The 51509-nt window shown below is 71.1% G+C and carries 49 protein-coding genes and 2 pseudogenes; 29 read left to right on the forward strand and 22 right to left on the reverse strand.

What is annotated here, in order from left to right:
- Window positions 1–45: 45 nt before the first annotated feature.
- Together P3X83_RS20840 and chrA are read left to right on the forward strand one after the other, a co-directional pair.
- Entirely contained in the window at window positions 46–498 is a 453-nt protein-coding gene (locus tag P3X83_RS20840; protein ID WP_277306822.1) for a hypothetical protein, read from the forward strand.
- Window positions 499–514: 16 nt separating this feature from the next.
- Window positions 515–1708, forward strand: a complete 1194-nt coding sequence (gene chrA / locus P3X83_RS20845) for a chromate efflux transporter (RefSeq protein WP_277306823.1) — start codon at window positions 515–517, stop codon at window positions 1706–1708.
- A 128-nt stretch (window positions 1709–1836) separates the two neighbouring features.
- Here the strand turns inward: chrA and P3X83_RS20850 are convergent, their stop codons facing one another.
- Window positions 1837–2439 (reverse strand): TetR/AcrR family transcriptional regulator, encoded by a 603-nt coding sequence (locus P3X83_RS20850; protein ID WP_277306824.1) that lies wholly within the window; start codon window positions 2437–2439, stop codon window positions 1837–1839.
- A gap of 72 nt (window positions 2440–2511) precedes the next feature.
- Between P3X83_RS20850 and P3X83_RS20855 the strand changes: the two genes are divergently transcribed.
- On the forward strand, window positions 2512–3510 hold the full coding sequence (locus P3X83_RS20855) for an SDR family NAD(P)-dependent oxidoreductase (protein WP_277306825.1): 999 nt from the start codon (window positions 2512–2514) through the stop codon (window positions 3508–3510).
- On the opposite strand, the gene P3X83_RS20860 is transcribed toward P3X83_RS20855, so the two are convergent.
- The gene (locus P3X83_RS20860) at window positions 3502–3696 is read right to left on the reverse strand and encodes a hypothetical protein (protein ID WP_277306826.1); all 195 of its coding nucleotides are present in this window, start codon (window positions 3694–3696) and stop codon (window positions 3502–3504) included. The two genes, P3X83_RS20855 and P3X83_RS20860, sit on opposite strands and share 9 nt — an antisense overlap.
- A gap of 163 nt (window positions 3697–3859) precedes the next feature.
- On the opposite strand from P3X83_RS20860, the gene P3X83_RS20865 reads away from it, so the two are divergent.
- On the forward strand, window positions 3860–4834 hold the full coding sequence (locus P3X83_RS20865) for a hypothetical protein (RefSeq protein ID WP_277306827.1): 975 nt from the start codon (window positions 3860–3862) through the stop codon (window positions 4832–4834).
- 13 nt (window positions 4835–4847) lie between these two features.
- Here P3X83_RS20865 and P3X83_RS20870 read toward each other — a convergent pair whose 3' ends face one another.
- Together P3X83_RS20870 and P3X83_RS20875 are read right to left on the reverse strand one after the other, a co-directional pair.
- The gene (locus tag P3X83_RS20870; RefSeq protein ID WP_277306828.1) at window positions 4848–5477 is read right to left on the reverse strand and encodes a response regulator transcription factor; all 630 of its coding nucleotides are present in this window, start codon (window positions 5475–5477) and stop codon (window positions 4848–4850) included.
- The gene (locus tag P3X83_RS20875; RefSeq protein ID WP_277306870.1) at window positions 5417–6526 is read right to left on the reverse strand and encodes a histidine kinase; all 1110 of its coding nucleotides are present in this window, start codon (window positions 6524–6526) and stop codon (window positions 5417–5419) included. Before P3X83_RS20875 ends, P3X83_RS20870 begins: the two co-directional genes overlap by 61 nt.
- 131 nt (window positions 6527–6657) lie before the next feature.
- Here P3X83_RS20875 and P3X83_RS20880 point away from each other — a divergent pair, with 131 nt between their 5' ends.
- The gene (locus P3X83_RS20880; RefSeq protein ID WP_277306829.1) at window positions 6658–7137 is read left to right on the forward strand and encodes a CBS domain-containing protein; all 480 of its coding nucleotides are present in this window, start codon (window positions 6658–6660) and stop codon (window positions 7135–7137) included.
- Between the two features lie 40 nt (window positions 7138–7177).
- Complete coding sequence (locus P3X83_RS20885; protein WP_277306830.1) at window positions 7178–7945, forward strand: DUF6544 family protein; 768 nt, start codon at window positions 7178–7180, stop codon at window positions 7943–7945.
- A 24-nt stretch (window positions 7946–7969) separates the two neighbouring features.
- Here P3X83_RS20885 and P3X83_RS20890 read toward each other — a convergent pair whose 3' ends face one another.
- From P3X83_RS20890 to vanY-N, 9 genes are all read right to left on the reverse strand, one after another.
- Window positions 7970–9178, reverse strand: a complete 1209-nt coding sequence (locus P3X83_RS20890) for a cytochrome P450 (RefSeq protein WP_277306831.1) — start codon at window positions 9176–9178, stop codon at window positions 7970–7972.
- A gap of 26 nt (window positions 9179–9204) precedes the next feature.
- Window positions 9205–9966 carry an ABC transporter permease gene (locus P3X83_RS20895; RefSeq protein ID WP_277306832.1) on the reverse strand — a complete coding sequence of 254 codons (762 nt, stop codon included), beginning with the start codon at window positions 9964–9966 and terminating at the stop codon, window positions 9205–9207.
- A gap of 9 nt (window positions 9967–9975) precedes the next feature.
- On the reverse strand, window positions 9976–10740 hold the full coding sequence (locus P3X83_RS20900) for an ATP-binding cassette domain-containing protein (protein WP_277306833.1): 765 nt from the start codon (window positions 10738–10740) through the stop codon (window positions 9976–9978).
- Between the two features lie 272 nt (window positions 10741–11012).
- Window positions 11013–11762 carry a hypothetical protein gene (locus P3X83_RS20905; protein WP_277306834.1) on the reverse strand — a complete coding sequence of 250 codons (750 nt, stop codon included), beginning with the start codon at window positions 11760–11762 and terminating at the stop codon, window positions 11013–11015.
- 110 nt (window positions 11763–11872) lie between these two features.
- On the reverse strand, window positions 11873–13663 hold the full coding sequence (locus P3X83_RS20910) for an ABC transporter permease (RefSeq protein WP_277306835.1): 1791 nt from the start codon (window positions 13661–13663) through the stop codon (window positions 11873–11875).
- 5 nt (window positions 13664–13668) lie between these two features.
- Window positions 13669–14418 (reverse strand): ABC transporter ATP-binding protein, encoded by a 750-nt coding sequence (locus P3X83_RS20915; RefSeq protein ID WP_277306836.1) that lies wholly within the window; start codon window positions 14416–14418, stop codon window positions 13669–13671.
- Complete coding sequence (locus P3X83_RS20920; protein WP_277306837.1) at window positions 14415–14948, reverse strand: PadR family transcriptional regulator; 534 nt, start codon at window positions 14946–14948, stop codon at window positions 14415–14417. The genes P3X83_RS20915 and P3X83_RS20920 overlap by 4 nt, the downstream gene beginning before the upstream one ends.
- A gap of 66 nt (window positions 14949–15014) precedes the next feature.
- Window positions 15015–17072 (reverse strand): ATP-binding protein, encoded by a 2058-nt coding sequence (locus P3X83_RS20925; protein WP_277306838.1) that lies wholly within the window; start codon window positions 17070–17072, stop codon window positions 15015–15017.
- Window positions 17056–17655, reverse strand: coding sequence for a D,D-peptidase/D,D-carboxypeptidase VanY-N (vanY-N, locus tag P3X83_RS20930; protein ID WP_277306839.1), 600 nt, complete (start codon window positions 17653–17655; stop codon window positions 17056–17058). Before vanY-N ends, P3X83_RS20925 begins: the two co-directional genes overlap by 17 nt.
- Window positions 17656–17845: 190 nt before the next feature.
- Here vanY-N and P3X83_RS20935 point away from each other — a divergent pair, with 190 nt between their 5' ends.
- From P3X83_RS20935 to P3X83_RS20970, 8 genes are all read left to right on the forward strand, one after another.
- Complete coding sequence (locus tag P3X83_RS20935; protein ID WP_277306840.1) at window positions 17846–18520, forward strand: response regulator transcription factor; 675 nt, start codon at window positions 17846–17848, stop codon at window positions 18518–18520.
- 46 nt (window positions 18521–18566) lie between these two features.
- Window positions 18567–20018 (forward strand): HAMP domain-containing sensor histidine kinase, encoded by a 1452-nt coding sequence (locus tag P3X83_RS20940; protein WP_277306841.1) that lies wholly within the window; start codon window positions 18567–18569, stop codon window positions 20016–20018.
- Window positions 20015–20503, forward strand: coding sequence for a GerMN domain-containing protein (locus P3X83_RS20945; protein ID WP_277306842.1), 489 nt, complete (start codon window positions 20015–20017; stop codon window positions 20501–20503). Before P3X83_RS20940 ends, P3X83_RS20945 begins: the two co-directional genes overlap by 4 nt.
- Window positions 20504–20597: 94 nt before the next feature.
- Window positions 20598–21998 (forward strand): alpha/beta fold hydrolase, encoded by a 1401-nt coding sequence (locus P3X83_RS20950; RefSeq protein ID WP_277306843.1) that lies wholly within the window; start codon window positions 20598–20600, stop codon window positions 21996–21998.
- Window positions 21999–22091: 93 nt separating this feature from the next.
- Complete coding sequence (locus P3X83_RS20955) at window positions 22092–23042, forward strand: SPFH domain-containing protein (RefSeq protein WP_277306844.1); 951 nt, start codon at window positions 22092–22094, stop codon at window positions 23040–23042.
- 5 nt (window positions 23043–23047) lie between these two features.
- The gene (locus tag P3X83_RS20960) at window positions 23048–23314 is read left to right on the forward strand and encodes a hypothetical protein (RefSeq protein ID WP_277306845.1); all 267 of its coding nucleotides are present in this window, start codon (window positions 23048–23050) and stop codon (window positions 23312–23314) included.
- Complete coding sequence (locus P3X83_RS20965; RefSeq protein ID WP_277306846.1) at window positions 23289–23939, forward strand: GPP34 family phosphoprotein; 651 nt, start codon at window positions 23289–23291, stop codon at window positions 23937–23939. The genes P3X83_RS20960 and P3X83_RS20965 overlap by 26 nt, the downstream gene beginning before the upstream one ends.
- A 113-nt stretch (window positions 23940–24052) precedes the next feature.
- Entirely contained in the window at window positions 24053–25177 is a 1125-nt protein-coding gene (locus tag P3X83_RS20970) for a site-2 protease family protein (RefSeq protein WP_277306847.1), read from the forward strand.
- Window positions 25178–25198: 21 nt separating this feature from the next.
- On the opposite strand, the gene P3X83_RS20975 is transcribed toward P3X83_RS20970, so the two are convergent.
- Complete coding sequence (locus tag P3X83_RS20975) at window positions 25199–25942, reverse strand: helix-turn-helix transcriptional regulator (protein WP_277306848.1); 744 nt, start codon at window positions 25940–25942, stop codon at window positions 25199–25201.
- A gap of 62 nt (window positions 25943–26004) precedes the next feature.
- Here P3X83_RS20975 and P3X83_RS20980 point away from each other — a divergent pair, with 62 nt between their 5' ends.
- On the forward strand, window positions 26005–27366 hold the full coding sequence (locus tag P3X83_RS20980; RefSeq protein ID WP_277306849.1) for a DHA2 family efflux MFS transporter permease subunit: 1362 nt from the start codon (window positions 26005–26007) through the stop codon (window positions 27364–27366).
- Here P3X83_RS20980 and P3X83_RS20985 read toward each other — a convergent pair.
- Window positions 27320–27559 (reverse strand): hypothetical protein, encoded by a 240-nt coding sequence (locus tag P3X83_RS20985; RefSeq protein WP_277306850.1) that lies wholly within the window; start codon window positions 27557–27559, stop codon window positions 27320–27322. The genes P3X83_RS20980 and P3X83_RS20985 overlap by 47 nt on opposite strands.
- Before the next feature lie 121 nt (window positions 27560–27680).
- On the opposite strand from P3X83_RS20985, the gene P3X83_RS20990 reads away from it, so the two are divergent.
- Entirely contained in the window at window positions 27681–29024 is a 1344-nt protein-coding gene (locus tag P3X83_RS20990) for an NAD-dependent succinate-semialdehyde dehydrogenase (RefSeq protein ID WP_277306851.1), read from the forward strand.
- A 16-nt stretch (window positions 29025–29040) separates the two neighbouring features.
- Here the strand turns inward: P3X83_RS20990 and P3X83_RS20995 are convergent, their stop codons facing one another.
- The gene (locus P3X83_RS20995) at window positions 29041–29379 is read right to left on the reverse strand and encodes a ferredoxin family protein (protein ID WP_277306852.1); all 339 of its coding nucleotides are present in this window, start codon (window positions 29377–29379) and stop codon (window positions 29041–29043) included.
- Window positions 29380–29415: 36 nt separating this feature from the next.
- Window positions 29416–30408 carry an NAD(P)/FAD-dependent oxidoreductase gene (locus P3X83_RS21000; RefSeq protein ID WP_277306853.1) on the reverse strand — a complete coding sequence of 331 codons (993 nt, stop codon included), beginning with the start codon at window positions 30406–30408 and terminating at the stop codon, window positions 29416–29418.
- A gap of 252 nt (window positions 30409–30660) precedes the next feature.
- On the opposite strand from P3X83_RS21000, the gene P3X83_RS21005 reads away from it, so the two are divergent.
- The 10 genes and pseudogenes from P3X83_RS21005 (at window position 30661) to P3X83_RS21050 (ending at window position 39676) form a co-directional block, all read left to right on the forward strand.
- Window positions 30661–31908, forward strand: a complete 1248-nt coding sequence (locus tag P3X83_RS21005; RefSeq protein WP_277306854.1) for a Rieske 2Fe-2S domain-containing protein — start codon at window positions 30661–30663, stop codon at window positions 31906–31908.
- A 20-nt stretch (window positions 31909–31928) separates the two neighbouring features.
- Window positions 31929–32864 (forward strand): hypothetical protein, encoded by a 936-nt coding sequence (locus tag P3X83_RS21010; protein ID WP_277306855.1) that lies wholly within the window; start codon window positions 31929–31931, stop codon window positions 32862–32864.
- 42 nt (window positions 32865–32906) lie between these two features.
- Window positions 32907–33797, forward strand: coding sequence for an alpha/beta hydrolase (locus P3X83_RS21015; protein ID WP_277306856.1), 891 nt, complete (start codon window positions 32907–32909; stop codon window positions 33795–33797).
- A gap of 30 nt (window positions 33798–33827) precedes the next feature.
- The gene (locus P3X83_RS21020) at window positions 33828–33974 is read left to right on the forward strand and encodes a hypothetical protein (protein WP_277306857.1); all 147 of its coding nucleotides are present in this window, start codon (window positions 33828–33830) and stop codon (window positions 33972–33974) included.
- 37 nt (window positions 33975–34011) lie between these two features.
- Entirely contained in the window at window positions 34012–34887 is an 876-nt protein-coding gene (locus P3X83_RS21025; protein ID WP_277306858.1) for an alpha/beta hydrolase, read from the forward strand.
- An 8-nt stretch (window positions 34888–34895) separates the two neighbouring features.
- A complete protein-coding gene (locus P3X83_RS21030; RefSeq protein WP_277306859.1) occupies window positions 34896–36221 on the forward strand; it encodes a M20/M25/M40 family metallo-hydrolase in 1326 nt (441 codons plus the stop codon).
- A gap of 271 nt (window positions 36222–36492) precedes the next feature.
- Window positions 36493–36702 (forward strand): annotated as a pseudogene (locus tag P3X83_RS21035) (CoA transferase); the annotation flags it as partial.
- Window positions 36703–36865: 163 nt separating this feature from the next.
- A complete protein-coding gene (locus P3X83_RS21040; protein WP_277306860.1) occupies window positions 36866–37924 on the forward strand; it encodes an ATP-binding protein in 1059 nt (352 codons plus the stop codon).
- Complete coding sequence (locus P3X83_RS21045; protein ID WP_277306861.1) at window positions 37917–39038, forward strand: hypothetical protein; 1122 nt, start codon at window positions 37917–37919, stop codon at window positions 39036–39038. Before P3X83_RS21040 ends, P3X83_RS21045 begins: the two co-directional genes overlap by 8 nt.
- The gene (locus tag P3X83_RS21050) at window positions 39020–39676 is read left to right on the forward strand and encodes a response regulator transcription factor (RefSeq protein ID WP_277306862.1); all 657 of its coding nucleotides are present in this window, start codon (window positions 39020–39022) and stop codon (window positions 39674–39676) included. Before P3X83_RS21045 ends, P3X83_RS21050 begins: the two co-directional genes overlap by 19 nt.
- 680 nt (window positions 39677–40356) lie before the next feature.
- Here the strand turns inward: P3X83_RS21050 and P3X83_RS21055 are convergent.
- Window positions 40357–40590, reverse strand: a pseudogene (locus P3X83_RS21055) (alpha-ketoacid dehydrogenase subunit beta); the annotation flags it as partial.
- 233 nt (window positions 40591–40823) lie between these two features.
- Here P3X83_RS21055 and P3X83_RS21060 point away from each other — a divergent pair.
- The 3 genes from P3X83_RS21060 to P3X83_RS21070 all read left to right on the forward strand — a co-directional run bounded on the left by P3X83_RS21060 (window position 40824) and on the right by P3X83_RS21070 (window position 43154).
- Window positions 40824–42011 (forward strand): RNA ligase RtcB family protein, encoded by a 1188-nt coding sequence (locus P3X83_RS21060; protein WP_277306863.1) that lies wholly within the window; start codon window positions 40824–40826, stop codon window positions 42009–42011.
- The gene (gene prfH, locus P3X83_RS21065) at window positions 42008–42619 is read left to right on the forward strand and encodes a peptide chain release factor H (protein ID WP_277306864.1); all 612 of its coding nucleotides are present in this window, start codon (window positions 42008–42010) and stop codon (window positions 42617–42619) included. Before P3X83_RS21060 ends, prfH begins: the two co-directional genes overlap by 4 nt.
- A gap of 145 nt (window positions 42620–42764) precedes the next feature.
- A complete protein-coding gene (locus P3X83_RS21070) occupies window positions 42765–43154 on the forward strand; it encodes a hypothetical protein (RefSeq protein ID WP_277306865.1) in 390 nt (129 codons plus the stop codon).
- Window positions 43155–43245: 91 nt separating this feature from the next.
- On the opposite strand, the gene P3X83_RS21075 is transcribed toward P3X83_RS21070, so the two are convergent.
- From P3X83_RS21075 to P3X83_RS21090, 4 genes are all read right to left on the reverse strand, one after another.
- Window positions 43246–43452, reverse strand: coding sequence for a cold-shock protein (locus P3X83_RS21075; protein WP_277306866.1), 207 nt, complete (start codon window positions 43450–43452; stop codon window positions 43246–43248).
- Window positions 43453–43854: 402 nt separating this feature from the next.
- Entirely contained in the window at window positions 43855–44223 is a 369-nt protein-coding gene (locus tag P3X83_RS21080; RefSeq protein WP_277306867.1) for a hypothetical protein, read from the reverse strand.
- Window positions 44224–44235: 12 nt separating this feature from the next.
- Window positions 44236–51069, reverse strand: a complete 6834-nt coding sequence (locus tag P3X83_RS21085) for an RHS repeat-associated core domain-containing protein (RefSeq protein WP_277306868.1) — start codon at window positions 51067–51069, stop codon at window positions 44236–44238.
- A 43-nt stretch (window positions 51070–51112) separates the two neighbouring features.
- Window positions 51113–51509, reverse strand: a 397-nt coding sequence (locus P3X83_RS21090) for a hypothetical protein (RefSeq protein ID WP_277306869.1), incomplete at its 5' end; no start/stop codon positions are given.

The raw sequence follows: 51509 nt of genomic DNA on the forward strand, positions 1-51509 counted from the left end.
CCGCCTGGCCGCCTCGACCGTCACCCGTTTCCAGGAGGAGCGGCCTTGACCGATGAGCACGCGTGCCCCTACTGCCAGCTGGAGGAGGCAGGCCGGGACCCGATCGGCGGATGGGTCCACCGCGACGAGCACTGGCTGGTCGGGCAGGGGCCCGCCGAGACCACCATGCCCGGCGCCATGAAGATCACCTCACGCCGGCACTTCGTCGACTTCGCCGAGATGACCCCGGACGAATCCGCCTCCTTCGGCACCCTGCTGACCCGGCTGGACGCCGCGCTGCGCGCCACGACCGACGCCGAACGCGTCCACCTGGTCTCCACCCGCGATCGCGTCCAGCACTTCCACGCCTGGCTCTATCCGCGCGCGGCCTCCCATGCGCTGCGCGGCACCGCCTTCCTCGACGCCCCCCAGCACGGCGATCCCGCCGACGCCGCCAGGGCCGCCGTGGCCGTCCGCGACCACCTCGCCACGTCCGGGCGCACCGCGCCGAACTCCTGAAGGGCACCGTTTCCACGTGAGCACGCAAAGCGGCGCAGTGAGCGAGCCGGGCGACCAGGACGGGAAGGCCACGCGGCGGCACCTGCGAGAGGTGACGCTGGTGTTCCTCAAACTGGGCACGATCGCGTTCGGGGGGCCGGCCGCGCACACCGCGATGATGCGGGACGAGCTGGTGCGTCGCCGGGGCTGGGTCACCGACCAGCGGTTCGTGGACCTGATGGGGGCCACCAACCTCATCCCCGGCCCCAATTCCACCGAGCTGGCGATCCATCTGGGCTACGACCGCGCCCGCCGGCGCGGCCTGGTCGCCGCCGGTGTCTGCTTCATCCTGCCGGCCGCGCTCATGGTCACCGCTCTGGCCTGGGCTTACGTCACATACGGCACGACGCCCGCCGTCGAGGGGATCCTGTACGGGATCGTCCCGGCGGTGATCGCGATCATCGCGCACGCCCTGTTCGGCCTGCTCCGCACGGTGATCAAGAACGTCCGCCTCGGCGTGCTGGCGATCGCCGCCCTGGCCGCCTACCTGCTCGGCGTCAACGAGCTGCTGATCCTGGCGGCGGGCGCGCTGCTGGCCGCCGCCGCCCTGGCGGCCCGCCGAGCGCGGCGCGACTCGCTCCACGGGGTGCTGGCCGTCCCCTTGCTCAGCCTCGGCGGCTCCCCCGTCTTCCCCGATCCCACCGGCGGGCAGCTGGCCCAGTTGTTCCTCACCATGCTGAAGATCGGCTCGGTGCTGTACGGCAGCGGCTACGTGCTGCTCGCCTTCCTGCGCGGCGACTTCGTCGAACGGCTCGGCTGGATCACCGGCGAGCAGCTCATCGACGCCGTCTCCATCGGCCAGGTCACCCCCGGCCCCGTGTTCACCACCGCCACCTTCGTCGGCTACCTGGTCGCCGGACCCATCGGCGCCTTCCTGGCCACCGTCGCGATCTTCCTGCCCTCGTTCCTCTTCGTCGGCCTGCTCACCCGCCTCACCGACCGGCTCCGCTCCAGCGACTGGACCTCGGCCATGCTGGACGGCCTCAACGCCGCCGCGCTCGCCCTGATGGCCGGAGTGTCCTACCAGCTCGCCCGGACCGCGATCGTCGACGGCCTCACCGCGGCCATCGCCCTGGTCACGCTGGTGCTGCTCTGGAAGACCCGGCTCAACAACGCGTGGTACATCGCCGCGGGCGCCCTGATCGGCCTCGCCCACACCCTGCTCGGCTGAGCGGCCTTCACACCCGAGGGGTGAACCGCGACAAGTCGTATATGCCGAGCGTTACCCCATCGGCCTTCCGCGCCCAGGATCGAGCGCATCACCACCTGAGGAGAAGCCGTGCCGGATTACGCCATCAGCTAGGGGACGGCTCGCGCCACCAAGGCCATGGCCGTCCGCATGGCGTTCCGCACCTCGTCGGGCCCCTCGCCGCGCCGCAGCGCGCCGACCGCGGCGGCGCCGACCGCCCCCACCATCGCGCCGACCAGGGCGGGGGCGGTCGTCACGTCGAGCCTGTCGGGGAACTCGCGTCGCAGCGCCTCGGACAGTTCCGCCTGAGCGGTGAGATACCGCTGCAGCAGCCGGGCCTGCAGCGCGGGCTCCGATGCCGCCAGCCGTGCCCGGAGGGCCGCGAGTCCGCTGGACAGGTCGCGATCCCAGGCGTTGAAGATCATCTGCTCCATCGCCCGCACCAGCACCTCCGGCAGCCGTTCCCCGGCCCGGCGCTCGCCGATCACCTCAAGCGCCAGGTCAACGCGCACGTCGGCGTTGGCCAGGAGCACGTCTTCCTTGGTCTGGAAGTGCAGGAAGAAGGTTCGCGGGGACACCTCCGCGGCGGCGGCGATCTCGGCCACCGTCACCCGGTCGTAGCCCCTGTCCTCGAACAGGAGCACCGCCGCCTCGATCAACGCCTGCCGGGTGCGCTGCTTCTTGCGCTCCCGCAGCCCCGCCTTCTCCACCATGAGGGCCACTTTACTTTATTCATGCATACACTGAATCACTACAGTGACTGCATCAATTGGAAGGTGGTCATCATGGGAAGCCTGGACGGACGTGTCGTCCTCATCACCGGCGCGGGGCGCGGCATCGGGCGGGAGGAGGCGCTGTTCTTCGCCGCCGAGGGCGCCAAGGTCGTCGTCAACGACCCCGGCGTCGCCATCGACGGCACGGGCGGCGACTCCGGCGTGGCGGCGAGCGTCGTCGAGGAGATCACCGCGCGCGGCGGGCAGGCCGTGGCCAGCACCGACAGCGTCGCCGACTGGGACGGCGCCCGCCGCATGGTCGAGACGGCCCTGCGGTCCTTCGGCGACCTGCACGCGGTGGTCAACAACGCCACCATCGAACGGAACCGGGGCCTGACCGACCTGTCGGAGGAGGAATTCGACGACGTCCTCGCCGTCAAGCTCAAGGGCACCTTCGCGGTGACCCGCTGGGCGGCCCGCCACTGGCGCGAGCGGTTCCGGTCAGGAGATCGCACCGACCGCGCCGTCGTCAACACCTCCTCCGGCTCCGGACTGCTCAACCCGCTGCCCGCGCAGGCCTCCTACGCGGCGGGCAACGCAGGTGTGGCGGCGCTGACCACGGTGGCCGCCCTGGAGCTGGGCCGGTACGGCGTGCGGGTCAACTGCGTCTCGCCGTCGATGGCCCGCACCAGGCTGACCGTCGGCGTCCCCGGCATGGGCCAGGAACCGGCGGCGAGCGGATTCGACCCCCTGGACCCGGCCGCCTGCGCGCCGGTCGCGGCCTACCTCGCCGCCGCGGACTGCCCGCTCACCGGCCAGGTGCTGTCGGTCCGGGGCGGCACGGTCGCGGTCAACCGGGGCTGGTCGATCGGCGGCCACGTCCACAAGGACGGGCTGTGGACCGTGGCCGAACTGGACGAGAAGGTGAAGGAACTGCCGACGGACGACCCCTTCGACAAGCTGGCCCAAGCCCTGTCCGGCGCGCTCGGCATCACCGGACGAGACCGGCTCCAGGAAATGATCAACACCCTGCTGGACCAGGGCGAACAGTCCGGAAGCCCCTCAACCTGACGCGCCGGCCGGCCCCGCCGGTCGAACGGCCTGGGCCCGGGGAGAGGGGTCGGGCCTTCTCGCCGGTGAGCCAGGCCGCCAGGCCGAGGTAGATCGGCTGACGATGAACACCACGGCGGGCCCCGGCACCAGCAGGATGGCGAGCGTGGCCGCGCAGAAGAGGGCAAGTGTCGCGAGGTCGGGCATCGACACATCCTAAGGAGGCCGTCAACGGCTTTTCCGCAGGCCAACACAAGACCCGAGACGACGGGGCGGCGCGCCTGCGAGTGCCGAACGGCACCTCCGGCGTCCGTGGGAGGTGCCGTTCGGCATCTGGGCCGCCGCCATGCCGGGCCTGGAGGCTTGACACATGAAATCCTTCACCTCTGGCCGGTACGGCTACGCGGCCGCGCTGTGGGCGCTGCTCTACGGCGCGCTCGGCGCCGGGTGGGCGCTGGGGATGCCCGGTTTCCCCTGGGGCGCCGCCGATCCCGATCTCGACGGGCAACTGTCGATCCTGGCCTCGACGACCCCGGACTTCGGCTGGTGGATCGTCGCCTTCTCGGTGGTCACCGCAGTGACTGCACTGGCACTGAACAGCGGGAGCACCCACCGCGCGCCGTTGTTCCCGGCCTGGACGATCGCCGCGCTGCTGGTCCTGGTGATCCCCGATTCCCGGGTGATGATGGGTGTCGCCTACACGCCGCTGCTGCTGGTCGCATCCGTCTTCGGCTGGGACCTGGGCGGCGTCACGCTCGCCGACGCCTGGACGTGGCCGGTGCTCAACCAGCTCCTCTGCGCGCTCGGCGGTCTGCTGCTGGCCGCCGCGGCCGTCGCCTACACCCGCGACAGGAGGCGCGTGACCTGGTTCACCCCGGAACGCGGGCGGGTCGCGGTATACGTGGCGGTCGCGGTGCCGTTGGTCTACTGCGCCACCCGGTGGGCGTGGGCGCTGGGCATCCCCCTCGGCGTGAGCGAGGGCTTCCTGGCCGAAGGCCCGCAGAGCCTGTGGCTGGCGGGCGCGTATCTGGCCACCTTCGGCGCGTTCGGCGGCGTGCTCACCCTGGGGCTGACCCAGCGGTGGGGAGTGATCTTCCCGCGCTGGATGATCGGAGTGCGCGGCAGGCGGGTGCCGCCGCTGCTGGCGGTCGTCCCCGCCGGGTTCGTCTCGATCATCGTCACCGTGGCCGGGATCACCTACATCAGGTCGACGATCGCGGGCCGGTTCTCGTGGGCCGAGTGGGGCGCCTGGCTGCCGGAGTGCTTCTGGCCGGTCTGGGGCGCCGCCCTGGCCGTCGCCACCATCTGCTACCACAACCGCCGCAGGTCGGACGAGCAGCGGTGACGCTCGCCCGTGGTCAGGGCTCGGCTCGGCCGGTCGCCCACGCCCAGGCCGCGACGGCGACGCGGTTTCCGGTGCCGGTCTTGCGCTGGACGGCCGCGACGTGGTTCTTCACGGTGCCCGGGGACAGGAAGAGTGCCGCGGCGATCTCGGCGTTGGTCATGCCCTGCGCGAGCAGGGCAACGACCTCGTCCTCCCGCTCGGTGAGGACCACGTCCGGTGTCCGGCGCGGCGGGCTGTGGCCGCGCAGCAGCCGGACGGTGAGCTGCGGGCTGATCAGCATGTCGCCGTTCATCGCGGCCCTGACGGCCTCGATGAGCAGGTTGGGGCCGGAGCGCTTGAGGATGAAACCGGCGGCGCCGTGCCACAGTGCCGCGTGGACGTACTCGTCCAGACCGAACGTCGTGACGATCACCACGTGGATGCCGGTGCCGGAGAGCTCGCGGGCCACCTCGATGCCGTCGGCTCCGGGCATGCGGATGTCGGCGAGCACGACATCGGGTCCGATCGCCCTGGCGGTGTCGATCGCGGTGCGGCCGTCGGCGGCCTCGGCCACGACGGTCATGTCCGGCTGGGCGTCGAGGATCATGCGGAAGGCGCTTCGGATGCCTTCCTGGTCGTCGGCGACGAGGATGCGGATGGGCACTCCGGTGATTCTGCCAGGGGCAGCCGCACGGTCAGCGACCACGTGCCGCGTGCCGCGCTCGTGACCAGTTCGCCGCCCTGCTCCCGGACGAGCTCGGTCAGGCCGGGCAGTCCGGACCCGCCACGGCGGCCACCGCGCGCTCGCGTCACGCCGTCGTTGGTCATCGTGATCTCCAGACGGCCGGGTCGCGCGCCGACGTCCAGGTCGACGCACCCGGCTCGGGGAGCGTGCCGCCGGACGTTGGTCAGGCCCTCGACCACGACCCGGTAGGCCAGCGCCGCCGTCTCCGGCGGGACCGCCGCCTGCCCCTCCAGCCACGGGTCCATGCGCAGGCGCACCGGGGCGGGTCCGGCGGCGGAGAACCGTTCGGCCGCCTCACGGACGGCGCCGAGGCCGCCGGTGGACGTGAGAGGCCGGTCGTGGTGGAGCATGTCCAAGGTGCGGTCCAGCATCGACATGGCGCGCTGACCGGCCGCCTCGACGCGTTCGAGCGCCTGCCGAGGGTCACCCGCGACCATGCCCGCCTGGGCGTGCGCCAGCATTTCGCTGATGTCGTGGGCGACGAAGTCGTGCAGGTCCCTGGCGAGCCGGAGTCGCAACGCGGTGCGCGTGTCGGCCACGGCGCGGGCCTGCCGTCCGTCGAGGAAGCGCAGGTAACCCCCGACCCCGACGGCGAGGGCCACCCCCGACCCCCAGAACGCGGACGCGCCCAGCCCTTCCAGCGGCGAGGCGGGCGCGAAGAAGCGCAGCAGCCAGATGGCCGCGGCCAGGCCCGCTACGGGCACGACCGCCGCCGCCCGCCGAACCGGTGCGTACCGGGTGACCAGGCCGGTCAGCGTCATGAGCGCCAGGCTCTCGATCATCCCCAGTGCGGCGGCGCCCGGCTCGGGCCGCACGGCGCCAATGGCGTGCGCCAGCGTGACGGCCAGCGAGACGGCCGCGCCCACGCACGTCAGCAGGGGCAGACGTGACCGTAGCGACGGGCGTGACAGCGCCGTCACCGTCACTGTCACGCAGACCAGCAGCGACAGTGACACGGCGATCCACATCAGGCTCACCGGTCCGACGATACGTGCCCCCGGGCAGGGACGGACGCCCGGCCGGGCCGGGACTTATGCCCCTATCTGACCTGGTTGATCCGGGGAAGGGTAGAGACATGGGGCCGCGAAGGAGGAACGCCATGGAGGCCGAAGACGTGCTGGAACCGACCGCCGGGCAGATCATGAGCCGCTCGCTGGTGGTCATCGGCCCCGAGGAGTCGCCGATGATGGCGTGGGAGCTGATGCGCCGAGCGGGGATCCACCATCTGCCGGTGGTGACCGACCAGGGCCTGCTCATCGGCATCCTCACCAGGGAGGACGTCGCCGGTTCCTGGCCGGGCGGGCCGGACGCGAACGCCCGCATCCCGGTCCAGCGGCTGCTGGGCACGCGGCGCACGCCCCGAGTTCAGGAGGACGCCGACCTGCCGCGCGTGGCGGCGATCATGCGGGACGCGAACTGCAACGCCGTCCCGGTCATGGCTCAGGACGGCGCCTTCGTCGGCCTGATCACGACAGCGGACGTCCTGGACGCCGTGGCGGGCCGCGCCCGCCCGGCCGCCGCGGAACCACCGAGGATGGTCACCGGCATGTTCCGGCTGGAGCCGGTCCTGCCGGGATAGCCCGGCCGAGGCGTTCATGAAGGTTCACGAAGGAGAGGCCATGACCGCTCCACGTTTCCTCACCGACGACGCCCGACGCGTCTGGAACGGGCTCCTGGCCGAGGCCGGGCCGGGGGCGCCGTTCGATCCGGCGTCAGCCGATCGGCTGCCGGAGCCGATCGGCCGCTGGTTACGCCATGCGATCGAGCCGGGCACACCGGCGCGCCGCGTCGTGTCGCTCGCCATGCACGGCACCATCCGCCTGGGCGGCCGGCACCCGTTCCGGGCCAGGCAGATGCTCGCCCCTCGGCGGGGCTTCGTCTGGGCGGCCACCGCCCGCCTCGCCCGGGTGCTGCCCGTCACCGGGTTCGACCTGTACGCCGGCGGCCGGGGCGAGATGCGCTGGCGGATCGCCGGAGCCGTACCGATCATGTCGGCGTCGGGCCGGGACATCGCCAGGAGCGCGGCGGGCAGGCTCGCCTGCGAGTTCGTCCTGGCCCCGGCGACCGCGCTCGACCCCGCCGTCGAATGGCACGGCCTGGACGGCACGCGCGCGGTGGCGAGCGTCCCCGTCGGAGACGAGCGATTCGAGGTGACCCTGACCGTCGCCCCCTCCGGCGCCCTGCGATCGGTGACCGTGCCGCGCTGGGGCGATCCGGACCGTACCGGCTACGGCCTGCATGACTTCGGCGTGGAATGCGAGGGTGAGGCCACGTTCTCCGGCTTCACCGTGCCCGCGACGCTGCGCGGCGGCTGGTGGCCGGGCTCGGCCAGGTGGAGCCAGGGGGAGTTCATCCGCTTCGCGGTGGCGGACGCGGTGTACCCCTGACCCGTGCCCCGCCCGACCGTCCGGTCACGCGTCCCAGGTGACCGGCAGGCTCTTCAAGCCGTGGATGTCGGCGGTCTCCGGGCGCACGGCGACCTCTTCGGCCGGTACGGCCAGGCGCAGCGTGGGAAAGCGGTCGAACAGCGCGGGGAAGGCGACCCGCATCTCGACGCGGGCGAGCTGCTGGCCCAGGCACTGGTGGACGCCGTGGCCGAAGGCCAGGTGCCCGCCGTCCTGGCGGCGCAGGTCGAGGGCCTGGGGGTCGGGGAAGCGCCCGGGGTCGCGGTTGGCGGTGTTGATGGACAGGACGACCGTCGTGCCGGCCGTGATGGTGTGACCGCCCAGCTCGACATCCTCCAGCGCGACCCGGAAGAACTGCTTGGCCACGCTTAGGTACCGCAGCAGCTCCTCCACGGCGTGGTCGGCGAGCGCGGGGTCGGAGCGCAGCGCCGCCGCCTGCGCCGGGTCGCGCAGCAGCGCGAAGGTGCCCAGCGCCAGCATGTTCGCGGTGGTGTCGAACCCGGCCGACAGCAGGATCAGGGCCATTCCCTGCAGTTCCTCGTCGGTCAGGTCGCCCTCGGTGAGGTCGCTGAGCACGTCGTCGGTGGGGGCGGCGCGTTTGGTGGCCACCAGCTCCGCGAGGTACTGCTGGACCGCGGCGTAGGACGCGAACAGTTCCTCGTCGCTCACCTCCCCGCCGAGGAACTTCTCGATGTGCCCGGAGAAGAAGTCCCGGTCCCCGTCCGGCACGCCCAGCAGCTCGCAGATCACGATGGCGGGGATGGGCCTGGCGAAGGCGGTCACCAGGTCGATGGGCGGACCGGCCTTGACCATGGCGTCCAGGTGTTCGGTGGTGATCTGCTCGACGCGTTCGGTGAGCAGCCGCATCCGGCGGACGGTGAACTTCCCGACGAGCGGCTTGCGGTAGCGGCCGTGCCGCGGCTCGTCCATGAGCAGGAACTCGCCGGGCGGGGCCGGGGGGACCTCGATGTCGCCGTAGTCGATCAGCGGGTGGTGGCGCATCAGCTCCTTGCGCGAGCTGAACCGCGGGTCGGCCAGGACCGACCGGAGCAGGTCGAAGCCGGTGACCACCCACCCCTCGTGCCCGTCGGGGAAGACGAAGCGGCTGATCGGGCTGTGCTCGCGGGCCTCGACGAGCTCCTTGGGCGGGTCGAAGGGACAGCCGGCCTGGCGTGAGGTCGGCATCGCGGGGAGGGTGTGCAGAGGTTCGGTCATGACCTTTCCTTCCCATTCATACGGGTTCAGGAGATCTTGCGGCGGTAGGTGTTCATGGCGAAGAAGTACGCGACGACGAGGATGCCGACGCACCAGGCGAGGGCGACCCAGATATCGGTGCCGACCGGGCGCTGGGCGAACAGGTCGCGGATGGCGTTGACGATGGAGGTCACCGGCTGGTGCTCGGCGAAGGCGCGCACCGGGCCGGGCATGGTGGTGGTGGGCACGAACGCCGAGCTGAGGAACGGCAGGAATACGAGCGGGTAGGAGAACGCGCTCGCGCCGTCCACGGACTTGGCGGTCAGGCCCGGGATGACGGCGATCCACGTGAGCGCCAGGGTGAACAGGATCAGCATGCCCGCGACCGCGAGCCACGCGGACACCCCGGCCGCCGAGCGGAAGCCCATGAGCAGGGCGACGAGCACGACCACCACGAGCGAGATCAGGTTGGCCACCAGCGAGGTCAGCACGTGCGCCCACAGCACGGCCGACCGGGCGATCGGCATCGACTGGAACCGTTCGAAGATGCCGCTCTTCATGTCCTGGAACAGCCGGAATGCGGTGTAGGAGATGCCGGAGGCGATGGTGATGAGCAGGATGCCGGGCAGCAGGTAGTCCACGTACGCGTCCGTGCCCGAGTTGATCGCGCCGCCGAACACGTAGACGAACAGCAGCATCATGGCGATGGGCATGATCGTGGTGGTGATGATGGTGTCCATGCTGCGCGTGATGTGACGCAGGGAGCGGCCCAGCAGGGCGGCGGTGTCGCTGAAGAAGTGCTTGGTCATCGTCGTTTCCTAGGCGCCGGTGCCGACGAGCGCGAGGAAGACGTCCTCAAGGGTCGGCTGCTTTTCCACGTATTCGACCTTGGCGGGCGGCATCATCTGCTTCAGCTCGGCCAGGGTGCCGTTCACGATGATCCGGCCCTCATGGAGGATCGCGATCCGGTCGGCGAGTTGTTCGGCCTCGTCCAGGTACTGCGTGGTGAGCAGCACCGTCGTGCCGTTCGCGGCGAGTTCCCGGACGGCCTGCCAGACCTCGATGCGCGCCTGGGGGTCGAGCCCGGTCGTAGGCTCGTCGAGGAAGACGATCGGCGGGTTCCCGATCAGGCTCATCGCGATGTCGAGACGGCGGCGCATGCCGCCGGAGTAGGTCGCGACCTTCCGCGCGCCGGCGTCGGTCAGCGAGAAGCGTTCGAGCAGGCCGTCCGCGATCCCGCCCGGGTCCTTGAGGTGCCGCAGCCGGGCGACCAGCACCAGGTTCTCCCGCCCGCTGAGGATCTCGTCCACGGCGGCGAACTGCCCGGTGAGGCTGATGGACTCCCGCACCTTCGCGGGTCGCGTGGCGACGTCGAGGCCGTTGACGGTGGCGGTTCCCCCGTCGGCCTTGAGCAGCGTGGAGAGGATCTTCACCACGGTGGTCTTGCCCGCCCCGTTCGAGCCGAGCAGGGCGAAGATGCCGCCCTTGGCGACGGTGAAGTCGACGCCGCGCAGCACCTTTAGCTGTTTGTAGGACTTCTCCAGGCCTTGTACCTGGATCGCCTGGGTGTTCTTTGCCGTCATCAGACCGTCCTGTCCCTTCTTCTCGGCGAACAGGTACTAAGTGATGCTGACTACCGGTACAAAGTAACACCGACTACCAGTACTTAGCAATGCCGAGTACTCGGCCTCCGACGTGCCCCCGCGCCGACCTCCTCCAGGGCCAACGCCGAAAGCCTGGCGACCGTCGATCGTCACCAGGCTGGATTCGTCACTCACTCAGCACGGCCGGGCATGGGGCGGGGTGGCCCGGGCCGCGCCGCGCGGGCCACCCCGTATCTACGACCGCCGGCCGGTCAGCCGGTGGCCCGCCAGTTGTTCAGGAACGGCCACTTGGCGTCGAGATTCACCAATTCGACGATCCTTCTGTCGGAGAAGATGACGCGCTCGTTGTCCTTGTAGTAGCTGATCTTCGGACGGTTGTTCTCCCATTCCAGGGAGACGTCGTCGAGGTCGCTGTGGAAACGTTCTGGCAGGAAGGTGTTGTTGGCGAGCGGCACGCTCGGAGCCTCGAAGGCCCCGTCGAACAGGAACGTGGCGAGCCCGCCCCTTACCGCGTAGCGCCGGATGCGGCCGTCGAGCGGGTCGTTGAAATCACTGATCCCGTCGTACGGGGTGGGAATGAAGAAGGGCCCGGTGATGATGCCGCTGTCCTCGAAAGTGATCGCCTGGTTGCCCTTGGTCCAGGTGTGCCGCCAGCGGAATCCGGGGCCGCTGATGGCGATTCCGGCCGAGTCCACATCGTGGGTGAACTGCTCGGGCAGGAACGGCCACTTCTCGCGAATCGTGCGCGGCCCCTCGATGAGGCCGCGGTCGTTATAAATGGCGTACTTGTCGCCGATCAAGGCCAGGTGCTTCCATACGTTGCGCTCGTTCACGGTGGTGACCGCGTCGAAGTCGCGCAAGGCCGACGCGGACGAACGCGCGGCGGACGCGGATGCGGACGCCGGTGCGGGCGCGGCCATCGTGCCCGCCGCGAGCGCGGCGACCAGGAGGGATGCCAGCCGCCACCGTCGAGGCAGGGACCTTACGTGCTTGTCACGCACTTGCCACTCCCATCAATGAGTCGATTGCTCCATCGAACGTCGGGAGATATTCGTGTGAAGAAGCGCGGCGGATGAGACGTGACTGAATTCGGTTTTCCCGCCGAAGCCGGTCAGGCCGTTTCGGCGCTCAGGGCCCCAGCCACGGAACGGCGGGACGCCAGGCGCGCGGGCAGGGCGGTGAGCACCGCCGTCACCAGGAGGGTCGCGAGCGCGACGCCGAGCAGCCAGGCGAGCGGGGGTTCCACCGCGTTGCGGGCGGCGAAGAACGAGTGCAGGCCCATGCCCAGCGGGACGCCGATGACCGCGCCCGCCGACGCGGGCAGGAGCTGGGCGATGGCGAGTCCCGAGGTGATCTGCCCAGGGGTGGCGCCCAGCGTACGGGCGATTGCCATGCTCGCCCGGGCCTCCATGGCGGTGGTCCAGGTGAGCGTGATGGTGTTCACGACGGCGAGGACGATCAGCAGGGCGGTGACCGCCAGCATCAGCCGGCGGTCGTGCTCGCCGCGCAGGTTGGGCAGGACGGCCGAGCCGTCCAGGCCGTAGCCCCGCTCGGCCTGGACGCGCAGGGTCAGCAGCGCGACGAGCGCGATCACCGTGGTGGCGGTGGACCACACCTGCGGCACGGCACGGCCCGGCCTGCGGGCGGTCAGCCGCAACCCGAGCAGCAACGGCGTGGGCAGCAGCGCGGACAGCGCGGTCAGCCACGGCCGGTGCCGGGGCTGGTGCGCGGTGGTGATCAGCGCCGTGACGGTGGCCGCGCGGGTGGCGCGCAGCGTGGGGCTCAGCGTGGACAGCAGCGCCACGGCCACGGCGAGGACGGTCGTGGCGGCGATGGTGGCTCCGCCCGGCCCGGCGACCTCGCCGATCCGGCTGGCGGTGGGGCTGGCGACGGCGGGGGCGGCCAGGCGGGCGATCACCAGCCCCAGCGCGTCACCGGCCAGCGCCAGTGCCAGGTACTCGGTGAGCAGGACGGTGGCGATCAGGCCGGGCCCGGCGCCGACGGCCTTGAGCAGCCCGGCCCGGCGCGTCTGCTCGGCGGCGCGTCCCGCCGCCAGCGCGACCACCCCGGCGACGGCCAGCAGGCCGAGCAGCCAGCCGCCGACGACCAGGATCGGCTGGCTGTTCCGGAGAATGACCATGTCCTGAAGGGCCTTGAACTGCCAGGAGTGGAAGTTGATCCTGACCTCGGCGCTGCGGTGGGCCTCGCGAAATGCCTCGGTGGCGGCGGGATCGCGCAGTTTGAGGTCCACGGCCGTGGTCACCGGGAGATCGTGGGACGACGCCAACGCCCGCGCGTCCGGCCGGGTCATCCAGGCCAGGCCGGAGTAGTCGCTGGCGCCGCCGTACGGGCCGACCTGGGCCGCCCACGGGTAGATCGAGGTGGCCGCCGTGACGGCGATCCCGACGACGGGATACGACCGGCCGGCGATGGTGACGCGGTCGCCGACGCCGGCGCCCAGCGCGGTGGCGAAGCCGCGTTCGAGGACCGCGCCGCCGGGGCGCACCCACCGCCCGGAGGTCACCAGCGGCCGATCGACCGCGCCGGGCGTCTCGGCGACGCCGTGCACCACCACCGGAGACGACCTGGCGCCCCGTGCGGTGAGGGTGGAGTAGACGATGCGGTAGGGGCCGTGGTGGGCGACCACCTCGGGAGCGTCCGCCAGCGCGGCCAGGGCCGAGGTCACGGCCGGGCCGGTGTCGCCGGAGAGCGCCACCACGTCCGGCCCGGCGGTGGCCGCGCGGGTCTGCTCGTACAACGCGTCGCTCGCGCCGCGCAGGGACAGGCCGAGGCCCAGCGTGGCGGTGGCCACGGTCACCGCGAACAGCAGCATCGCGGCCTGGGCCCGGTGCCGGCGCAGGTCGGCCAGCACCAGGCGCGCGACGAGCACGGCCGGGCCCATCGCGGTCAGCCCTCCAGCCCGATCAGCCCGGCGAGCCCGCCGAGCCCGCGCTGGTGGGATCCGGCCAGCCAGGCGTCGTCGACGAACATGCCGTCACGCATCGAGATCAGCCGGTCCGCCGTGGCCGCCACCCGCTCGTCATGCGTGACGATCACCAGGGTCTGCCCGGCGGCGCGCAGCTCTTCGAAGATCCGCAGCACGTCGAGCGTCGCGGCGGTGTCGAGGTTGCCGGTCGGCTCGTCGGCCAGCACGACCAGCGGTTCGTTGGCCAGCGCGCGGGCGATCGCGACCCGCTGACGCTGCCCACCCGACAAACGTGACGGCAGGTGCCGGGCACGGTCGGCGAGCCCGACCCGTTCCAGCAGCAGGCTCGCGCGCCGCCTGGCCTGACGGCGCGAGCACCCGGCCAGCAGCGCGGACAGCTCCACGTTCTCGGCCGCCGAGAGCTCCTCCACCAGGTGGAACGCCTGGAAGACGAACCCCACCGACCGGCGCCGCATGCGCGCCAGCGCCCGCTCGCTCAGCGTGTCGACGCGCCGCCCGGCCACCCACACCTCTCCGTCGCTGGGCCGCTCCAGGCCGCCCAGCATGTGCAACAGGGTGGATTTCCCGCAGCCGCTGGGGCCCATGACCGCCAGCGTCTGCCCCTGAGGCACCTCCAGGTAGATCTCGTCCACCGCGCGGACCCGGCTCTGCCCCTGGCCGTGCGTCTTCGTCAGACCATGGGCCACGAGCGCGACGTTCGACACGTTCATCCGTCCTCGGTTCCGTGGCCGGCCCCGGACCAGGCCCGCTCGCAGACGTCCAGCCAGCGCAGGTCGGCCCGCAACCGCAGCGTGACCCCTTCCAGCAGCGGCGCGGCGGGCGAGCCGGACGGCTCGGCCAGTGCCGCCCGCTGCACCTCGCGCAGGTGGCGCAGCAGTTCGCGGCGCTGCGCCGCCACCAGTTCCACCGGGTCGGCCAGCCGGGCCGCCGCCGCGGCGGCGAGCTTCAGATGGAACTCCGCCAGGTCCGGCTTCGGCCAGCCCACCTCGGCCAGCCAGGCGGCCACCCGCCGCTGCCCGGCGGGCGTCAGCGCGTAGATCTTGCGCTCCGGCCGCTCGGGCAGGCCGTCGGCCCGCTCACAGACGACGAGCCCCGCGCGCTCCAGCCGGGCCAGCGTGACGTAGATCTGGCCGCGGTTCATCGACTCGCCCAGCGGGCCTAGCCCGCGCCGCAGCCGGGCGTGCAGGTGGTAGCCGTGCGACGGCTCCTTGGCGAGCATCGCCAGCACCGCGTCCTGCACGCCATCTCCCCCTAACGGTTGGCTAATAGATAGCGGTTAGCCATAGGCGGTGTCAAAGCGCGCGGCTCAGGAGGATCGGGACGGCGGTGCGCCGGTGCCGTACAGCTCGCGGTGCCAGAGGTCGGCGCAGACGCGGGCGATGCCGGACCTCACGTGGCGGCGGTAGGTGGTGAAGGGAAGGCCGAGTCGTTCCGCCGCGAGTTCCCGGGTGGGCGTGCCACGGAGGAAGGTCACGGACAGCGCACGGTGGAACTTGACCGAGCGCGGATCCTCACGCAGATCGTCCACGGCCTGGCGGAGCAGGTCGCTCAGCGCCGTGGCCGGGTTCTGCCCGGTCCGCTCGGCGATCAGCCTGGTGCGCGTCAGCGGGGAGGCGGCCAGCGCGTCCAGCCGCGACAACTGGCGCAGCGCCTTGCGCACCGCCTCGGCGAACTCGGTCTGGGACAGCACCGCCAGCTTCGCCGTCGTGGCTGCCGGGCCGCTCGCGGGTCCCGTGGCGAGCCGCCGGTTCATCCGCTCCAGCCACGCCCGCGCCGGCATCGCGCGCCAGTCGTGCGCGAACAGGGCGGACGCGTCATCGCCCGGTGATGGCCGCTCGGAGATGTCACGCATGCCGTAGTGCCGCCGCAGACGATCCACCCACGCCCGGTCCGGATGCCGGATCTCGATGTACGACCAGGCCATCCGCTCGGAGCGCAGGCAGTTGCCGATCACTCGCCACTGGATCGAGTCCATCACCTGCTGGTTCCCGCGATACGACGGCGGCGCCCAGGTCCGGCCGACCGCCAGGTGCTCACCGGCGCGCAACGGTGTGGTGGCACGCGCGTGCGCCCACGTCGCGGCCACGACGGGATCGGCCGTCACCTCCTCCTCGTCGAGTTCCGTCAGCCGCAGCCACGCGGAGAAGGCCACCGGCTCCCCGGTCTCGGTCCGCCGGTACAGGCGGAACGCCTCCGGCTGACGTTCCGCCCAGAAGGCGGCACAGGCCGCCGACTCCGCCCCCTCCGCCGCCCTGGCCACGCGGAGCAAGGTGGGAATGTCCTCCTCCCGCAGCACCTCTTCATGGAATTCCCGGACTTCCTGGAATTCGCCCCCCTTGTCGCGGTGCAGGTAGAGCAGTGCCGCCACCGCGCCGAGCACGTCCGCGTCGCCGGCCGTGCGCACCCGCTCCACCAGGTGCGCGTGCACGCGGTCGTGCGTCAGCGAGTACGCCTCGGGGTCCCGCCATCGCAGATCCGCCTCCAGCACCTCCCGCGCCACGTCGTGCGGAGACAGCCCGAGCGCGCTCGACTCCACGAACGGCAACCGCCGCAGCCACCGGAACAACGCCCCCGCGTCCTCCGGCGCGGCCGGTCGCAGCGCCGCCCGCAGCAGGTCCTCGGTCGTCCGGTACGCGTGCGCGCAGATCTCCAGGGCGCGCCGGTGCGCCGCCGAAGGCGACTCCCCCACCACCTCGTCCAGCAACGTGGCCACCACCTGCTGATCCGGCGTCCACGGCCTGCCGGGCCCGCCGTCCTTCACGGCCACGGCCGCGCCGAGCAGCAGCGCCAGCGGATGACCACCGGCGAACGCCAGCAGCGGCTCGCGCGACTCGGCCGGTACCCCGCAGGAGTCCAGCAGGGCCTGCGCGTCTCCGGCCCGCAGGTCGCGCAGCGGCAGCACCCGCAGGGCCCCCGCCCATCCCGGATCCGCCTGCCACCGCATGTCCGGCGGGTTCCGCCCGGCGATCACCACCAGCGCCCCCATCTGCACCCGGGGCAGGAACCGCTCACGCAGCCATTCCGCCAGGCCCCGGACTCGATCGAGGTCGTCGATCAGCAGCACGGCGTCCCGGTCGCGAAGCACCCAGTCGGCCTCGGCCCCGGAGACCGCCGGCCCCAGCACGCGCCCGTCCACCATGGACACCGGCCGCCCCGCCACCTCGGCCTCGTGCGCGAACCGCCGCAGCAGGGCCGACTTCCCTATGCCGCCCGGGCCGTGCACGTACAGGACGCTGTAGCCGCCGCCGTACAGCGCCGCTTTGAAGATCGCGAGCTCTTCCTCCCGCCCGGCGAACGCCGTCTCGCGCGCCGTGCGCAGACTCCGGCCCAGCGATCCGAGCTCGTTGTCACTTGCCGATGACATGTCCTTGCCCCCTTTCCGGACCTCCCGCCGTCGCCTCGACCGCGTGCCCCGGATGGGGCCGCCGCCGTGGCGGAACGCCACCGCTGTCCGGGCGGTGCTCGAAGTGCCACCACTCGTTGTCGTACATGCGATACAGGTCGTGACGGGCTCCGTGTTCCTCCAGCCAGCGCGCGCCCTCGTACGGGCGCACGTCCAGCGCGATGCCCTTGACATGGGGGGATTCCGCAGGCGGTAACACGAGCATCCGCGCCGAGGCCGGGGAGCCGGAGCGGCGCACCTCCTCCTCGAACATCCGCTGCTGGACATGGGGATCGCGGTATCCCGAGGTGAGGCCGATGAGCTGGCCGTGACGCCACAGCGCCTCGGTGCGCGCGGCGGTGAACGCCGCCATCGCGCCGTCGGTGAGCCCGGTGAGGTCCTCGGCGGGGAAGCGCATCCGCAGTGCCCAGCCGCAGGCCAGTTCGCGGGCATGGCCGGGACGGCGGGCGAACGCCACAGGCAGCAGCAGCACCGCGAGCACCAGCGTGACCACGGCGAACAGCCGGTCTCGGGGTCGCGGCGGGATGATGCGTGCTTCATTCATGACGCATACGATTGGCGCCGAATGTGCGCGCATCGTGCGCCGAATGTCATGAGTTGTCGACGACCGCCCACACCGGGGCCACCGTGACACGACCATGACATGGCGCGGACGAAGCGGGGACACGACCGGTCGACAGTGGATGGAGTTGCCCGGCGGGCGAGTGACGGGGTGTGTGGTGAGACTCGGCGGCGTGTCGCGAGTGTTGTTGATCGAGGATGACCCGGGCGTGCGGGAGGCGCTTGAGATGGCCCTGACCCGGCACGGGCACGGGGTGCGCGCGGTCGAGTCCGGCGAGCAGGGGCTGGAGCGGCTGCGCACGGACCTTCCCGACGTCGTCGTGCTCGATCTGATGTTGCCCGGCATGGACGGCTTCGAGGTCTGCCGCCGCATCCGGGCCGCCGGGGACACACCGATCATCATGGTGACCGCGCGCGGCGACGACATGGACGTGGTGGCCGGGCTGGAGGCGGGCGCCGACGACTATGTGGTCAAGCCGGTGCAGCCCAGGGTGCTCGAAGCGCGCATCCGCGCGGTGCTCCGGCGGATCGGCCGCGACCAGGCCGAGCTGGAGCGGCACGGTGACCTGACCATCGACCGGGCCGGGCTGGTGGTCTCCAACCGGGGCGAGCCGGTCAGCCTCGCCCCGACCGAGCTGCGCCTGCTGCTCGAACTCTCCGGCACGCCTGGCCGGGTGCACAGCCGCCAGCAGTTGCTGGAGTCGGTGTGGGAGCACGGGTACTTCGGCGACTCGCGCCTGGTGGACGCGTGCGTGCAGCGGCTGCGCGCGAAGATCGAGGACGACTCGGCGGCGCCCGTCTATGTGCAGACGGTGCGCGGATTCGGCTACCGGTTCGGCCCGGTGTGAACGCGAGTGAGCACGGGTGCTCGCGGGTGATCACGGGTGAGCCGGTGTGAACCGGGCTGAGCAGCGGATGGCGTCCCGGCCGAGCGTGGGACTGCGCGCCCGGCTGCTGTTCGCGTTCGCGCTGCTGTGCGTGGTCACCGCGATGGCGGTGGCCGGCGGGATGTACCACATGGCCCGCATCGAGATACTGGTGCGGGCCCAGGACTCCGCCGTGCGAATGATGAAGGACCGCCTGCAGACGCTCTACCCGTTGCGGGATCCGACGCCGGACGAGTCCAAGCTCGCCGAGATCGCCGACATCGTGACCGACCGGAACAGCTCCGGGCTCGCCCTCTATGGTGATGCGCGGGTGTCCACCGGCCTGATCCCCGAGGCGATTCCCGGGGAACTGCGGTTCACGGTGGCCCATGGCGACATCGCGTGGCAACGCGTGATCTGGCAGGGCCGGCCCATTCTGATCATCGGCACGCCGTTGCTGATCACCGAGCGCCGCGACTCGACGCGGCCGTCCGGCATCGAGGTCTACACCGCGGTCAGCCTGGGCGCCGAAGAGGCCAGCATCGCCGCGCTCGCCGCACGCGCCTGGCGCATCAGCGGGACGGCCCTGGCGTTCGCGGTCGTCCTCGCGCTGCTGGCCACCCGCAGCGTGCTGCGCCCGGTGCGCGAGCTCGGCCGGGCGGCACGCCTGCTCGGCGAGGGCGACCTGCGGACCAGGATCGCGGTCCGCGGCTCCGACGAGCTGGCCGACGTGGCGCGCACGTTCAACGACACCGCCGCGGAGCTGGAACGGCACGTCGCGCAGCTTCGCGCGATGGAGGCCGACGCCCGCCGCTTCGTGGCCGACGTGTCCCACGAACTGCGCACCCCGCTGGCCGCGCTCGCCGCCGTCGCCGACGTCCTCGACGAGGAGGCGGCCCAGTTGCCCGAGACCGCTGGGCGGGCCGCCAGGCTGGTCAGCCGGGAGACGCTCAACCTCACCGGACTGGTGAACGACCTCATCGAGATCAGCAGGTTCGACTCCGGCGTGGTGGCCCTCGCGCTGAACGAGATCGACGTGGCCGAGCTGGTGCGCGCGACCCTGCGCACGCGGGGCTGGCCGGAGCAGGTGGACACCGACCTTCCGAGCGGGGTGACGGCACGGCTGGACCCGCGCCGGGTGGACGTCGTCCTCGCGAACCTGGTCGGCAACGCGCTGCGGCACGGTGAGCCGCCGGTGTCGGTGCGGCTTTCCGCCGACCCGCAGTGGATCACCGTTGAGGTCCGCGACCACGGGCCAGGGCTGGACGAAGCGGTGCTGCCGCGCGTGTTCGACCGGTTCTACAAGGCCGGCGCGGCCAGGACCAGGTCCGAGGGCAGCGGCCTCGGCCTCGCCATCGCGCGGGAGAACGCGCGCCTGCACGGAGGCGACCTCACCGTCGCCAACGCCCCGGACGGCGGCGCCGTCTTCACGCTGCGCCTGCCCCGCCGGGCACACGATCCGGACGGAGGCCCCGATTGAGGACCGGGCTCACCCGCCGCGCGCTCGCCACCGGCCTCGTCGCGCTCGTCTCGCTCGTGGCGGGCTGCGGTGTGCGCCCCAGCGGCGTCATCAGCGGCGACGAACCGCCGAAGGGGCCCGTCGCGGCGATCACGGAGGCCACCCTCTACCTCGTCGACAACGGGCGGCTCAGCGCGGTGACGCGATCCCGTGACGCGCCGCTGTTCCGGGCCGACGTGCTCGCCCTGCTGGCGGCCGGACCCACCACGATGGAGAAGTCGACGGGACTCACCACCGACGTCCCACCCGACGCCGGCCCGTTCTCGGTGCGGGACAGGAAGCCCGGCCACCTGGTGGTGACCTTGTCCACTCCGGCCGACGAGCTGTCCCGGCTGGCCGTCGACCAGATCGTGTGCACGGCCGCCGCCGTTCCGCCGGAGGAGCCCGTCCGGGTCACCGTCGTCGGCGCCGGGCAGAGCGTCGGCCCCCGGAGCTGCCCGGAGTAGCGGCGGCGGCCGTCGGACCCAGGTACGATCGGCGGCCCGGCGATGAGGACCGTGGTCCGATGTGCCGCGACCGTGCGTGCGCGACCGTGATGCCATGGTCAAAACGATGATCGCCGCGCTGGCGATGCCGCTGACGGCGGCCGTGCCCGGCGACGCGCGGGACGAGGGATTGACGTGGGGGCCGTGTACCCCTGACAAGGCCGGGATGGAGTGCGCCGACCTGAAGGTGCCGGTGGACCGGGCGAAGCCGGACGGCAGGAAGATCACTCTGAGGCTCGGCAGGCTGCCGGCCACGGGCCGGGCCGAGGGTTCGGTCCTGATCGCCTACGGCGGGCCCGGCGCGCCCGGGATCGCCATCACCCGGGAGCGGCCGGAGCTGTGGGCGAGCCTGCGCCGCCGCATGGACGTGGTCACCTGGGACACCCGGGGCTACGGCGCGCAGTTCCAGGGGCTGAGCACGGCCCTGCCGTGCGCGTGGACCGCGATCCCGTACCCGGCCTACCCCCGTGACGCGGCCGACTTCGGCCGGTTGTCGGACGCCAACCGCGGCCTCGCCGAGACCTGCCGGTACGGGGACAAGGAGCTGTTCGCCAACATGAGCTCCGCCGACCACGCCATGGACATGGACGCGATCAGAAAGGCGCTCGGCGAGAAGAAGCTGAACTTCTACGGCGCGTCCTACGCGGGCTTCTACGCCCAGGCGTACGCCAGGAAGTTCCCCGGCAACGTGCGCGCCCTGGTCCTGGACGGCACGTGGTCGCACAGCGCCGCGAACTGGGCCGAGGAGAACGAGGCCGGCGCCCGCCGGGCCGAGGCGACCATCGGCCGGTTCTTCACCTGGTGCCGTGAGACCGCGGACTGCGCGTGGCAGGGCCGCGACGTTCCGCGCCGCTGGCGGGCGCTGGTGGCCGCGGCCGACCGGACGCCGGTTCCCGCGAAGAAGGCGGCGGGCGTGGCCTACGACGGGGAAGACCTGCGGTGGCTGGTCCTCAGTGTCGCCCAGGAGGGCCCGGCCGCGTGGCCCGGCCTGGCGAGAACGCTGCGCGCGGCGGAGCGGGGCGACGCCTCCGGGCTGGTTCCGCAGGCCGGTTCCCGCTACGCGAACCACACGACCGGGGTGACCGAGTGCCTGGACTGGCCGAGGTTCGGCGGCCAGGCGGAGGCGGCCGAGGCGGCCCGCAGGATCCGTGCGATCGCGCCCAACACCGGGACGGCGCGCACGCTGGCGGCCATCGCCGTCATCTGCGCGGGCTGGCCGGTCCCGGTGACCAATCCGCCCGCGCCGCTGCCCAAGGGCCTGCCGCCGCTGCTCGGCGCGGGGGCGTGGAACGAGTCCGACGCGGTCGCCGGGGTGCTGGCGCAGGTGCCCGGCAGCGCGCTGGTCCGGCATGACGGCCCCGGCCACACGCTCTACCCCTTCAGCGCCTGCGCCCGGGGGCACATCGACGCCTATCTCACCGACGGGAAGGTCCCGCCGAAGACCGTCACCTGCTGACCCGGGACGGCCCCGCGAAATCCATCTTCCACAGCCGCCGAAAAAGTGATATCAATTTGCTAGCAGGTTGAAGTCACTTAGAAGGGACGGACGATGGCGAACACATCGGGCGGGGCCGTACTGGAGGCCTCCGTCGTGGACATGCCGGAGCCGCACACCAGCGAGCACCCGGTGCGTGCGGCCAACGGCTTCGTGATGCTGGTGGTGGCGACGGCGCTGACGCTGGCCGGAATCGCGCTGCTCGTCTGGGGAATCGTCCTGCTCGCCTCGGGGGCCGGGCAGGGCGGCGTGTGGGTGGTCATCTTGAGCGTCCTGATGGCCCTGCTCGGGTTTCTCATGTTCTTCGGCCTCACCGCGGTGGCGCCGGGCGAGGCCCGGGTGGTGCAGCTCCTCGGCCGGTACGTCGGCACCCTGCGCACCCCCGGCTTCCAGTGGGTCAACCCGGTCACGCTGCGCCGCCGCGTCTCCACCAGGATCCGCAACCACGAGACCGACGTCACCAAGGTCAACGACGCCGACGGCAACCCGATCCAGATCGCGACCGTGGTGGTCTGGCAGGTGCGGGACACCGCCCAGGCGGTCTTCGAGGTGGACGACTTCGTGGAGTTCGTGGCCATCCAGGCGGAGACGGCGGTGCGGCACATCGCGGGCACCTACCCGTACGACTCCCACGGCGAGCCGAGGCTGTCGCTGCGCGACAACGCCGACGAGATCAACGACCAGCTCTCTACCGAGATCGCGGCCCGGGTCGCCTCCGCCGGGGTGAAGGTCATCGAGTCCCGCATCATCCACCTGGCCTACGCGCCCGAGATCGCGCACGCGATGCTGCGCCGTCAGCAGGCCGGCGCGGTGGTGGCGGCCCGGCAGCGGATCGTCGAGGGCGCGGTCGGCATGGTGGAGATGGCCCTGGCCAAGCTCGCCGAGCACGACGTGGTCGAGCTGGACGAGGAGCGCAAGGCGGCCATGGTCAGCAACCTGCTCGTGGTGCTGGTCGGCGACCGCGACACCCAGCCCGTCGTCAACACGGGCACGCTCTACCAGTAACCACCGTGGAACGGAAGAAGATCCTGCTGCGGCTCGACCCCGTCGTCCACGACGCGCTGTCCAGATGGGCCTCCGACGAACTGCGCAGCACGAACTCCCAGATCGAGTTCCTGCTGCGCAGGGCCCTTTCCGAGGCCGGGCGCCTGCCCGACGGGGTGGGACGGATGCGCCCACGCGGACGTCCGAAGAAGACGCCGGACGACGACACGGATCAAGAAGAGGAACTGGAAGAAGAGGAGCGGGCGGATGGAGACGCGAGTGAAGCAGGGTGAGTCACTGACCAGATCGGCCTTCCTGCTGGCCTTCGACCTGCGGAAGGAGAAGCTGACCCAGCGCGGCGAGCTGGGCTACCTGCTGCGCGCGGCCACGCTCACCGAGTTGCTGCTGGCGGGCAACCTGGCGGACGACGCGGGCCGGGCGCGAGCCGTCAGCCCCCCGGCCGCCGAGCCGGGCTCGCTGCGGGCCGCGATCTGGGAGCAGATCTCGAACTCGCCGCCCCGCTCGTGGCGGCGGTGGGTGCAGAAGGACAACGGCAAGGCGGTCCGCGTGGTGCGCGACGAGCTGGCGGCCGACCGGCTGATCGGCGTGGAACGGCGCCGGATCCTGCTGTTCCCGGTCGAGCGGATCACGCCGCGCAAGCCGTACCTGTCGCGCAGGCTGGCCGAGCGCGTCGGCCGGGCCCTCCGCGGCGGCCAGCCGGTGGGGCACCTGGACGAGGACGTCCGCGTCCTGGCGGCCCTGGCCGTGGCGGCCCGGCTCAAGACGGTGGTCCCCTCCTCGCGGGAGGCGCGTCCGCACCGGGACCGGATCGAGCAACTGTCCGCGCCCGTCGAGCCGATCACCACCGCGCTGCGCAAGAGCATCGACGCGGCCAAGTCGGCGGCGAGCGGCGGCTGAAACCGGCGAACACCTGCCTGCGATACGAACCTGCAATACGAATACGCCAAATATTCACAATGAGGTGCCAAGTCCCCTAGGGACGTGGGCGCGCGCCGCTGGACGATGGCCGGGTGAGAGGGACTTTCCCGCTGGGAACGGTGGCCGGCGTCCGGGTGCTCGCGCACTGGTCGGCGCTGGGCCTGGCGGCGCTCATCGTGGCGCTGCTCGGCGGTGCCGTACTGCCCCGGGCCCTGCCCGGAGCCGGTCCCGGCGCGTACTGGACGGTGGCCCTGGCCGCCGGAATCCTGTTCATGGCCGCGCTGCTGGTGCACGAGCTGGCCCACGCGGTGGTCGCCCGGCGGTGCGGCCTCAAGGTCGGCTCGATCACCCTCTGGGGCCTGGGCGGCTTCACGGAACTGGAAGAACAGGCCGAGACCCCCCGGGTCGAGCTGGCGGTGGCCGCGGCCGGTCCGCTGACGAGCCTGGGCGTCGCGGCGGTGGGATTCCTCGTCTACCTCGTGCTGCCCAGGCCGGCCCTGCCGGCGTCCGCCGTCGCGTGGCTCGCCGGCATGAACCTGCTGCTCGGCGTGTTCAACCTGCTCCCGGGCGCGCCCCTGGACGGCGGGCGCGTGCTGCACGCGCTGCTGTGGTGGCGGTTCCGAGACGTTCGCCGGGCGGATCGCGGGGCGGAGCAGGCGGGCCGCGCGCTCGGCATGGCGCTCATCGCGATCGGGGTCTTCGGCACGCTGGCCTTGGGGTGGTTCGGCGGCCTGTGGCTGCTGGTCCTGGGCTGGTTCATCATCGGGGCCGCGCGCCAGGAGCTCACCGTCAAGGTGGCCAGATCCGGGCTGCGCGACCTGTCGGTCCGCGACGTCATGACCCCGGACCCGGAGCGGGCCGCGGCGTGGGTGACCGTCGAGGAGTTCGCCGACCAGGTCGCGCTGAACTCCCGCCAGACGGACTTCCCCGTCGTGTCCTTCGCCGGTACGCCGATCGGCGTCGTCTCGCTGGCCGCCCTGGCGTCGGTGCCCCCCGAACGCCGGGGCGCGACGCGGGTCGACTCGCTCGACATCACCCGCCGTCCGATGCGGGTCGTCGCACCGGACGACGACGCCACCTCGCTGATCGAGCGCCCCGCGCTCCGGCAGTTGATCGTCGTCGTCGAGGAGGGACGGCTGGTCGGCATGGTGACCGGCGCGGACCTGGAGCGCATCCTGCGCCAGGCGTTCCTTCGCGCCGACCGGCCCGGCCCGTGATCACCGTGCCGGAAGCCGCGATCAGCGGTTGAAGAGGTAGCGCCGGGGCGTGGTGCCGACCGTGCGGCGGAACGCCGCCAGGAACGCGCTCGACGTGGCGTATCCCACGTCGTGCGCCACCCGCGACACCGGCCGCCCCTCGGCCAGCAGCGGCAGGGCGGCGCGCAGCCGGACCTGGGTGCGCCAGTGGTCGAAGCTCATGCCCGTGTCGCGCGCGAACAACCGGGTCATCGTCCGCCTGCTCACGCCCGCCGCGCGAGCGTGAGCCTCAAGGCCGCGCGGATCGGCCGGATCGGCCAGCAGGGCGGAGGCCACCGTCCGGACGCGCTCGTCGGTGGGCTCCGGCACGTCGATGGGCCGGGTGGGCAGCGGGTGCAGCAGGTCGGGGACCATCGCCTCGGCACGCCGTCGCGCGTCATCGGCGAGGTCGGTGCGGGCCAGGTATCCGATCAGCTCGGCCAGCAGGCCGTCGACGCCCACCGCCGTGGGCTCCCGCCAGTCCAGCGGGCAGTGCTCCGGCGCCAGGTACAGGCCGCACAGCACCGCGTCGCGGGTCGCGCCGGTCTCATGGGCGACGCCTGCGGGCAGCCACAACGCCCTGGTGGGCGGCAGGACCCAGTACATTCCGTCCACACCGACGCTGAGGACGCCCCGCCGGGTCCAGGCGAGCTGGTGGTGCGTGTGGCTGTGCAGCGGGAACCACTCGCCCGAGGCCAGCGGGAACCGGCCGACGACGATCGCGCCCGCGTCTTTCGTGTCCTCCATACGACACAGTCTGGCCCCATCACGGATTGTGGCCGCACCGCGACGGCTCATAGCGTCGTCGGATGCGAATGTTCGTCCTGTGTCTCGCCCAGTTCATACTCGTCCTCGATGACACGGTGGTGAACGTGGCCCTGCCCAGCATCCGCGATGAGCTGGGCTTCAGCTCGTCCGGGCTGCCCTGGGTGGTCAACGCCTACTTCCTGGCCTTCGGCGGGCTCCTGCTGCTGTGCGGCCGGATGGCGGACCTGCTGGGCCGCCGCCGCGTCTTCCTCATCGGGATGGCGCTGTTCGGGGTGGCCAGCCTGGCCTGCGGGCTCGCGCAGGAGGCGTGGCAGCTCGTGATCGGGCGGTTCGTGCAGGGCGCGGGCGCCGCGATGGCCGGCCCGGCGGCGATGTCGATGATCACGTTGCTGTATCCGGGGCCGGAGGAGCGCGCCAGGGCGCTGGGCGTCTGGGGCGGAGTAGCCGCCCTGGGAGGAACCTCGGGGCTGGTGCTGTCCGGGGTGCTGACCGACCTGGTGTCCTGGCGTGGGATCTTCCTGATCAACCTGCCCGTCGTCGCCATGGTGCTCGTGCTGCTTCCCCGCCTGATCCCCGAGTCCCGTGCCCCCGGACGGCGTCGCCTCGACGTTCCCGGCGCGGTGCTGGTCACCGGGACCGCCGTGGCGCTGGTGTACGCGCTACTGCGGAGCGCGGAGACCGGCTGGGGCGATCCGATCGTGATCGGCGTCGTCGTGCTCTCCGCCGCCCTGGCGGTGGCGTTCCTGGTCGCCGAGTCGCGGACGGCGGCGCCGCTGGTGCCCCGGTCGTTCCTGGCCTCGCGGACGCGGGCGGTGGCCAACGGCGCGACCCTGCTCTTCTCCTTGGCGATGTACGCGATGTCGTTCCTGCTGATGATCCAGGTGCAGACCGCGCTCGGCTACAGCCCGCTGCTGGCCGGGGTCGCCTACCTGCCCTACGGCGCCGGCATCCTCGCGGGGATGTGGCTGTCCTCCCGCATCTCCCTCCGGATCGGGACCCGCCGGGCGCTGCTCCTGGCCTTCCTGGTCAACATCGCGGGCCTGCTGACGCTGTCCGGCGTGGCGGCGGGCGACTCCTACGCCGCCCACGTCCTGCCCGGCCTGCTCATCCTGAGCCTGGGCAACGGCCTGAGCCTGCCGGTCATGGCCGCGGCCGCGGTCGACGGCACCACCGCGGAGGACGCCGGTCTCGGCTCGGCCCTGTTCACCTCCGTCCAGCAGATCGGCGGCGCCGTCGGGGTGGCCGCGCTGGCCACCATGGGGTTCTCGGGCGGGCTGACGGCGGGCGCGGCCTGCGTGGCGCTCGGGGCCGTGCTCATCGCCGTCCTGCTCCCCTCGCGAACCCGCGAGGGTGAGGTCAGCGGTACACGAGACCGGCTCCGACCTCGATCACCTGCCCGGTGAGACCGGCCGCGCCGTCGCCGGCCAGCGCGCCCGCGTGCAGGGCGCTGACGCCGACCCCGCCGCAGCCGACCACCGCCATGCTCTCACCGGTCCGCACCCGCGCGGTGTCGCGCACCGCGCCCACCCCGGTCGCGGCGGCGCAGCCGATCAGCGCGACCAGGTCCAGCGGGATCCGCGGATCGACGGTGACCACGGCGGGCCCGTACCCTCTTCTGACCTGGGCGGCCCCACCGGCGGACGGTCCGGGCCAGGAGCATACGCTCCCTTGGTAGGGAACCGTGAACCCGATCAGAACCGAGCAAGGAGTGATCCCGATGACCGAGTACGCCGTTCGAGACCCGGCCACCGGCGAGCTGGTAGAGACGTTCCCTACCGCGAGCGACGCCGAGATCGCCGCCGCCGTGGACCTCGCCGCCGCCGCCTCGGCGGGGTGGGCGCGCTCCACCACGGTCGCCGACCGTGTCGCCCTGCTCCGCCGCGTCGGCGAACTGCACAGGGAGCGCCGTGCGGAGCTCGCCGACGCGATCGTCGCGGAGATGGGCAAGCCGGTCGAGGACGCTCGTGGCGAGATCGACTTCTGCGTCGCGATCTACGACTACTACGCGGACAACGCCGAGACCTTCCTGGCGGACGAGCCCGTGAAGCTGCTCGGCGGTGACGGCTCGGCCGTCGTGCGCCGCAGCCCGGTGGGCGTGCTCCTGGGGATCATGCCCTGGAACTACCCGGCCTATCAGGTCGCCCGCTTCGCCGCGCCGAACCTGGCGCTCGGCAACACGATCCTGCTCAAGCACGCCCCGCAGTGCCCGCGCTCGGCGGCGCTGCTGGAGCGCGTCTTCAGGGACGCGGGCTTCCCCGAAGGCGCCTACGTCAACGTCTACGCGACGAACGAGCAGATCGCCGAGATCATCGCCGACCCCCGCGTGCGCGGCGTGTCGCTGACCGGCTCCGGACGGGCCGGGGCGGCGGTCGCGGAGATCGCCGGCCGGCACCTGAAGAAGGTGGTGCTCGAACTGGGCGGGTCCGACCCGTTCGTACTGCTCTCGACCGACGACCTGGCCGCCGCCGTCGACTCCGCGGTCTCCGCGCGGCTGGAGAACACCGGCCAGGCGTGCAACGCGGCGAAGCGCTTCATCGTGGCCGACGAACTCCACGACGACTTCGTCTCGCTGTTCACCCGGCGTCTCCAGGCCGCCGCGAGCGGCGCGCCGCTGTCGTCGGTCGCGGCGGCGGAGAACCTCGGCCGGCAGGTCGATCGCGCGGTCGAGCAGGGCGCGACGTTCCACAGCTCGGGAAAGCGCCAGGGCGGGCACTTCCCGACGGGCGTGCTGACGGGGGTGACCCCCGATCACGACGTGTACCACGAGGAGCTGTTCGGCCCTGTCGCGATCGTCGTCCGGGCCGCGGACGAGGACGACGCCGTGCGGATCGCCAACGACACGCCCTACGGCCTCGGCTCCTACGTCTTCACGACCGACGCGGACCAGGCTCAGCGGGTCGCGGAGCGGATCGAGGCGGGCATGGTCTTCGTCAACGGGGTCGGCGCGGACAGCGCGGAACTCCCGTTCGGCGGGGTGAAGGCCTCCGGCTTCGGCCGCGAACTGGGGCGGTCCGGCATCGAGGAGTTCGTCAACAAGAAGCTCATTCGCGTCGTCGCCTGACGAGGGCGCGGGTTCGTCATGAGTGTCCGGCCACGAAGGCGGTGTCCACGCCGATCGGGCCGAGCTTCCGCGCGCCGCCCGGGTCGCCGAGGGGCTCCGCCCGGCCGGGCAGGACGTCGGCGAAGAACGCGCGGGAGTCCTCAAGGTGGACCAGCAGGTCGGGGTCCTTCCTGGCCTTGCGGTCGACCACGATCGCGGAGACCGGGCACTCCACCTCGCAGGCGCCGCAGTCGATGCACTCGGTGGGGTTGATGTAGCTCTTGCGCCCGCCCTCGTAGATGCAGTCGACGGGGCAGACCTCCACGCAGGAACGGTCGAGGACGTCGACGCAGCCCGCGCCGATGACATAGCTCATGGTGATCCTTCTGTTGGGGCGATCGATGGACCCGGCTCAGGCTCCGTCGGTGGAGTGGCCGGGGAAGAGGGTGAGGTCGGGGTCGAGATCGACCGCGACGTGGTTCATCGCGGTCGCGACCTCGCCGAAGCCGACCGACATCAGCCTCACCTTCCCGTCGTAGTCGGTGAGGTCGCCCGCCGCGTACACGCGGGGCAGGTTGGTCCGCATGCGGCGGTCCACCGCCACCGAACGGCCCGCGAGCTCCAATCCCCAGTCGCGCAGCGGGCCGAGGTCGCTGATGAAGCCGAGGGCGGCGATGACGTGGTCGGCGGGCAGCACGGTCTCGTCGCCGCTCCTGGCGCGCACGGTCACCTTCGCCAGGCGGCCCGCTTCGCGTTCGCCGTGCAGGGCGACGATCTCGGAGTCGGTGTGGACGTCGACGGCGCCCGCGCGTACCCGCGCCAGGGTCGCCGCGTGCCCGCGGAACACCGCGCGCCGGTGCACGAGCGTCACCGACCGTGCGCTGCCCGACAGCGCGTCCGCCCAGTCCAGCGCGCTGTCCCCGCCGCCGACGATCACCACGTCCCGGCCCGCGTGGACGCGCGGATCGACCACGAAGTACGACAGGCCCCGGCCGAGCCACTCCTCCCCGCACGGGAGCGGACGGGGCGTCGGGGTGCCGATGCCGGCGGTGAGGACGACGGCGCGGGCCCGGACTACCGTTCCGTCGCTCAGCGTCAGCACCGGCTCCCCGTCGCTGTGCGTGAGGTTCACCGCCTGCCGTCCGAGCACGTACGTGGGGTCGAAGGCCGCCGCCTGGGCCACCAGCGCGGCGACGAAGTCACGGCCCCGGATCGCCGGAATGGCGGCGACGTCGCGGATCTCCTTCTCCGGATAGAGCGCCGTCACCTGCCCGCCCGGCTGGGGCAGCACATCGACGACCACGGTCGACAGCCCCCGGAACCCGGCGTAGTAGGCGCCGTAAAGGCCCGTGGGACCTGCGCCGACGATGACGACGTCGGTATCGATGGTCCTGGTCGCGCTCACCACATGCCTCCAGCTCTTGAGCCTTACGGGGGTGAATGTAGGGGCCGCTCCGCCGCACGTCGTGTGCCGTGGGCCGCTGAACGAACCGATGGCCGCCTTCCGCGCGAATTCGCCGTCCGGGTCCACCAGGCGAACCGCATCGGTTGTCCGGCCGTCGCGACCGGTGATGTCCTCCGGATCGGGCCGGCACCTCGGCCCTCCGTGAGGCCGGGCGCCGGCCTTCGCGCCCGCAGAGACATGGAGGACGAGACCGTGAACCTTGAGCCGCCGGCCGCGCCGTCCGGCACCCCCGAGAAGGCCGACACACCGGGGAAGAGGCCCGCCCGGCATCGGGAGGGCAGGCTTCCCGGACGTCAGGACTGGTCCACCTGGCCGCACTACCAGGCGGCGGCCGCGGGCTTCCGGGGCTACTGGTACCCGGTCTGCTTCTCCTCACAGGTGGGAGAGAAGCCGCGCAAGGTGCGCCTGCTCGGCGAGGACCTCTTCGTCATCCGTGACAAGGGCAGGGCGTACGCCATGAAGGACCGCTGCCCGCATCGCGGCGTGCCGCTCAGCCACGGCAACAAGCAGTTCCCCGGAACGGTGTCGTGCGTCTACCACGGCTGGACGTTCGACCTCGAAAGCGGCGACCTCGTCGCGGCCATCACCGACGGGCCGCGATCGCCGATCTGCCGGAAGGTCACCCAGCCCACCTACGACGTCGAGGAACGCCTCGGCATGGTGTGGGTGTTCATCGGCGACGGTGAGACGCCCCACCCGATCGACGAGCAGCTTCCCGAGGAGCTCGTGTCGAACGCGGCCGTGCTCGGGCAGCGCATCCAGCCGCGCGAGGGCAACTGGCGATTCGCCTGTGAGAACGGCTTCGACGAGGGGCACGCCAAGTACCTGCACCGGACGGCGCTGTGGCGGCTGTTCAAGCCCATGCCGGTGTGGAACACCACGAAGATCGTCAAGCGCGGCCGATGGATCTACCGCGTGCAGGAACAGCAGTACTGGGAGGCCGACTTCCCCGGCCTCGGCCGCTGGAGCGGACAGGCGTGGTACAAGACCAGGCCGCCCAAGGAGACCAAGAACATCGGCAACACGACCTCCCACCGGGAGGTCGACCCCGTCATCGCGGCGCAGGAGTTCCCCGGGTTCGCCTCGGTGAGCATGCCCGGCGTCCTGCGCATCGCCTACCCGACCTTCATCCACTACGAGTTCTACGTCCCCGTGGACGAGGACGACCACCTCTACGTCGGGGTGATGGCGGACTTCAAGCAGGGCCTCAAGACGCTGCCGTTCTACGTCAAGTACCTCGGCGCCGTCCGCTGGCTGTTCCACGGGCAGTTCTCCGGCCAGGACAAGTGGATGGTCGAGGTCACCGACGCGCCGCCGGAGAAGCTCTACCGGCCCGACGACGCGCTGCTGCAGTGGCGCAAGCTCGCGGAGGACGTCAGCGAGGACCGGCTGGACCGCCTGCGCGGGCAGGGCCTCGAACCGGCCGGCCCGACGGCCTGAGCGCAGGAGGAACAGCAGCGATGGGCTCGATCGTCCTGGGCGTGGGCGCCTCCCACTCCACTCTCATGAACACCCACTGGGACAAGGTGGTCCACACCGAACGCGCGACGGCGTTCCGCGACGGACTGCTCGCGGCGCGCGCCAGGATCGCCGAGGCGCGGCCGGACGTCGTCATCGTCGTCGGCTCCAACCACTTCCGGGGATTCTGGCTCGACCTGATCCCGTCCTTCACCCTGGGCCTCGGCGAGGTGATCGCCGCGGGTGACGGCGGCACCCCCCAGGGGCCGCAGCACACCGACCCGCCGTTCGCCCAGGCCCTCGCCGCCGAGCTGGTGGCGGCCGGCACCGAAGTCGCGATCTCCGCCCGGCTCACGATCGACCACGGCCAGTCGCACGCGATCCAGTGGCTGCTGGACGGCATCGACGTACCGGTCGTCCCCCTCGTCGTGAACGTCTTCGCGGCGCCGCTGCCCAGGATGAGCCGATGCGTCGAGCTCGGCGCGAACATCGCCGCCGCCGTGGCGAGCATGCCCGATGACAGGCGGGTCGTGGTCATCTCCTCCGGCGGGCTGTCCCACCGGCTCCCGTGGCCGTCGGACTGGACCGACCCAGAAGGCGACGACGAGGAGTTCCTCGTCGGGGCGTGGCTCAACGGCCGCGGGGAGTGGCGGCGGTACGACAAGCGGCGCCGGGAGATCATCGTCGCCGCCCAGCCGACGATCTTCCCCGACTTCGACGAGCGGTTCCTCGCCGACCTGGAGAAGGGCGACCTGCGCGCCTACGCCGACCTGACGACCGAGCAGATCGAGGAGCGCGCCGGCAACGGCGGCCAGGAGCTGCGCACCTGGATGGTGATGGCCGGGGCGCTCGGCTTCGCCCCCGGCAAGGCGCTCGCCTACGCGCCGATGCCCGAATGGCTGACCGGCATGGCCGCCGCCCTGATCGAACCGGCCTGACCGCCCGGCCCCGCTCCCACCGACGAGAAGAGAAGGCACTCCATGACCGCGACGACCGACCGTCTCACCTCACCCGCCGCGGGGCCCGCCCCCGAAGGGAAGTACGCCGACGCCGACGGCGTCCGCTACCACTACCTGGACCTGGGGAGCGGCCCGGACACCATCTTCCTGCACGGCGGCGGACCCGGTTGCACCGGCTGGAGCGACTTCGGACCGGTGGCGCCGCTGTTCGCCCGCGACCGGCGCTGCCTGATCGTCGACATCCTGCAGTACGGCAGGTCCGAGAAGTGCCGGATCAGCGGCCCGATGTGGGACTTCCACACCGTGAAGACCATCGCGCTGATGGACGCGCTCGGCGTGGAGAAGGCCGACTTCATCTGCAACTCCTGGGGCGGCACGATCGCGCTCCGCCTGGCCGCCGCGCATCCGGAACGGGTCCGCTCGCTGGTCATCACCGGCAGCATGCCGGTCTTCTACGGCCCTCTCGCACCGCTGCCCGAGAACGGGCACCGCGGCCGCAACGCCCGCGACGTCTACTACGGCGGGGAGGGCCCGACCCGGGAGAAGATGCGCAGCCTCATCACCAGGCTCGAATGGTACGACCCGGCGCGGCTGCCCGAGGAGACCCTGCATATGCGCTGGCGGCAGAGCCTGGACCCCGAGGAGCGCGAGCTGGCGGCGATGTCGGACTCCCCCCGGGGCGAGTGGCAGGACCTGACCGGGGAGCTGGGCCTGATCGAGGCCCCGGCGCTGTTCATGTGGGGACGTGAGGACGCCTTCCTGACCCCGGACTACCCGATGATGCTCGCCCGCATGCTGAAGCGCGGCAACCTGCACGTCATGGACCACGTGTCCCACCACCTGCAGGAGGAACGGCCGGGCGCCTACCACGCGGTCGTGAACGGCTTCCTGGCGTCCGTCGACCACCTCTGAGCCCCCGCTCACCGACCCCTGGAGAAACCGATGTGGAAGACCGCGGGGCTCGCGGCCCTCGTCCTGGCCCTGGCGGCCGTGGCCGTCGCGAGCCGCCGGATCGCCCGGCACCAGACGCCCTTCACCGGGCTCGCCGGACGGATCAACACCCGGGTGACCCGTATCAACCAGCCCTGACCCCAGGCCCGCTCCGCGACGCAAGGAAGAACCGATCATGAGCAACGATCTGGTCCACACCATCTGGACCGAGCTGGCCGACCTGGACTTCAGCCTGTCGACCGTCGACGCGGCCGGTATCCCGACCCGGTCCCTGCGCACGGGCGACGGCCCGGAGCACGTCATCTTCCTCCATGGGACCTCGGGGCACCTCGAAGCGTTCGTGCGCAACCTCCGCCCGCACGCCGAGCAGCACACCTGCCACGCGATCGACATGCTGGGCCACGGGTACACCGGCAAGCCCGACTATCCGTATGAGATCCCCCGCTACCGGGACCACCTGCTCGCCTATATGGACGCCCTCGGCATCGAGAAGGCGCACATCGTCGGCGAGTCCCTCGGCGGCTGGGTCGGCGGCCGCACCGCCATCGACGACCCGAGCCGGGTGGCCTCGCTCCAGTTGCTGTGCGCCGGAGGCACGGTCGCCAACCCGCAGGTCATGGAGCGGATTCGCACCAGCACCCGGCGGGCCGTGGAGAGCGACGACACCGAGCTGACCCGCAAGCGGACGCGCCTGCTGATGGCGGACCCGGTCAACGCGACCGAGGAGCTCGTCGCCGTCCGCCACGCCGTCTACCACCGGCCCGACTTCGCCGCGAACATCGACAACCTGCTGTGCCTGCAGAACCTTGAGGTCAGGCTCCGGAACATCCTGCGGCCCGAGGACCTCGCCCAGATCACCGTGCCGACCCTGATCGTCTGGGGCCGGAACAACCCCTTCGGCGAGGTGCCCGAGGCGACCGCCATGCACGAGGCGATCGCGGGTTCCGAGCTGGTGCTGTTCGACGACTGCGGCCACTGGCCGCAGCACGAGCAGGCCGCGCTCTACAACGAGCTCAGCCTGCGGTTCATCGCCGAGAACGCGGCGCTCTGACGGACCGGATGATCACCGATTTTGAGAAGCGGGTCTCGGCGGTCATGGGCACCGTCACCCGCGAGCAGGTGCGCTCGGCCGTCCGAGGGGTCGTCGAGGTGCCCAGCCCCACCGGCGCGGAGAGAGACCTCGCGGAGTGGATCGCCGCCCGGCTGCACGCCGGGCCGGTTCGGTCGCGGGTGCAGGCCATGGACGAGCGCCAGGCCAACGCCGTCGCCGTGCTCCCCGGCACGTCCAACGGGCCGAGCGTCCTGCTGTACGCGCCGCTGGACACGTTCACCACCGGCGACCCGGCCATTGACGTCCCGTGGGCGAGCGCCACGATGCGCGCCGACATGGAACCGAAGGCCCGCGTCCACGGTGACCTGGTCCAGGGATTGGGGGCGGGCAACCCGAAGGGCCATGTGGCGTGCGTGCTGGTCGCGCTCGAAGCGCTGAGCGCGTCCGGCCTGGCCCTGCCGGGGGACGTGGTGGCCGGGTTCGGGGCGGGCGGCATGCCGTCGTTCGCCGTCGAGGGCCTGGGGACGGCGGGCCGCGCCGACACCGGCCACGGCGTCGGCGCGGCGTTCCTGCTCGAACGGGGCTTCACCACCGACCACGCGGTGATCGCGAAGCCCGGCTGGAACGTGTCGCACGAGGAGGTCGGGCTCGTCTGGCTCGATGTGCTGGTGCCCGGGATCCACACCTACGCCGGTAGCCGTCACCGTCTCCCCTACCGGAACGCGGTCGCGCTGGCGGGCGAGGTCGCGGGACGGCTGGAGGCGTGGCTGGAGAAGTACGCCGACCGGCATGAGCACGCGACGATGCGGCCCCAGGGCGTGGTGTCCTCGGTTCGCGGCGGCCTGGAACACCTCGCCGCCTCCACTCCCGCGCAGGTGCGGCTCCGCCTGGACCTGCGGCTGACAACCCGTCAGTCGCCCGCCGGGGTGACCCGGGAGGTTCGCGAGTTCGTCAACGGCCTCGGGGACGAGCTCGACGCCGCCCTGCGGGTCGAGCAGGTGGCCGCCGTCCCCGCGACGCGGACCGACCCTCGGTCCCTGGTGGTCCGCTCCGCCGTCCAGGCGTGGGAGGCGGTGGCCGGGATGAGGCACGTGCCGATCACCGGGAACAGCGGTGCGACCGACGCGAACGTCCTCCGGATGCGGGGCGTGCCGACGGCGCGGGTCGGGATGCCGAAGGTCACCGCCGGTCTTGACGGTGAACCGGTCGACTTCACGCTGGGCATGAACCTCGTGGACCTCGCCGAGGCGAGGCGACTCGTGGAGGTCCTGGTCCGCACCGTGCTGTCGATCAGCGCGGCGGGCCAGGCGGAGCGCCGGGGCGGTCTCAGGTGACGCCGCGGCGCAGGCGGGTGCGGTAGAAGTAGAACTCCGGCAGGAACCAGCTGATCGCGAGTTCGGTGGGAGTTCCGTTGGTGTCCCCAGTAGAGGCGGTCGATGCGCAGCAGAGGATGCCCGGGGGCGCAGCCGAGCCGCTCCGCCACCTCGTCGTCCGCGCGCGCGACCGTGATGCTCTGGTCGGCCTCGGCGATCGGCGCGTCGAGCATGGTGCTGAGCAGCCGATGATGGTCACCTCACTGGTCGCGCCCTCCCCGCCACGGGATTCCCCCTGGTCACCGGCCCAGAAGGCCACGCCGCCCCGATCAACCACGTGCTGCCCGCCTGGGATGTCGCCTGCGGGCTGTACGCCGCGATCGGACTGCTCAGCGCGGAACGCCGCCGCCGGATCACGGGTGAAGGCCAGGCGCTGACCGTTGCGCTGAACGACGTCGCCCTCGCGACCGCATCATGCGTCGCATGCCGGGCAAAACGCTAGTCTGACCCCAGGCGAGTTCTCCTGTCAGAATCGACCGGGGGTCGACAGTGAGATTACCGTTACCGTGGCTTCTGTGAGGGACCGCCGCCGACTCCCGCCTACCGCGCCTGCGGGAGTGGTCGAAGGCGAAGTACACCGGCTGGGCCGTCGCTATATCGTGATCATGCGCAGCACCGTGGTCGCCGTCGCGGGTGGCGCCGCGATCTTCCAGGCGGGGGCCGACCGGCGGGTGCTCGTCGTGGGGGTGGTCGCCGGGCTCGGCTTGTGGAGCGTGTTGTACGCCCGCTTCCACGACCGGCGCGCGCTCGTGCCGGCGGACACGCTGGTGATGGTGTCGCTGTGTCTGGCGCAGCGGTGGCTGGTGCCGCCGGACGCGCTGGGCGACAGCACGAACTGGGTATTCGCCGTCGCCTGTGTCACGGCTCTCGGGCATCAGTGGCTCACCACCGCCTCGGGTGGCATGGCGCTGACCGGGGCGATCGTGGCGGCGCACGTCATCGGCTCCATGACGGCGGCGCCGGAGGTCGGCGCCGGGCCCGCGCTGCTCGCGCTGTGGACCGTGGCCGAGGCCGGCCTGTCCCGGCTGCTGTACGTGCTCGTGGTGTCCGCCGCCCGGCAGGCGGACCGGGCCCGCGCGTCGGGCGAACAGGCCCGGCGCCGCGCCGCGATCGCGTCCGCCCGGCGCGCGGAGGAGCGCGAGCACCTGGCGACGCTGCACGACACCGCCGCGGCGACGCTGCTCGCGGCCGGGCTGCGCATGGTCGACGGCGATGAGCCCTGGCTCGCCGAGCGAGCCGCCCGCGACCTGGAGATCCTCACGACGCGGCCGGAGCCCTCTCAGGGCGAGACCGATCTGGTGCGGCTGCTCGAACAGGTGGTCCGGCACGCGCCGGTGTCGGTGGACGTCCGCGCGCCGACGGCCGTGCCGATGCCGGCCGCCCGCGCGGCGGCGATGAGCGCGGCGGTCCGGGAGGCGCTGACCAACGTCGGACGGCATGCCGGGGTGCACACCGCCGAACTGCTCGTCGAGCAGGCCAACGACGTGATCACGGTACGGGTCACCGACCGGGGCCGGGGCTTCGCGCCGGAGCGGATACCGCCGGACCGGCGCGGGGTGTCGCACTCCATCGAGCAGCGCATGGCATGGGTCGGCGGCCAGGCGACGGTGGAGTCCCGCCCCGGAGCCGGCACCCAGGTCCGCCTGGAGGCCCCGCGTGCCTGAACAGCGGCCGGACCTCGTCGTCGGCAGGCTCCGGCGCAGGCTGTGCCTGGCCGTGCTCGTCATCACCTGCACCACGCACTTCGGGATCGCCCTGCCGTTGCTTCTCGCGAACCCGGAGATCTACAGCAGCCTCGCCCGGCAGCGGCTCGCCTTCGCGATCCTGGTCGCGGTCCTGGTCGTCGCCGGGGCGCGGATCCTGCGCGACCGGCCGCTCGGCTGGTCGCGCTGGGTCATGGTCGCGGCGGTGTTCATCGCGTCGGCGCTGGCGACCACCGGGATCCCGCCGGCCGATCTCGTCGCGGAAGAGGAGTGGTCGTATGGCGTTATCGGCTGGTTCCTGCTGCTGCTGACGGTGGAGCACAGCGCTACGACGGCCGCGATTCTGCTGGGCCTGTACACCTTCGTGAGCTTCGCGCAACTGGTGCTGGTCGGCCAGCCGCACCTGATCGTCGATCTGGTCGTGGTCAGCACGATCGTGCTCGGCTGCGAACTCCCGGTCCTGGCCGCCGCCATCACGCTCAAGCGCGTCGCGAGCACCGCGCTGGCCGCCGCCGCCGACGCCGAACGGACGGGGACCGCCGACGCCATCGCCGAGCACCTGCACGCCGACCGCCGATCCAGGTACGCCGACCTCGGCACCACCTGCATCCCGCTGCTGACCGAGCTGGCGGCGGGCACCGCGGACCTGGCCGACGATCGGGTGCGGGCCGCCTACGCCGTGGCCGCGGCGCGTACGCGCCGGCTCATCGTCGAGCACGACGACGTGGAGGATCCGCTCACGCATGAGCTGCGCGCCTGCCTGGACCTCGCCGAACGCAACGGAGTCGCGGTGTACCTCGGCACCCACGGGGACCGGCCGACCCCGCCCCTGCGGGTGCGCCGCGCGCTGACCGAGCCGGTGGTGCGGCTCATGGCGACCGCGGTCAGCCAGGCTCGGGTGACGGTGCTCGGCACGCCGACCGCCGTCACGGTGAGCGTCATCGCCGACGTCGGCCCCGAGGAGCCGACCGGGGGGCAGCCGAGCCCCGACGCCGGTCAGGAAGGGATCATCGTGACCTGGCTCGCGGACGGACCGCGAGTCTGGCTGGAGGCCACATGGCAAGCCGAGAACTGATCACGGTGGTGGTCATCGACGACCATCCGGCGATCATCTCGGGCATCGAGCTCTGGTGCGCGGCGTCCGACCCGCCCGTACAGGTCGTGGACTCCGGGGCGACACCGGCCCTGGCGTGGACGGACCCCGGCCTGTCCGCCGACGTCGTCGTGCTCGACCTGATGCTGGACGGGCCCGTCCCCATCTACGCCGACCTGCGGCGGCTCGTGGACGCCGGGCGTCAGGTGATCGTCTACACCATGCGAGAAGACCGCGAGACCATCCTGACCTGCCTCGACATCGGCGCGTTCGCCTACCTCGCCAAGAGCGAGGGCCCGAACCACCTGCTGCAGGCCGTCCACGCGGCGGCCGAGAACCTCCCCTGCACTCCCCCGGCCATGGCCCGCGCCATCAGCACCGACCTCCGCCCCGACTGGCCCCGGCCCACCCCCCGGGAGATCGACGTGCTGGTCAACTGGTTCGCCTCGGAGTCCAAGGAGATGGTGGCCCGCAAGCTCGGCCTGTCCGTCCGCACCGTGAACAGCTACATCGATCGGGTGCGCATCCGGTACGCCAACGCGGGGCGTCCGGCCCCGACCAAGGCGGCGCTGGTCGCGCGGGCCCTCCAGGACGGCCTGATCGGACTCGACGACCTTTGACGTGCGGGAATCCGGGCCGTGGGTCGAACGACCGTCACGGCGGTTGTCGATTCTCTCTAACCTGAAGGAGCCAGGCCGACGGGGATGAGGACCTGCTCGCGCGAGCGTCCCGGCCAGGCGACCACCAATACCCCCGCGGCCGGCGCGGGGGCCGACGTCCGGGGACCGGCATCGAGCTCCGCGTGCGTGACAAGCCCGCAGGCGAATCGGCCAAGTCCCCCTGGAAGGAAAAGGAAACGCCGCTCGCCCAGCGAGAAAGGACGATCCATGCAACGCCGATGTCTCGGCCTCCTATGGACCCTCATCGCAGCCGGCGCACTCGTGCTCGGCACCACCCCGTCGGCCCAGGCCATGACCAACACGTTCTGGGTGCAGCACGGCGGCAGCGTCATCAAGGGGATCGCCTACTGGTACGACAGGTCGATCGTCTTCAAAGGGATCATCACGTCCGCCGGCCCCTGCCGGGCGATCGCCGTGGCGGCCACGAACGCGGCGGACGAGGACAGAACGTCGGGGCCGGACGTGTGCGACGGCGCCTCGGAACCGTTCGACATCACCCTGGCCACCCCCTCCCCGGACGGCTTCTCCGAAGCGAGGGTGACCATGGTCACCCAGAACACCGACCTGGCCGGTGACGTGTGCACCCCCTGGGCCGACAGATGCACCGACGCCGCCCTGCCGAAGGCGTAGTACAGCTCGATGTTCTGCGAGTGGGTGGCGCCCGGTTGCTGGCCGCCGCCGCCCGGGGTGCGGATGACCATCGGCACCCTGGCCTGGCCGCCGAACATGCCGTAGATCTTGGCGGCGTGGTTGACGATCTGGTCCAGCGCGAGCAGCGAGAAGTTGATCGTCATGATCTCCACCACCGGCCGCAGCCCCAGCATCGCGGCGCCGGTGAAGCCCTCCTCGGCGATCACAGTCGTACGACCTCTGCATGGTGGCGGTGGCGCAGCATCCTATTCCTGAGGATCCGATGGCGCCCGCCGTACGGCCGAAAACCAGTTGCCGCCCGTGGCCGGCTCAGGAAACGCTGTGTTCATGATGCTCTGACGGACAGCCCCGCCCCGCGACGTCGAGACGCCATCGCGCCGACTCGTGTCGCACCGTGATGCCGCCCGCCCATCCCCCTTCAATGAAGAGAGCGTCTTTGTCTCAGCACCCGCCGTCCACCCCGGGCACGGAGGCGGCCACCGTCACCGTGTTCGCCTCCCCCACGAGCTGGATCGAGTCCGACGCCGTCGCGCAGTGCCACCAGGTGGCCGCCCTCGACGGCATGACGCACGTCGCGGGCATGCCCGACCTGCACCCCGGCAAGGGCGCCCCCATCGGCGCCGCCATGACGTCGAGCGTCCTGTACCCGCTGCTGGTGGGCTCCGACATCGGTTGCGGCATCGCCGTGTTCCCGGTCAAGCTCAAGCGGGCCGTACCCGAGAAGCTCGCCGCCCGGTTTCCCGATCTCGACCGCCCGCTGGACCCCGAGCAGGATGCCGGCGATCCCGCCTGGGCCGTCGTTAAGGGCGACATCCCCGCAGGTCACACCGAGGGCCTCGGGACGGTCGGCCGGGGCAACCACTTCGTGGAGGTGGCGCGGATCGGCACCGTCTTCGACCCCGACCACGCCGGCCGTCTCGGGCTCTCCGCCGACGACCTGGTCCTCGTCGTGCACAGCGGCTCCCGGGGGCTGGGCGAACGGATCCTGCGGGCGCACACCGAGGTCCACGGCGCGGGCCCCGCCGCCGACCCCGATGAGTACCTGGCGATGCACGACGCCGCCGTACGCTGGGGATCGCTCAACCGGCGGCTGCTGGCCGCCCGGGTGGCCCACGCCCTGGGCACCGAGCCCACCGAGCCGATCGTCGACCAGTGCCACAACCTGGTCGAACTCCGCGACGGGAGCTACCTGCACCGCAAGGGCGCGGCGCCGGGTGACGGCCGCGACGTCCTCATCGCCGGTACGCGAGGCACCCCTTCCTACCTCGTGGCCGCCCACGCCGGGCCGGAGGCGGGCCATTCCGTGGCGCACGGCGCGGGCCGCAAGATGTCACGTTCGGACGCCCTGCGGCGGGGACGGGCCAAGCACACGGTCGAGGAGCTGCGCCGTACGCCGATGGGCTCGGTGGTGGTGTGCGGCGACCGCCAGTTGCTCTTCGAGGAGGCGCCGGCCGCCTACAAGCGGATCGAGCAGGTGATCGCCGACCTCGTCGCCCATGACCTGGCGACGCCGGTGGCCACCACGATCCCGCTGGTCACCTACAAGACGATCGACCTCGGCTCGGTGCCCCAGACGGACCGCAGGGACCACCGGGGGCACCGGCGGGGGCGGGGACGGGCATGAGCGTCCACCTGCTGCTGTCGGCCGGGCGCGGCCCGCAGGAGTGCGCCTGGGCACTGGCCCGGTTGCTCCAGCGGCTGGAAGCCGAGGCCACCCGGCGGAAGCTGCGGACCCACCGCGCCCAAACCGTGCCCGGTGACCGCCCCGGCACCTACCGTTCGGTCCTCATCCGGATCATCGGTGCCGACGCCGAGGCCTTCGCCGCCTCATGGACCGGAACCCTCTGCTGGCAGGCCCCCAGCCCCTACCGCACCGGCATCGGCCGGAAGAACTGGTACGTCATCGCCCAGCCGTGCCAGGTCGACACTCCGCACACGACGTTCACGGAATCAGACGTCAACATCGTCGCCTGCCGCACCGGAGGCCCCGGCGGCCAGCACCGCAACAAGGCCAGCACGGCCGTACGGGCGACCCACCGCCCCACGGGAATGGTCGTCGTGGTCGACACCGAACGACAGTTCAGCCTCAACCGCCGCATCGCCATGCGGCTGCTGCGCGAACGTCTGGAGCAGGGCGATGACGCGGCGGAACGCGCCGTCACCACCGACCGCTGGCACATCCACGACGACCTGGTACGCGGTAACCCCACCCGCGTCGAACGCCCACGCTGAGCCGAGAATCCGCCCCGCGGACGGGGGAGGCGTGCATGACGAGACACTTACCCACTCGGCCGGGACGCGATCTGGGCGGCATGAGAGAATACCGATCATCGCTGCTTCCTTCCCATCAGACCGGCCGCGGCCACCCCGGCGCCCTGTGGCGGAGTCGCTGATCCTGACCGACCGTCCACAGAGCCCGGCCGATGCCGCCAAATGGACCTGCCCGCACGACCGCCACGCCCAGCACGGCTGCGTCTCCTGCTACCAGGCCTCGACCTACGCTGATTCGGCTCTGCCGCAGTGGAACGTATCGGTGTGGTTCACCATCACGAAGCCGATTCCGATCAGAGCGCTGCAGGACGTGTATCGCCACGACCGCTGCTTTTCCCTCGACCAGCCTTCCACCCCGTTGGTCTACCTGCTGAGCGGCCGGGTGCGTGCCGGCTCGGGCACGGAGGCGGCGGCGGGCGTGGCCGGGTTCCTGCTGCAGAACCGGCACATCGTCCAGGAGTTCACGGTGACGGAGATCCGCGCGTTCCACTCCTGACATACGCCCCGGCCCGGGTACGGCCGACGGCGGAAAACGAACCGGGCCCCCACCCGAGAGGGTGCGAGCCCGATGCGAGATGACGTCCCGGTCAGGCGGGAACGATGTTCTCGGCCTGCGGGCCCTTCTGGCCCTGGGTCACGTCGAAGGCCACCTTCTGGCCCTCGTGCAGCTCGCGGTAGCCGCCCTGAGCGACGATGTTGGAGTAGTGAGCGAAGACGTCAGCGCCGCCGCCCTCCTGCTCGATGAAGCCGTAGCCCTTTTCCGCGTTGAACCACTTGACGGTGCCGGTAGCCATGTCGATCTCCTCTTGAATAGGTGGATCCAGAATCCGCACCCTGCGAACTCCACGTCGCGCGAAAGGCCCACCCGGAGAGACCGGAAAACAAAAACGCACCCCAGGTCACATACCGTCAGGGTGCATACAAGTCATATGGGTACCACAACTGCAACTACCACCACGCTACCACACCCGGGCCCTGGCCCGCACAAGCGGGGCCGGCGGTACCACTCCCCGCCCAGCCTGTACGGCGTCGCCTGCCGCTACGGCCCGACAGCGTGGAAACCTCAGACGCCAACTCGCCGCACTCTCCATGGACGCCGCACCTGACCGACTCGGGGCCTGCCGCTACGGCATACCCTCAGCGCACCGTACGCCGCCCGGGAAGAGCACATCCAAGTACTCACGAACCAACCCTCGTCACCCCTGCGCATCGACATCTGGTTCAAGAACCCACATACCCGACCAAAAGATCAGTTTATTCATGAGCGCATCAACGAGGGCCAGAAAACTTCTACCATCATTTAGGCGAATCGAAATCAGCCTCACCTCATCCGATTCGTATTCAGCCAGAAAACGGACCAACCTCTCCATTTCACGAGCTCTGTAACCACCTGGCGATTGGCGCCTCAACCTGCGTTCATATATCCGTTTAAGCACTTCGGTCCGAATAAGTGAGTACCTGTCATCGATTTGCATGATTCCACCCAGGAGGTCGGCGAGATCTTCGGGCACCACTTTCCGCGCTATCGCCTGAATGGCCATAGCACGGAAAGTGTCCACTGTCACGCCTTGACCTCACTAGCAGCTTGGACGACGCCAGGGCCCTCTACCAATACTGATTTCCGCCCCGCCCTGCACCCCCGCTATAAGCACTTCACTCTCATCATAGATGTCAGGAGAATCGAAGACCCTATTCGCCGCCACACTTCTCCTGTTGATTCTCAGAACGATCCCGGGCGGCCCGAACTCGTCCGCAGCGTCTCGAGCCACCCCGTCGAGATCGGTTGTCCACGACGTGAACACACTCTGCGTGTTTCCGCCGTTGTGCCTCGCAGGATCCGTATGACCACCGCGCGGCACTGCTATTCCGCGGAGTGCGAGACCATAAAACCAATGCCCCTCCGGAACTCCCCTATAAAGGTAGTCGTCATCTCTTCCACCGTTGTGGACAAGGATAGCTTGATCGCCGGCCACCACATAGTACGTGTGGAAATCTGCGACGGTCAGGTTATGGGCGCGCTGGGAAGTGGCGGTCCAGCGTTTGATCGCGGTGATCTGGACGTGAGTGCCGGCGCTGGTGCGCAGCCACATGCCGGGGTGCAGAGCGCCGGCGTTCACCCATGCCCGGCGTTCAGGGACCCAGAACGGGTGTCCGTCGGTGGCGACGATGTCTTTCTCGCCGTGCCGAGTGGCGACCGTGACGGTGATGAGCTTCTTGTCCCCGTTGCCGGTGATGGTGTCGGTGACGGGTTTCGCCTCGGTGCGGCCGGTCTTCGGGTCGGTGGCGATGACCTTGTCACCCATCTTGACCTGTTCAATGGGTTTTCGTTTGCCGTCGGCCATGAGGACCTGGGTACCGGGAAGGAAGCTGTTGCCCGGGCAGCCGCCGCTTGGGAGATCGTCGGCACGCTTGAAGGCCGACAGCTTGTCATCGAGCTTCTTGATCTGGTTATCGAGCTTGGATAAGACCTCGGTGGCCGTCTTGACGGCTTTCTGGATGCGTTTGTAGATCTTGATGGCCATTTTGATCCGTGAGGTGAGTTTCCAGATCAGGCGGCCTATCTTCGCGGCCGGGACCGCTTCCAAGATCAAACTCGCACAGGAGCCGATGCTCCCCTTGAAGCATCCCTTGATGTCGTTTATTCGCAGGAAGTCCATGAGGAATTCCATGCCGGCGACCTTCAAAGCCTGCTTGATGGCGTTCTGGCGGGCTATCTGGCGCTGCCGTTGGCGTTCGCCGTCGAGTTCGGTGCGCCGTTGTTGGATGTTCTTGATCACTCCGCCCCGGTCGCAGATGCCCTCGCAGTCGCGGGAGGCGTACTGGTGGGGCTTGCAGGGTGGGGCGATGATCTTGAAGCAGGCGTAGCCGGCGCAGCACGGGGAGAGGCCGTCCGGGTCGGACAGGTTCACCGGGTTGTTGTTGGCGTAGTTGTAGCCGTTCATTCCTTGCGAGTCGCCCATGGTGATCAAGGGGTCGACGGAGATGAAGCGGCCCGAGTTGGGGTCGTAGCTGCGGGCGCCGAGGGTGGTCAGGCCTGTGGCGGCGTCTATCGTGCCGCCGACGAAACCCTTCTCGTTGGCGGTGGGCCAGGCGTTCGACGAGGCCCGGATCTGGCCGAAGGGGGTGTAGCGGCGTTGGGCCAGGGCGCCGGTGGTGGCATCGATGGCCAGTTCACCGGTGCCGTGGTGGTCGGTGACCAGGAAGGTCACGCCGGAGGCGGTGCGCATGGCGCCGTCGTAGTAGCGGGTGGCGGTGGCGGCGGTGGCGTTCTTGGCCAGCCGGACCTCAAGGCCGGGGAGGTAGAGGGTGGTGGCCTTGGCGTCGCGGCGGATCAGGCGGGAGCCGTCGGCGGCGTAGACGAAGCTCGTGTCGCCGTGGACGCTGTCGGTGACCTTGGACAGTTCGCCTTCGACGTCCCAATCCAGGAGCTGGTTACTGGCCTGGGTGCGGCGTTCGGTCGTGTTGCCGGAGGCGTCGTACTTGTGGGTCTCGGCTCCGGCGCCGGGGACGGTGCCGGTCACCGACGCCAACTGGTGTCCTCGGTAGGCGGAGTCGACTCCTGACATTCCGGCGTAGGCGTAGTCGCGGCTGCCCTGGGCGGTGCCGCCGGAAGGGCCGGCGCCGTAGGCGGTCTCGCTGCGGCGGTTGCCGCTGTCGTCGTAGGTGTAGTCGACGCGGTAGGGGGCGGGGCCTCCGATCGTGGCCGTGCCGGGCGAGGGGGCGCAGTCGCCGGCGGCGCCCTGGCTCCATGCCTCGGTCAGGCGTGACAGCTCGTCGTAGCGGAAGCACTGGTTGTCCACGCCGCCGCGTGAGGTGTCGGTGATCTGGGTGACGTTTCCGCCGTCCTGGTAGCGGTACTCGGCGCTGCGGTCGGTGCCGGGGGTGCCGCTGTGCGATGTGGTGGCCTTGACCAGGCGGCCCGTGCCGAACTCGTAGCCGAACGTCTGGTCGACCTGCTTGCCCGCGGCGCCGGACTGCATGCGCCGGCCGATGACCTTGCCGGTCTTGGAGTAGTCGGTGCCGGTGATGTAGGTGGACAGCGGCGACTTGGTGGAGAGCAGCCGTCCGACCTCGTCATAGGTGAAGGTCAGGTTCTCCGCGGGCAGGTCGCCGGCGGCAGGACTGCTGGCGGCGGAGACGGTGCCGTCGAGGTTGTACGCCGTGTCGAAGACGTAGCCGCCCGCCGGAGCGAGCGCTCCCTCATTGGCTGGGAGCACCACGCGGGTACGCTGGGGCCGGTTCAGGTTGTCGTAGATATCGACCTGGTTGGTATAGCGCTGGCCTGCGACGATACGGCTGGCACTGGTCAGCAGTCCCTTGCGGACGGTGTCGTAGGTGAACTCGACGAGCTTGGTGCCGGGGGAAGACGTGGTCGCGTCGTACTTGGCGACCGCCCGGTCCAGGCCGTCGTATTCGAGGCCGATCTTGCGGTTCCGGCCGTCGGTGGACAGCACCGGGAGGTCGAGGTCGTTGTACTGGACGCGCTCGGTGCCTCGGTCGGGATCGACCGTGGTGATGAGCCGTCCGCGCAGGTCGTACTCGTAGGACCACACCTGGTCGTCCGGCCCGGTGACGGTCGCGCGCTGGCCGCGGGGGTCGTAGGTGTAGCGGGTGGACACCGAGTCGTCGCCGTTGTGCTGGCGAACCTCGGTGGTGCGGCCGTGGACGTCGGTGTAGGTCGTGATGGGGGTCTCCCCGGCGGGCGGGGTGACCTTGCTCCAGTTGCCGCCGTAGGTGTAGGTGGTGCGCCACTTCTCGTTGGCCGCGCCGTCGCTGTTGCCGACGAGCAGCCGTTCGGCCGTGATCCGGCCGCGCCCGTCGTAGCTGCTCCACTGCTGGCTCTCCACGTCGCCGATGGAGGTCACCCCGAACAGGACCGGCTGGGGTTGCCCGTCGGCGTAGTAGGAGTCGAAGGTGTGGTCGACCTGCCCGTTCTCGTTGTAGAACGTGTCGGCGACCGTCCGCCCCCGGGTGGTGCCGTTCAGCGAGGGGCCCTGCGCCTGGCGGGGTCGCAGCCAGCCGTCCAGCAGCACGAAGGAGCTCTGCTGGCCGCCGCCGTTGGTGATGACCTTGGTCTCGACGGCGTTGACGGCGTTGTCGCGGATGAGATAGCTGAACTGGTTGTCCGGCGTGGCGGTGATGGACCGGCCCGCCGACCACACCTTGCTGGTACGGCCCAGCGCGTCGCGTTCGGCGATGGTGGTCTTGCCGCCCGGGTCGGTCTCCTTCAGCGGGATGCCCCAGGCCGGGTCCAGTTCGCGGGTCGTCTTGAGCGCGGAGTCCGCGTCGCCGGCCACCGCCGGCGGGGTGATGGTGTCCACCTTGACGGTCAGCCCGTTCGCGTCCGTGTAGACCGTTCTGGACGTACGGTCCGCCACGTCGGTGACACCGGTGGGACGGCCCAGGCCGTCATAGGTGGATCGCGCGGTGGTGTGGTAGGTGACCGCGGTGGGCGTCGCGGACTTCGCCTCTTCGACCGCCGTCACGTCGCCGCGCGTCGGGGCCACCCCGACGGCGCCGCCGTCGTAGTGGTTGCGCAGGTCGGAGATCAGGTCCCGCGACAGGTCGGGGGTCTGACCGCAGGGGCGGGCCACCGTGCGCACCTGCGCGGGCATCGCGAGCACCCGGGCGCCGGCTTCGGTGTTGGTGGTCGTGACGCACTGCTCGTCACCGGTCACCGCGATGTCGCCGAGGCTCTGCGTGATCAGCGGGGTGCCGGTGGTCAGGTCGAAGGAGAGCACCGAGGTGCGGGTCTCCTGCCAGGTGGAGCCGACCAGCGTCATGGCGCGCGTGGACTCGGTTCCGGTCAGGTTGGCGGTCATGGTGCCCCACGGCCGGGTCCGGGACGCGGTCTGGTGGTGCCACGGTTCCTGGACGGCCTTGCTCACCGGCGTCCCGCCCGCCCGGTCGTAAGTGACCGTGCGGAGCAGCATCCCCTGCAGCGATTCATGATCTTGGTAGCTGGCGCCTTCGCCGTCGGCCACCGTGACCGTCTTGGCGCCCCCGTCGGCGTCGAGCCGGTCGCCGTGCATCCCCTGGAAGAACCACTGATCGGTCTGTGAGGGATTGGTCCCCGTCGCGCCGCCGATTGTCCTCACCTTGTCGAAGCCACGCCACTGCGACCAGGTCTTGAACTTGTCCGGGGTGAGTCCGTCGTCGTCTGTGTACCGCCAGGACGGCTTGCCGATGCTGTAGTCGTAGCGGGTCACCATGTCGGGGCTGCCACCGACGAGGTCGGTCTGCACCAGCTCGGCGACCACGTACTTGTGGAACCAGTCCAGGGACGGATCGGCCCCGCCGTTGGCGTTCACCCAGTAGACCGGGAAGCAGCGGCGATGGTTGGACTGCGGCGACGGGGTGTCGCCGACGGCGCAGTCCTGCGTGGTGTAGTTGATGTCGAGGACGCCGCCGGTCTCGTTCTGGACGGCGCCGACGCGCTGCTTGATCAGCGGCCCGACGTCGTCACCGAGTTCGTCCACCCGGTTGTGCATGCCGTTGGTGTAGACGAAGCGCACCGGCGGCATGCGCACCGGCTCCTGTCCCGCCTCGCCGGTGTGGGTGATGTCGGTGAGCAGTAGCTGCCGGTCGATGTCGGCGGTGCCCCAGTCATGGGTGAACGTCCACGAGTCCACGTTTCGGTAGCCGGTGCCGGCGGCGTTGAGCACCTTGGTGGTGATCTTCGCCAGGCGCTTGCGGGTCCAGAACGACGGCGAGGCGGTCCCCTTGCCGTCCTTGCACTCGGTGCCGGCGGCGCAGTTGAGGTCCCAGGGCACGTCCGGCCAGTAGTGCGGGTCCGTGGCGATGTTGGACTCCGCGCAGTCGGCCGCCGCCGCGCGGATGCAGCGTTCGGCGTTGCCGAACTCGACCCGCGCGGGAGCCCGCTCCGGGAACAGGTCGTCGCCGCGCAGGCCGTAGTCGATGGCGGTCAGGTAGCCGCCCCGGGTGTAGGGGGTGTCGTCGGCGGCGCGCAGGTTGCGGGCGTAGCGGTTGCTCTCCTTGGCGTAGTGGAAGACCACCGCGTTACCGTGCACGTCTTCGATGTAGTCGAGGTTCCAGCGCCAGGCCTGCTGACACCAGGAGTCCTTGAAGGTGTCCCGGTGGCACTCGTCGCCGTCGTCGTTGCCGAAGACGGGGGTGGTCCAGGTGGAATTCGTCTGGTACCGGCCCTCGGTCCACTCGGACAGCCGATTCTTGCCGAAGTAGTAGCGGGTGCCGTCGGAGGTGGTGACGCGCCAGTACTCGTTGTCGTTGTCGCCGTTGCCGGTGTTGGCGTCGGTGCCGGTCAGGCGCTCGACCTTGGTGCCGTTGTCCTTGGCCACCTTCCAGGTGTTCGGCCCGGTGGCGATGAGCTCCCCGCCGATGCCGCCCATGGTGAGGGTCGCGTTGTCGTATCCCCAGCACTGGTCGGCGGGATGGACCTGGTACGTGGGGTCCTTGGGCACCCCGTCGTCCTTGCATGCCTTGTACTTGCGCTCGATGTGGCCGGGCGAGAGCTCGAAGCCGTCACCGACCCACGAGCCCTGGTTGTTGGTGGAGGCGGTGCGTCCGTCGATCGACGCCGAGGAGTAGTTCACCGCCAGGACGGGCACCAGGCCGCCTGGCACCGGTGGCACCCGCATCGGGTACGACCAGGTGAAGTCGCCGGACTGCGTGCTGACCTGCCAGGTGGCCGAAGCGGCCAGCGGGGTGGCGCCGAAGTCGCCCTTGTCCCCGGAGGGGCCCGCGACGGCGGCGAACACCAGCGGTTCGCCCGCCGCCGCGGACCCGAACTCCAGCCGGGCGGTCAGGGTCTTGGTCTCGGTGTCGTTCACCGTCTTGAGCGGGGTCGCCGTCGCGCATCGCGGTTCCTGCGGGGTGACCAGCGCGCAGTGCGGTAATCGGGCCAGGCGGAGGCGGGAGCCGAAGGCGCCGCCGAACCCTTCGCCGAACGCGGCGTAGTCCACTGCCGCGGTGACGGCGGCGACCGGCGCCGAACCGAGCGTCCGGCTGAGGCTGAACACCGGCCCGGCGACCCCGACGCGCGCCGCGACGGCCCGGTCGTGGGTCCGCAGGCGCAGCCGTCGCGGTGAAACAGCCGCCGCCGACCGCTCGGCCGGGCGCAGCCGTACCACCTGGGTGCCCGCTCGTACGGCGGGCGCGGAGCCGTCGAGGTCGACGTCGGTGACACCGGCCGCCGGCCAGGTCACCGCAGGCTGCGGTGTCCGCGTCCGAGGCGGGAGGGCCTTGGCCCGCAGGGGGCCGCCCTTGACCACGCGTTCGGGGTCCTGCGGCTTGGGCTTGCCCGCTTCCACACTCGCGGCGGCGCTGGGTTTGACGGGCCCCTGCGCCGCCACTCCCGCCGAGAGACCGACCGCGAGCGCGGTGACGGTGGCCAGCAGCCTGCGGTACGGCTTTGCGGCTCGGCTACGCATCGTCTGTCCTTTCAAAGCACCACGACAGGAGGGAGGCTCGGGGTCAGACGGCACGCCAGTCGTACCAGCCACCGTTGGAGGTGTTGTCCGATCGCCACACCGTGCCGATGACGACGCGGTCGGCGGTGTGGGTGATCAGGGCCATCCCCGTGGGCGTGGCCTTGAGCACGGTGATCGGCGCGCGCGGTGCCGCTCTGAACTGGGGATTGACCTCGAACCAGGCATGCCAGCCGCCGTTGTCGGTGATGGCCGGGCTCCAGAAGGTGGAGATGACCCGCCCGTCGGCCATGGTGGTGAATATGTTCATCCGTCCCGGGCCCTCGGTGGTGACGCTGACCCCCGCCCCGGCGGCGGCGCGCAGGTTCGGGTTCAGTTCGAACCAGTCATGCCAGCCACCGTTGGCCGTGACGGCCGGATCCCAGTAACTGGAGATCACCCGC

The sequence above is a fragment of the Spongiactinospora sp. TRM90649 genome, assembly GCF_029382225.1.
In the GTDB taxonomy this organism is placed as follows: Bacteria; Actinomycetota; Actinomycetes; order Streptosporangiales; family Streptosporangiaceae; genus Spongiactinospora.

Bases quoted from the DNA above. Each gene is read 5' to 3' on its own strand.
- P3X83_RS21020 (WP_277306857.1), top strand. From the start codon at position 33,828: ATGTGGAAGACCGCGGGGCTCGCGGCCCTCGTCCTGGCCCTGGCGGCC.
- P3X83_RS20875 (WP_277306870.1), bottom strand. From the start codon at position 6,526: ATGTGGATCGCCGTGTCACTGTCGCTGCTGGTCTGCGTGACAGTGACG.
- P3X83_RS21015 (WP_277306856.1), top strand. From the start codon at position 32,907: ATGACCGCGACGACCGACCGTCTCACCTCACCCGCCGCGGGGCCCGCC.
- P3X83_RS20850 (WP_277306824.1), bottom strand. From the start codon at position 2,439: ATGGTGGAGAAGGCGGGGCTGCGGGAGCGCAAGAAGCAGCGCACCCGG.
- P3X83_RS20915 (WP_277306836.1), bottom strand. From the start codon at position 14,418: ATGAACGTGTCGAACGTCGCGCTCGTGGCCCATGGTCTGACGAAGACG.
- P3X83_RS21030 (WP_277306859.1), top strand. From the start codon at position 34,896: ATGATCACCGATTTTGAGAAGCGGGTCTCGGCGGTCATGGGCACCGTC.
- P3X83_RS20980 (WP_277306849.1), top strand. From the start codon at position 26,005: ATGCGAATGTTCGTCCTGTGTCTCGCCCAGTTCATACTCGTCCTCGAT.
- P3X83_RS21050 (WP_277306862.1), top strand. From the start codon at position 39,020: ATGGCAAGCCGAGAACTGATCACGGTGGTGGTCATCGACGACCATCCG.
- P3X83_RS20995 (WP_277306852.1), bottom strand. From the start codon at position 29,379: ATGAGCTATGTCATCGGCGCGGGCTGCGTCGACGTCCTCGACCGTTCC.
- P3X83_RS20880 (WP_277306829.1), top strand. From the start codon at position 6,658: ATGGAGGCCGAAGACGTGCTGGAACCGACCGCCGGGCAGATCATGAGC.
- P3X83_RS20890 (WP_277306831.1), bottom strand. From the start codon at position 9,178: ATGACCGAACCTCTGCACACCCTCCCCGCGATGCCGACCTCACGCCAG.
- prfH (WP_277306864.1), top strand. From the start codon at position 42,008: ATGAGCGTCCACCTGCTGCTGTCGGCCGGGCGCGGCCCGCAGGAGTGC.
- P3X83_RS21025 (WP_277306858.1), top strand. From the start codon at position 34,012: ATGAGCAACGATCTGGTCCACACCATCTGGACCGAGCTGGCCGACCTG.
- P3X83_RS20865 (WP_277306827.1), top strand. From the start codon at position 3,860: ATGAAATCCTTCACCTCTGGCCGGTACGGCTACGCGGCCGCGCTGTGG.
- P3X83_RS20885 (WP_277306830.1), top strand. From the start codon at position 7,178: ATGACCGCTCCACGTTTCCTCACCGACGACGCCCGACGCGTCTGGAAC.
- P3X83_RS20900 (WP_277306833.1), bottom strand. From the start codon at position 10,740: ATGACGGCAAAGAACACCCAGGCGATCCAGGTACAAGGCCTGGAGAAG.
- P3X83_RS20910 (WP_277306835.1), bottom strand. From the start codon at position 13,663: ATGGGCCCGGCCGTGCTCGTCGCGCGCCTGGTGCTGGCCGACCTGCGC.
- vanY-N (WP_277306839.1), bottom strand. From the start codon at position 17,655: ATGAATGAAGCACGCATCATCCCGCCGCGACCCCGAGACCGGCTGTTC.
- P3X83_RS20860 (WP_277306826.1), bottom strand. From the start codon at position 3,696: ATGCCCGACCTCGCGACACTTGCCCTCTTCTGCGCGGCCACGCTCGCC.
- P3X83_RS20950 (WP_277306843.1), top strand. From the start codon at position 20,598: ATGGTCAAAACGATGATCGCCGCGCTGGCGATGCCGCTGACGGCGGCC.
- P3X83_RS20975 (WP_277306848.1), bottom strand. From the start codon at position 25,942: ATGGAGGACACGAAAGACGCGGGCGCGATCGTCGTCGGCCGGTTCCCG.
- P3X83_RS21040 (WP_277306860.1), top strand. From the start codon at position 36,866: ATGCGCAGCACCGTGGTCGCCGTCGCGGGTGGCGCCGCGATCTTCCAG.
- P3X83_RS21085 (WP_277306868.1), bottom strand. From the start codon at position 51,069: ATGCGTAGCCGAGCCGCAAAGCCGTACCGCAGGCTGCTGGCCACCGTC.
- P3X83_RS20955 (WP_277306844.1), top strand. From the start codon at position 22,092: ATGGCGAACACATCGGGCGGGGCCGTACTGGAGGCCTCCGTCGTGGAC.
- P3X83_RS20855 (WP_277306825.1), top strand. From the start codon at position 2,512: ATGGGAAGCCTGGACGGACGTGTCGTCCTCATCACCGGCGCGGGGCGC.
- P3X83_RS21075 (WP_277306866.1), bottom strand. From the start codon at position 43,452: ATGGCTACCGGCACCGTCAAGTGGTTCAACGCGGAAAAGGGCTACGGC.
- P3X83_RS20925 (WP_277306838.1), bottom strand. From the start codon at position 17,072: ATGTCATCGGCAAGTGACAACGAGCTCGGATCGCTGGGCCGGAGTCTG.
- P3X83_RS20965 (WP_277306846.1), top strand. From the start codon at position 23,289: ATGGAGACGCGAGTGAAGCAGGGTGAGTCACTGACCAGATCGGCCTTC.
- P3X83_RS21010 (WP_277306855.1), top strand. From the start codon at position 31,929: ATGGGCTCGATCGTCCTGGGCGTGGGCGCCTCCCACTCCACTCTCATG.
- P3X83_RS20895 (WP_277306832.1), bottom strand. From the start codon at position 9,966: ATGACCAAGCACTTCTTCAGCGACACCGCCGCCCTGCTGGGCCGCTCC.
- P3X83_RS20990 (WP_277306851.1), top strand. From the start codon at position 27,681: ATGACCGAGTACGCCGTTCGAGACCCGGCCACCGGCGAGCTGGTAGAG.